This window comes from Kitasatospora sp. NPDC057904, from assembly GCF_042887925.1.
Classification (GTDB): Bacteria; Actinomycetota; Actinomycetes; order Streptomycetales; family Streptomycetaceae; genus Kitasatospora.
The window spans coordinates 1-43,302 of sequence record NZ_JBHVOL010000014.1; the positions used below are offsets into that span (position 1 = coordinate 1).

At 70.9% G+C, this 43,302-nt stretch carries 29 protein-coding genes and 4 pseudogenes; 14 read left to right on the forward strand and 19 right to left on the reverse strand.

Annotation, left to right across the window (positions count from 1 at the left end; all coding sequences use genetic code 11):
- Positions 1-686 precede the first annotated feature (686 nt).
- The gene (locus tag ACFVSN_RS30070) at positions 687-995 is read right to left on the reverse strand and encodes a hypothetical protein (protein WP_387956890.1); all 309 of its coding nucleotides are present in this window, start codon (positions 993-995) and stop codon (positions 687-689) included.
- A gap of 248 nt (positions 996-1,243) precedes the next feature.
- On the opposite strand from ACFVSN_RS30070, the gene ACFVSN_RS30075 reads away from it, so the two are divergent.
- Complete coding sequence (locus ACFVSN_RS30075; RefSeq protein WP_387956891.1) at positions 1,244-1,480, forward strand: hypothetical protein; 237 nt, start codon at positions 1,244-1,246, stop codon at positions 1,478-1,480.
- A gap of 141 nt (positions 1,481-1,621) precedes the next feature.
- Entirely contained in the window at positions 1,622-2,782 is a 1,161-nt protein-coding gene (locus ACFVSN_RS30080) for a serine hydrolase domain-containing protein (RefSeq protein ID WP_387956892.1), read from the forward strand.
- Positions 2,783-3,298: 516 nt separating this feature from the next.
- On the opposite strand, the gene ACFVSN_RS30085 is transcribed toward ACFVSN_RS30080, so the two are convergent.
- Entirely contained in the window at positions 3,299-4,270 is a 972-nt protein-coding gene (locus ACFVSN_RS30085; RefSeq protein WP_387956893.1) for a helix-turn-helix domain-containing protein, read from the reverse strand.
- A gap of 277 nt (positions 4,271-4,547) precedes the next feature.
- On the opposite strand from ACFVSN_RS30085, the gene ACFVSN_RS30090 reads away from it, so the two are divergent.
- Both ACFVSN_RS30090 and ACFVSN_RS30095 read left to right on the forward strand, forming a co-directional pair.
- The gene (locus ACFVSN_RS30090) at positions 4,548-5,132 is read left to right on the forward strand and encodes a hypothetical protein (protein WP_387956894.1); all 585 of its coding nucleotides are present in this window, start codon (positions 4,548-4,550) and stop codon (positions 5,130-5,132) included.
- A gap of 456 nt (positions 5,133-5,588) precedes the next feature.
- The gene (locus tag ACFVSN_RS30095; protein ID WP_387956895.1) at positions 5,589-6,785 is read left to right on the forward strand and encodes a pentapeptide repeat-containing protein; all 1,197 of its coding nucleotides are present in this window, start codon (positions 5,589-5,591) and stop codon (positions 6,783-6,785) included.
- 322 nt (positions 6,786-7,107) lie between these two features.
- Here the strand turns inward: ACFVSN_RS30095 and ACFVSN_RS30100 are convergent.
- From ACFVSN_RS30100 to ACFVSN_RS30110, 3 genes and pseudogenes are all read right to left on the reverse strand, one after another.
- Positions 7,108-7,236, reverse strand: a pseudogene (locus tag ACFVSN_RS30100) (TetR/AcrR family transcriptional regulator); the annotation flags it as partial.
- A 127-nt stretch (positions 7,237-7,363) separates the two neighbouring features.
- Positions 7,364-8,038 carry a response regulator gene (locus tag ACFVSN_RS30105; protein ID WP_387956896.1) on the reverse strand — a complete coding sequence of 225 codons (675 nt, stop codon included), beginning with the start codon at positions 8,036-8,038 and terminating at the stop codon, positions 7,364-7,366.
- A gap of 98 nt (positions 8,039-8,136) precedes the next feature.
- Positions 8,137-8,904 carry a sensor histidine kinase gene (locus ACFVSN_RS30110; protein WP_387956897.1) on the reverse strand — a complete coding sequence of 256 codons (768 nt, stop codon included), beginning with the start codon at positions 8,902-8,904 and terminating at the stop codon, positions 8,137-8,139.
- A gap of 368 nt (positions 8,905-9,272) precedes the next feature.
- On the opposite strand from ACFVSN_RS30110, the gene ACFVSN_RS30115 reads away from it, so the two are divergent.
- Both ACFVSN_RS30115 and ACFVSN_RS30120 read left to right on the forward strand, forming a co-directional pair.
- Complete coding sequence (locus tag ACFVSN_RS30115; protein ID WP_387956898.1) at positions 9,273-10,181, forward strand: hypothetical protein; 909 nt, start codon at positions 9,273-9,275, stop codon at positions 10,179-10,181.
- Complete coding sequence (locus ACFVSN_RS30120) at positions 10,138-14,502, forward strand: hypothetical protein (RefSeq protein WP_387956899.1); 4,365 nt, start codon at positions 10,138-10,140, stop codon at positions 14,500-14,502. The genes ACFVSN_RS30115 and ACFVSN_RS30120 overlap by 44 nt, the downstream gene beginning before the upstream one ends.
- 653 nt (positions 14,503-15,155) lie before the next feature.
- On the opposite strand, the pseudogene ACFVSN_RS30125 reads toward ACFVSN_RS30120, so the two are convergent.
- From ACFVSN_RS30125 to ACFVSN_RS30140, 4 genes and pseudogenes are all read right to left on the reverse strand, one after another.
- A pseudogene (locus ACFVSN_RS30125) lies at positions 15,156-15,332 on the reverse strand (TetR/AcrR family transcriptional regulator); the annotation flags it as partial.
- Positions 15,333-16,187: 855 nt separating this feature from the next.
- The gene (locus ACFVSN_RS30130) at positions 16,188-16,418 is read right to left on the reverse strand and encodes a hypothetical protein (protein ID WP_387956900.1); all 231 of its coding nucleotides are present in this window, start codon (positions 16,416-16,418) and stop codon (positions 16,188-16,190) included.
- Between the two features lie 20 nt (positions 16,419-16,438).
- Positions 16,439-16,747: a hypothetical protein gene (locus tag ACFVSN_RS30135; protein ID WP_387956901.1), complete on the reverse strand. Its 309-nt coding sequence runs from the start codon at positions 16,745-16,747 to the stop codon at positions 16,439-16,441.
- 388 nt (positions 16,748-17,135) lie between these two features.
- A complete protein-coding gene (locus ACFVSN_RS30140) occupies positions 17,136-21,242 on the reverse strand; it encodes a LamG-like jellyroll fold domain-containing protein (RefSeq protein WP_387956902.1) in 4,107 nt (1,368 codons plus the stop codon).
- A 458-nt stretch (positions 21,243-21,700) separates the two neighbouring features.
- Here ACFVSN_RS30140 and ACFVSN_RS30145 point away from each other — a divergent pair, with 458 nt between their 5' ends.
- Positions 21,701-29,350 (forward strand): polymorphic toxin-type HINT domain-containing protein, encoded by a 7,650-nt coding sequence (locus tag ACFVSN_RS30145; protein WP_387956903.1) that lies wholly within the window; start codon positions 21,701-21,703, stop codon positions 29,348-29,350.
- A gap of 7 nt (positions 29,351-29,357) precedes the next feature.
- A complete protein-coding gene (locus ACFVSN_RS30150) occupies positions 29,358-29,921 on the forward strand; it encodes a hypothetical protein (protein ID WP_387956904.1) in 564 nt (187 codons plus the stop codon).
- Positions 29,922-30,435: 514 nt separating this feature from the next.
- Here ACFVSN_RS30150 and ACFVSN_RS30155 read toward each other — a convergent pair.
- The 3 genes from ACFVSN_RS30155 to ACFVSN_RS30165 all read right to left on the reverse strand — a co-directional run bounded on the left by ACFVSN_RS30155 (position 30,436) and on the right by ACFVSN_RS30165 (position 32,500).
- Positions 30,436-30,573 (reverse strand): hypothetical protein, encoded by a 138-nt coding sequence (locus tag ACFVSN_RS30155; RefSeq protein ID WP_387956905.1) that lies wholly within the window; start codon positions 30,571-30,573, stop codon positions 30,436-30,438.
- Between the two features lie 33 nt (positions 30,574-30,606).
- A complete protein-coding gene (locus tag ACFVSN_RS30160; protein ID WP_387956906.1) occupies positions 30,607-31,221 on the reverse strand; it encodes a hypothetical protein in 615 nt (204 codons plus the stop codon).
- Between the two features lie 220 nt (positions 31,222-31,441).
- The gene (locus ACFVSN_RS30165) at positions 31,442-32,500 is read right to left on the reverse strand and encodes an aldo/keto reductase (RefSeq protein ID WP_387956907.1); all 1,059 of its coding nucleotides are present in this window, start codon (positions 32,498-32,500) and stop codon (positions 31,442-31,444) included.
- A gap of 117 nt (positions 32,501-32,617) precedes the next feature.
- Between ACFVSN_RS30165 and ACFVSN_RS30170 the strand changes: the two genes are divergently transcribed.
- Together ACFVSN_RS30170 and ACFVSN_RS30175 are read left to right on the forward strand one after the other, a co-directional pair.
- Positions 32,618-33,475, forward strand: coding sequence for a helix-turn-helix domain-containing protein (locus ACFVSN_RS30170; protein ID WP_387956908.1), 858 nt, complete (start codon positions 32,618-32,620; stop codon positions 33,473-33,475).
- A gap of 737 nt (positions 33,476-34,212) precedes the next feature.
- Positions 34,213-34,338, forward strand: a complete 126-nt coding sequence (locus ACFVSN_RS30175) for a hypothetical protein (RefSeq protein WP_387956909.1) — start codon at positions 34,213-34,215, stop codon at positions 34,336-34,338.
- Positions 34,339-34,351: 13 nt separating this feature from the next.
- Here ACFVSN_RS30175 and ACFVSN_RS30180 read toward each other — a convergent pair whose 3' ends face one another.
- Positions 34,352-35,038 carry a TetR/AcrR family transcriptional regulator gene (locus ACFVSN_RS30180; protein ID WP_387956910.1) on the reverse strand — a complete coding sequence of 229 codons (687 nt, stop codon included), beginning with the start codon at positions 35,036-35,038 and terminating at the stop codon, positions 34,352-34,354.
- A gap of 108 nt (positions 35,039-35,146) precedes the next feature.
- Between ACFVSN_RS30180 and ACFVSN_RS30185 the strand changes: the two are divergent.
- A pseudogene (locus tag ACFVSN_RS30185) lies at positions 35,147-36,281 on the forward strand (FAD-dependent oxidoreductase).
- 112 nt (positions 36,282-36,393) lie between these two features.
- Here the strand turns inward: ACFVSN_RS30185 and ACFVSN_RS30190 are convergent.
- A complete protein-coding gene (locus ACFVSN_RS30190; protein WP_387956911.1) occupies positions 36,394-37,059 on the reverse strand; it encodes a TetR/AcrR family transcriptional regulator in 666 nt (221 codons plus the stop codon).
- 109 nt (positions 37,060-37,168) lie between these two features.
- Between ACFVSN_RS30190 and ACFVSN_RS30195 the strand changes: the two genes are divergently transcribed.
- On the forward strand, positions 37,169-38,116 hold the full coding sequence (locus tag ACFVSN_RS30195; protein WP_387956912.1) for an SDR family NAD(P)-dependent oxidoreductase: 948 nt from the start codon (positions 37,169-37,171) through the stop codon (positions 38,114-38,116).
- A gap of 10 nt (positions 38,117-38,126) precedes the next feature.
- Here ACFVSN_RS30195 and ACFVSN_RS30200 read toward each other — a convergent pair.
- Positions 38,127-38,312: pseudogene (locus ACFVSN_RS30200) on the reverse strand (hypothetical protein); the annotation flags it as partial.
- Positions 38,313-38,711: 399 nt separating this feature from the next.
- Here ACFVSN_RS30200 and ACFVSN_RS30205 point away from each other — a divergent pair.
- Complete coding sequence (locus ACFVSN_RS30205; protein ID WP_387956913.1) at positions 38,712-39,107, forward strand: FHA domain-containing protein; 396 nt, start codon at positions 38,712-38,714, stop codon at positions 39,105-39,107.
- Between the two features lie 125 nt (positions 39,108-39,232).
- Here ACFVSN_RS30205 and ACFVSN_RS30210 read toward each other — a convergent pair whose 3' ends face one another.
- From ACFVSN_RS30210 to ACFVSN_RS30220, 3 genes are all read right to left on the reverse strand, one after another.
- A complete protein-coding gene (locus ACFVSN_RS30210) occupies positions 39,233-39,976 on the reverse strand; it encodes a MerR family transcriptional regulator (RefSeq protein WP_387956914.1) in 744 nt (247 codons plus the stop codon).
- Positions 39,977-40,027: 51 nt separating this feature from the next.
- Complete coding sequence (locus tag ACFVSN_RS30215; RefSeq protein WP_387956915.1) at positions 40,028-41,452, reverse strand: serine hydrolase domain-containing protein; 1,425 nt, start codon at positions 41,450-41,452, stop codon at positions 40,028-40,030.
- 65 nt (positions 41,453-41,517) lie between these two features.
- Positions 41,518-42,243 carry a zinc ribbon domain-containing protein gene (locus tag ACFVSN_RS30220; protein WP_387957021.1) on the reverse strand — a complete coding sequence of 242 codons (726 nt, stop codon included), beginning with the start codon at positions 42,241-42,243 and terminating at the stop codon, positions 41,518-41,520.
- Positions 42,244-42,407: 164 nt separating this feature from the next.
- Between ACFVSN_RS30220 and ACFVSN_RS30225 the strand changes: the two genes are divergently transcribed.
- A complete protein-coding gene (locus ACFVSN_RS30225; RefSeq protein ID WP_387956916.1) occupies positions 42,408-42,533 on the forward strand; it encodes a hypothetical protein in 126 nt (41 codons plus the stop codon).
- Positions 42,534-42,715: 182 nt separating this feature from the next.
- Here the strand turns inward: ACFVSN_RS30225 and ACFVSN_RS30230 are convergent.
- Positions 42,716-43,302: WD40 repeat domain-containing protein (locus tag ACFVSN_RS30230; protein WP_387956917.1), on the reverse strand; the 587-nt coding region annotated here is incomplete at its 5' end.

A 43,302-nucleotide genomic window follows, 5' to 3' on the forward strand; every position in this document is an offset into this window, starting at 1 on the left:
ACTGAACGCCTTCGAGATCACCTTCGACGGCCGGCTCTCCATCGGCCGCCGGTAATACAAATCAACCTGAGTTACACCGTTGGCTGGACACACCCCCGCCCGGGGTCCTCACACGAGCCTGTCCGCGCGGACGAGGTCGAGCTGTGTGCGGACGCCGATGCGGCCTACGTTCAGGTGGCTTCGTAGGCTTGAAGGCGATCGGCCGGTCCGCAGGGGTTCCGCGGACCGACGGCTGGGGTCGCAGCGGCCCCAGCCGCGGGGGCGCGGATGTGGGTCGGGTGGTGGGCTCGCCTGGCCGCGCCACCGTGGCGGCTGGTCGGCTCCCAGCGGGTCGAACCTCACCGAGATCACCGAAGGCCACAAAGGGCCGATCCGTTGCGGACCATGTCGTCCAGGGTGGTGAAGTAGTGACGCGCTTGCCCTGCTGCGCCAGGCGCCCGGGCAGCACCTCGCCCGGTAGGCCGCACCGCACCGCACCGCGCGGTGCGGCCTACCGGCGCGTGATGGACAGCTCCAGCAGCGCGCGGCGTGTCTATGGACAGACCGTGCAGAGTCCGCGCGCACCCGACCGCGCGCGCCGACCGCGTCGACCGGGGCGATGCGTGTCCCCTGGACAGCGGCGCGTTTCCCCTGGACAAGGGGTTGGCCGTGCGCGGATCGCACCCGCACTTTGGGTCAGACGCCGGCTAACCAGGACGGCGACGAGCTGCTGCGGCGGAGCAGGCCAACGCTGAGTAGGCCCGGGAGGCCGCGGCGCGCGAGCGGCGCTGCCCGGCCTGCACCCGCTGCCCGGCGCCGTTCTCGGACGAGCGGTGGGAGGAGCGTGAGCGGGCCGGTGCCTGGGGCGACGACGGGCTGTGCGCCAGCTGCCGCCAGGCCGACGCCGACCGGAAGGCGCGGGCGGTTGCCGAGCGCGGGCGGGCCGCCGCCGAGACCGCGGTCGCCGAGGCGAAGCGCAGCAGCGCCTGGTGGCGCTGCTCCTGACCCCGCCTCACCCCGGGGTGGGGCCTCGGGCCGCTGACCTGCACTGGGGAGTTTGAGCACCCCTGCTGACCTGCGGTGGGGAGTTTCACCGGGAGGGCGGTGAGTTCCGCCCCCGGGGCGCTGGTGAGTGTGCCCGTCCGGCCTCTTCCCCCGATCGGGGGAGCGCGGTTTCCCTCCCGCCCGGGAGGCGCGCACGGGGCGTCGTGTTCCAGGATCGGTCAGGCCCGGAGCGATCGGGCCGATCACGGAAGGACAGCGGATGCACGCCCCTGGAACGACGGCCGCCCGGCCCGCAGCAGCACGCGACACCCCGGCGACGGCGGCCGTGGTGCCGGGCGCGCTCGGCCCGTTCACGTCGTTCGCGGTCGTCGGCGGCCTGTCCGGCGCCGCCGACCTGGTCACCGGCGCCGGCCGGGGCTGCGCGCTCGTCGGGCCGCTGTTCTCCCTCGCCGCGATCGCAGTGTCCGTCCTGGCCGCCGCCTTCATCGCCTGGTAGGCGAACCACACCCAGGAGAGCTACCGCCCCGACGGCCTCCACCAGTACGTCGAGTGCGTCCGCCGCAACCTCTCCGGGCACTGACCGCGCCGGGAACCCGCCGAACACCAAAACCGCACACACCATCAGAGGTGACATTCCATGAACTCACGTACACCGCTTCGGTTCCACGCCCTGCGTCACAGGACGACTCACACCGCCGTCGCCGTGGCCATCGGGGCCCTCGCCCTCGGCACGCTCGCCCCGTCCGCCGTCGCCGCCCCGGGGGCCGCCAGGCCAGACGCCATCCAGCAGCGTCTGGACGCGATGGTGAGCCCCGATCACGCGCCCGGCGCTCTGGCCGCCGTCCGTGACCAGGCCGGCCACACCCGTATCCATGCCGCGGGCGTCGGGGACCTGGCCACCGGAGCGAAGACGCCCCGGGACGGCGAGGTGCGGATCGGCAGCGTCACCAAGACGTTCACCGCGGTGGTCGTGCTGCAACTGGTCGGCGAGGGAAGGATCCGCCTCGATGACCCGGTCGAGACCTACCTGCCCGGTCTCCTGCGCGGACAAGGCATCGACGGGCACCACATCACGGTCCGTCAGCTCCTGCAGCACACCAGCGGACTTCCCGACTACGAGGACGACGTCACCGACGACATCCTCCAGCGCCGCTACCTCTCTCCCCGCGACACCCTGGACATCGCGCTGCGACACGACAACGTCTTCGCCCCGGGAACGAATTGGGGGTACAGCAACACGAACTACCTGGTGGCCGGGATGATCGTGGAAAAGGCCACCGGACTGCCCCTGGCCAAGGAGATCGACAAACGCATCATCAAGAAGATCGGGCTGCGCCACACCTACCTCCCCGCCCCCGCCGAGACCACCCTTCGAGGACCCCACCCCCACGGCTACCACAAGGACGGCCCGGACGGATCGCTGCGCGATGTCACCGAGATCGACCCCTCCGCGGCCTGGGCGGCGGGCGCGATGGTCTCCACCAGCGCCGACCTCACCCGGTTCTTCTCCGAGCTCATGAAGGAAGGCCACCTCCTCAGCGGCCCCGAACTCGAGCAGATGCGCACCACCGTCCCCACGGGCGCGCCCGGCTACGACTACGGACTGGGGATCATGAGGACACAACTGTCGTGCCACAAGACCGTCTGGTGGCACAACGGCAGCATCCCCGGCTACGGAACCTGGAGCGCCGCCACCGACGACGGACGCGCCGCCAGTGTCACGATGACCGTCGACCCGACCAGCATGGCGGACCTGCAGCCGGCCGAAAATGCCGTCGACGCGGCCCTGTGCCGCTGAACGCGCCTCCCCGGCGGTTGGAGGGCGCCGCCGGGCTGGACGCGGCCGGGCAGGTGATCGGGATGGTCCGCTCGGAGATGGGCGGCACCGCCCGGGGCGCCGGCCGCTCCGGCGCCCAGCACGCGATGGCGGTCAACGAGACCGTGCCCGCGTCCGTCCTCGGCGGCAGCGCGCCCGGGGCCGCGGGCGAGGTGGGCACGGTGTGGTTCTGGCAACCGGTCAACCCCCGGCCGGCCCGCGGAAACGAACACCAGACTCAACGGCTATGGCCGCGGCCCGGGCCGTTCCTCGGAGAGGCCTTGGCGTCGTCCTCGGCGGCGATCACCGGGCCGTCGTCGCCACGAGGAGCAGGCACCGCCCGGTTGCGAAGAGCCTGCCGGGCACCAGCTCGTCGAACACTCGACCGCGGGGTGCGAACCACCCGCTCGGCCGCCCGCCCCGGCTGCTGAGCGGGTGCCAGATTGACGCAGACGGTCCGCGCTGGACCAAGGTCGTCGATACGGGCACGGCCTCGGATCACACCGCGGTGTGGTCTCGATCGAGGGCCGCACGCGTACGGTACTCACCTGGAGGCATTCCGTAGGCCGCTTTGAACGCCCGGTTGAAAACCGCCGCGTCCGTGAATCCCCAGCGCGCTCCGATCATTCCGACAGGACGCAGCATGAGGCCGGGCGCCGTCAGGTCCGCGCGACAGCGCTCAAGTCGCCGTCCTCGGATAAAGGAGCCGACGGTGTGCTTCTCGTCTTGGAACAGGTGGTGCAGATAGCGGACGGAGATGCTCTGGGCGTCGGCAACCACCTGCGGCGATAAATCCGGCTCCGACAGGTGCGTCTCGATGAATGCCTTCGCCTTGTAGAGCAGAGTGGTCTGCCTCGTCTGGGTCGGCAGCAGTTGTTCCCGGTTCGACAGGCCCGAGAGAAATGCCAAGGCGAGATGAAGTGCGGCGGCACCGGTCTCCTCGGCCTCCCAGCCTTCCAGCCGTACCCCGGCCAGATCCCGCAGGAACCCAGCGAGCAGGGATCCGCTCCCGTGCGTGGGAAGCCGGCGGGCCAGGAGGTTCCGCATGACCTGGTCCGGCACGGGCACTGCGGTCTTCGGCACGTGGAGGATGACGATGCGGCCGTCCTCGGCGACTCGTGTGTCGAACTGCCTGGACGTGTCGTACAGCACCAGACCGCCCGCCCGTAGCTGCGCCACGTTGCGGTCCTGTTCGATCCCCATGACCCCGCCGACCACGTACCCGAGCTCCCACAGCTCCGGGTCCGAGCGTTGGATCAGCCGAGGAGTGCGCCAGCTCTGCAGCGTCTGGAACGACAGGGCCGACGCGTGAACGGATCCGAGCTCAAGCGCCACGGCCGTCGCCCGGAAGTCGTCCCGGTGCTCGGTGGTGATGTAGGTGGGTGCGAGGTCCCGCGTCACCAGGTCGACCCACCAGTCGAACCGGTCCGCCTTCGGCACATCCGTCGACCGCAACACGACCCCGCCCACCACAGCCCCTCCCCCAAGGTTGTGCACATGGTGTCAAAGCCCTTGCACGGTGTGTCAATGACATGCCGATCGAATGGCGAGAACCTTCTCTTCGGCTGTTACAAGAACGCGGCATCGAGCAGCCAATCGCCGAACGCACGGACGCAACGGTCACCGGGGCACGGGACCGGCGGGCCGTCAAGGCCTCGCCGGCTTCCACGGCGACCGCCTCCTGGAACAGACCACGATCACCGGTCACGAGAAAGAACCTGGCTGCCCCCAGACAGAGGAGTACACGATGAACACGGCAGCAACGAACAGCAAGAGCACCCGGACACGACAGCGGATCGCCGGCACCGGCGCCGCGGCAGTTCTGAAGAAGGTGAAGGTCCTGGCGGTCACGGCCGCCGCGGTGGCGGCGCTCGGCGTCGGCACCGGCGCCGCGCACGCCTCGACGGCGCGGCCGGCCACTTCCAAATGGTGTCAGAGCGGGAACGTGCACACCTACCGGACCGGCGGCGAGTACATGGAAGTGCACGGCTGGGGCGGCAAGGGCGCGGTCGTGGACACCTGGGAGTACGCCTCCCAGAACGGCCACATCCAGGACAACGAGCGCTGGTGCCTGGAGCCCGCCAGCGAAGGCGGCTGGTACCTGCACCCGTACTACAACCCGGGCCTGTGCCTGGACCTGCCCAGCACGAAGAGGATGATTGTCTGGAGCTGCAACGGCCGGAGCAACCAGCGGTTCTCCTTCAGCAACGGCGCCCCGACCGGCGGTCAGATAACGCCGAGGTCCGATGCCGGCCTCAGGATCAACGCCGGATTTGCACACGAACAGTTGTTTGCAATCTCGTGGAGCAGCACCGTCACCTTCTGGCTGTAGGCCGTAACGCAAACAAGGCCCCGGGCCCGCAGCGAGGCAGAGCCCTCGCCTCCTGCCTCACCTGATCACCGGCCGCCATCATCATCGGCCGACGCCAGAAGCGCGACCACCAAAGCACCAGAGGCCGCCACCCCGCAGGGTGGCGGCCTCCAGCACAGGGCAGGAACACCGCCACGCCGACCACCAGGGCCCCGGCCGAACCGCCTACCAGCCAACCCTCAGGGCCTCCAACTGCCCGAGCTGCTCGCCTCGTGCACGGCGTCCTCGGGCAGGGCGGTCCAGTCGACGCGGCCGTCGTGGGGGCGGCGGTGATGCGTTCCGCCCCCCGGCAGGGGAGCCGCAGGGCGTCCAGGGGCGGTGATGCGCCGGTTTCGCCTTCCCCAGTCCGGATGACGGCGGGAGCTCTGCCCGGTACGCCGCCCGGCAGGCGCAGTACGGCCCGTCTACCCTGCCGTCATGACGGCCCTGGCCAGCCTTCTCGACTACGTCAGTCTCCTTCCCGGCCCAACTCCCTCGGTCTCTCCGACACCGGACCGGGGCGCCGGCTCGAATACGCCTCTGTGGGCGGTGATCCTCGTAGGTCTCCTCGGCGGCCTGCTCGGCGGCACAGGTGCCTACCTCGGCACCCGGCACGCCGCACGCTCGGCCCGCCAAAGTGCAGGGCAGGCCCTGGAGCACGAACGCACCCGCCTGCTCAACGAACGCTTCGCCACGGCAGCCGGACTCCTCGGTCATGACGAAGCCGCCTGCCGCCTCGCCGGTGTCCACGCCATGGCCGGACTCGCCGACGACTGGAGCGAACACCGGCAAACCTGCATCGACGTCCTGTGCGCCTACCTTCGCATGCCCTACTCGCCACGCCCCGGGGCCACCGCACCAGCCGAGGAACGCCTGAACTGGCAAGCTGGCCGCGAAGTCCGTCACACCGTCATCCGTACCATCCGCGATCACCAGCAGGCCACGGACACCCCGTCTCCGGCATCCTGGGACGGACACGAGTACGACTTCACCGGCACCGTCTTCGACGGTGGGGACTTCAGCGGAACCCACTTCACCGGCATGGTGGGCTTCAAGGGGGCCGAGTTCGCCGGCGGCGCGGTGGGCTTCAATGACGCCGAGTTCGCCGGCGGAGCGGACTTCCGAGACGCCAGGTTCACCGGCGGCAGCGTGGGTTTCCAACGTGCCAGGTTCACCGGGGGCAGAGTGAGCTTCAGAAACGCCACATTCGCCGACTGCGATGTGCGCTTCACCGATGCCAGGTTCACCGGCGCCAGGCTGGACTTCACCGGCGCCCGGTTCGCCGACGGCAGGGTGAGTTTCCTCGGCGCCGAACTCACCGGCGGCACGGTGCGCTTCGACAACGCCGCGTTCACCGGCAGCACGGTGAACTTCTACGCGACCAAGTTCGTCGGCGGCGAGGTCGGCTTTGTCTATGCCGATTTTGTCCGGGGCACCGTGCTCTTCGACCACGCCGAGTTCACCGGCAGTGAGGTGGACTTCAGGAACGCCAAGTTCACCGGAGGTGAGGTGGACTTCAGCAACGTGGGATCGTGGGCAGTGCCGCCGGCCTTCGACAACGGGGTCCTGACGCGTCCCCCCGCAGGCCTGCTCCCACCACCACCCGATCTCCTCGCGAAGCCGGCCACCAGCTGACGACCCCCGTCAGGTTCCGGCGGCCGGCCCGGTCCTGCTCACCTGGTCCGACCACCCGGGCGTCCGGGAACTCCGGCAAGGCGGCCGGTCGGTCTGCTGGATCGATCGAGGAGTACGACCGAGGAGTACGACGTCCAGCGCGGCACCAGGACCACCGTCTCCACCGACTCCTCCTCGCCGCCGGCCCCGACCGTCACCAGCCGGTCGCCGTTCCCGCCAGCGAGCAGGGCGGTGGCCAGGAGGAAGAATCCGGGCCCGCTGGTGCTGCCCGTACATGCACGCCGGGGGAGTGGTGGCTGGCTCGGGTCGCCCCGTTCGGGTGCTGCGGGTAGACCGCGTTCAGCAGCGCGTGGACGAATCGGTAGAGGTCGTCCAGGCCGGCGGCGGCCAGAGTGGCGGGGCCGGCGTCGAGGAGGTGCGGGATAGCGGCGTGCAGGGCGAGGGTGACGGCGGGGCGAGCAGGCGGCGGTTGGCCAGGCGCGGGATCTGCTCGGGCGAGTGAGCCAAGAGCCGGCCGCGGGCCGTCCCGGCCGGACGTTCCGCGGTCGGCTCTCGGTCCGGGATGCGGCGCCGGCCGGTCAGACCCGGTGGCGTGGGGTGAGCAGACCGCTCTCGTACCCGACGATCACCAGCTGGACCCGGTCCCGGGCGCCGAGCTTGTCCAGCAGATGGCTCAGGTGGGTCTTCACCGTCGCCGCGGAGACGTGCAGTTCCTGCGCGATCTCTGCGTTGGACCGTCCGGCGCCCACCAGGTGGAGCACCTGCCGCTCCCGGCCGGTCAGACCGTCCAGGGCGGGCGGCGGACCGGTCGGTTCGGTGGCCGGGTGACGGCAGAACTCCGAGATCAACCGCCGGGTGACGCTCGGCGAGAGCAGGCTCTCCCCACCTGCCACCACCCGGATCGCGTGCAGCAGTTCGGCGGGCGGGATGTCCTTGAGCAGGAACCCGGCGGCTCCGGCCCGCAGCGCCGCGAAGACATGCGCGTCCAGGTCGAACATGGTGAGCATCAGGACCCGCACGTCCGGGTCCCGCTCACAGATCGTCCGGGTGGCCTCGATGCCGTCCGTGCCGGGCATCCGCACGTCCATCAGCACCACATCGGGCCGCTGCTCGGTGACCACCTCGATCGCGGCGGCGCCATCGGCCGCCTCACCGACCACGATCAGGCCGGGTTCGGCGTCGATCAGCATCCGGAAGCTGCCGCGAAGCAGCGCCTGGTCGTCCACCACCAGGACACGGACGGGCTCGGTCACACGGTCCTCCACACGTTCGTCGTTGCGCCCGGGGGCGGGCGCTCACCCCCGGGCGGCCCGGCGCCCCGGCGCCGGGCGGTTCATCACGCCGGCCCTGATCAGGGCTCCTCCCTCGCCGACGCCACGGTCCGGTACGGCAGCTCGGCCCGAACGGCGAAGCCACCCCCGGAAAGCGGCCCGGCCTGGAAGCGTCCACCGAACAACTCCACCCGCTCCCGCATGCCGATCAGACCATGGCTGTGACCACTCCCGTGCCCGACCGCCCCGACCGCCCCGGCGGGCCCGTGCCGGGTCGGGTACCCACCGTGCCGGCCCGGTCGGCGCACGCCGCGGCCTCCCGCACCACCCTCGTCGGTCACCTCGATCCGCAACTCCCGCCCGTCGGCGACCAGCTCGACCCGGCAGCGGGTCGGCCCGGCATGCTTGAGCACGTTGGTCAGGGCCTCCTGCACCACCCGGTACGCCGAACTCTGCACCCCCTGCGGCAGGCCGGCAGTGCCCTCGGTGCGCAGCTCGGCGGTGAGCCCGGCCGCGGTGGCACCGGCCACCAGCTCGGGCAATGCCGCGAGCCCGGGCGCCGGCCGGAGCCCGTCCACCCCGTCGGCCTCCGGCTCGGACCCGCCGGCCCGCAGCACACCGAGCATCTGCCGCATCTCGGCCAGCGCCGAGCGGCTGGCCGTCTCGATCACGCGCAGGGCCTCGCCGGCCCCCTCCGGCACGCGCAGGGCCTCGCCGGCCCCCTCCGGGCGGGTGGCCAGCAGGTGATTGGCCACGCCGGCCTTCACCGCGATCACCCCGACGTGGTGCGCCACGATGTCGTGCAGCTCCCGGGCGATCCGCAGCCGTTCCTCGGTGACGGCCTCCACCGCGACCCGCCGGGCCGAGCACCCAGGCCATCCCGGCCAGCGCCAGGCCGGCCACGTGGAGTACGAGGTCCTGCCCGCCGCCGGCCGGGGAGCCCGACGAGGATCTTGTGGACCGTGTGTGGCACCCCACCGCCTGCCGATGCTCGGCCGGCCGGCGCGAGGACATCCAGCGGTAGGTCGCCACCGTACCGGAGGACCGGCCGATGTCCGCTGCGAATGGTTCCAGCGCTGACGTCACCGTGGACGGCTCTCCACCAGCGACGGACGGTGGTTGCCCGACCTGCACCGGGGTGATCTCCAATGCGATGTCCCCGATACCGGACCGGCGGCCAGGTGCGGGGGCCGGGCGGCGGGAACAGAATCGAGGTGTGGCAACGATTGTCGGCATCCACGGCATCGGGCAGCAGTACGGCGACGCCTACCAGCTCGGCTCGGCCTGGTTCGACGCGTTGCGCGGCGGGCTCGCCGCGGCCGGCATGCACGGGGTCGCCCAAGGGCTGGACACCGGGGATCTCCAGGTGGCGTTCTTCGGCGATCTCTTCCGGCCGGCCGGTGCCATGGCATCTGCCACGAACGAGCCGCCGTACGGCCCGGATGACGTCCGGCCGGGGCTCGAACGTGATCTGCTGACGACCTTCTACCAGGCCGTCCTCGAACAGGACGCCGACCTCGCCCCGACGGAGGACACCATGGGGGCGGGCATGGTTGCCACGGCATTCATGCTCAGGCTTCTGCTGAAATCTCCCACCTTCGCCGGCCTCGCTGAGCACGCGTTGATCGGCAACCTGCGGCAGGTGTCGGACTACCTCACCAACCAGGCGGTCCGGACGGCCGTGCTGGGGCGCCTCGGGCCGTGTATCGGCGACGACACCCTGGTGGTCATCGGTCACTCCCTCGGCTCGGTCGTCGCCTACGAATACCTTTGCCAGTACCAGCCGGCCTCGGTCCGGCTGCTGCTGACGCTCGGCAGCCCGCTCGGCATCCCCAATCTGATCTTCGACCGGCTGACCCCGGCCCCTGCCGACGGCCACGGTGCCTGGCCTGGAACCCTGCCCGCCTGGGTGAACGTCGCCGATCCGGACGACATCGTTGCCCTCCGACCGGACCTGGCGGGCTTGTTCACCGGCCCGCCGCCCGGTCGCGTTGACGACCGCAAGGTGGCCAACCCGCCCAAGGCCCCACACGGGGTGACGACCTACCTCAACGCACGAGAGACGGGAAGTGCTCTCGGACATGCCCTGGCACAAGGTCCCGCCGAAGCCCGGCCCCGGCTCTGAATCGCCGAAGCCGGTACTGCTGGCAGTCGGCACGGCACACTACGATTGCGTCGATTTCAGTGAGTTACTCAAGGTCCCCGAGTCATTACGGACCGTTGTCGCGGCGCTCGCCGACCTCAAAGTCCGGCCGGTCACCGACCAGCCGCACTACCGGGTCGACCCCGGGCTCGACGAACTGGAGCAGGCCGTCGGTGAAGCCGCCCGCACACATCCACTGGTCATCGTCTACTACACCGGCCACGGCGTACACCCGCCGCGTGGCCACTACTTCCTCGTCGTCCGGGAGTCGCAGCCCGCAAACCTCCACAAGTCGGCCTTGCGCGCGACCGACCTGCCGTCGCTGCTGATGCGCCTCGACCGGCACGGCATCCCCGAGGCGGAGCAGCCGGAGGTCCTGCTGATCATCGACTGCTGCTTCGCGGGCGGCGCCGCCGAGGAGATCGGCTACGAGGTCCAGCGCCATGGCAACGACCGCCTGTGGGTCCTCGCCAGCGCCAGCAGCCTGGAGTTCGCGGAGCAGGGCCGGTTCGCGAACGCGCTGGCGGAGGCGCTGAAACGGCCGCTGGCTGGCGCAAGCGCGCCCTACCTGGGGTTGGACAGCCTCTCATACGCGGTCAACGACATCCTAGGCACTGAGGGGCAGACGACCCTCCACTTCCCGCCGCGAGGAGGCAGCGACGGGCGTGCCCCGTTCTTCCCCAATCGGCAGTATCACCCCGGCATCGCGGGCCTGACCGTCAGCGACCAGCAGCACTGGATCTCCCGACTGCGTGGCGCCCCGGAGGCCGCGGCAGGCTTCTACCTCACCGGCCGCTCCGGTCGGATCCGAGCCACCGCGGACCTGCTCGGCTGGCTCACCGCTGGTGGGCGCGGCGGCCTCGCCGTAGTCACCGGCAGCCCCGGGGCCGGGAAGTCCACCCTGCTCGCGCTGCCCGTCCAACTCAGCCGCCCAGGCGGCCGACGGCAGCTGCTCGGGCCGGGCGGTGCGACGGACAACCCGCTGGTGTCCCGGGCGGCAGAGCTGCTTCCTCTTGGCACCCCGCTGATCGCGGTGCACGGCCATGGGCTCAACGCCGACCAAGTCGCGCAGGAAATCGCGAAGCGGCTCGAACGTCCGGCCGCCAGCGTGGGGGAGCTGTTGCAGGATCTGACCGCGAATCCGGAGACGGAGGAATGGGCGGTGCTCGTCGATGCCGTCGACGAGGCCGTCGAGCCCGCCCCGCTGCTGGACAGCCTGCTAGTGCCATTGGCCCGCAGGTACGGTCTGCGGGTCGTCCTGGGCACCCGGCGTCAGCTGCTCGGCCGAATCGGGCCGACCGACCGGTTGATCGATTTGGATCGCGAGCCCTACCTCGATCCGAAGGCGCTGGTCGACTACATCCGCCAGCTGCTACTCGCCGCTCACGAGCCCGACACCGCGACGTGCTACCGCTCGGCCGGGGAAAGCGTGGTGGATGCCGTCGCCGCTGAGCTGGCCGACCGGGCCACAGCGGCCGCGGACGGCGGACGGCGGACGGAGTCGTTCCTGGTCGGTCAGTTGCTGGCCCGCTCCGCCCGCGGCCGAGAGCAGGCTGGCGACTTTGCGGACGACGGCTGGCGGCGCGATCTGCCGAGCACGCTCGGCCAAGCCTTCGAAGAGGACCTCGCTCGCGTCACCACGAACCCCGCGGCGGCCCGCACCCTGTTGCGGGCGCTCGCCTTCGCCCACGGGCCAGGGCTGCCCTGGGAGAACATCTGGGTGCCGGTGGCCAGGGCGCTCGCCACCTCGCCCGAGGGTGCGGGTGTGACGGACGACGATGTGCGCCTGCTGCTGGAGCAGGCGGGTGCGTACGTCGTCGAGGACCTCGGGGCGGGCAACCGGTCGGTCTTCCGTCCCGTGCACCACGAACTCACCGCCCACCTCCGAGGTCCACGGCCCGACGTGGCTCAGACGGTTACCGACGCCCTGGTGGCCACCGTCCCGACGAACGGCGAGGGCCGCCGGCTGTGGGCCTCCGCCCACCCGTACGTGCTGACCTACCTCCCTCATCACGCCTCCGACGCCGGCCCGGCGCTGGCATCACTCACCCGTGATCTTGATCTGCTGGCGGTGGCCGACCCGGTGACGCTGACGCCGTTGCTGTCCCCCGCCGTACCCCAGTTGAACGAGGTCGCGAGAGTGTACCGGCGGGCGCGGCCACTGCTCGGCCGCAGTCCGGAGGTCAACGCCGCTTGCCTCCAGGAGGCCGCTGTCGCCCTGGGCAGCAGTCTCGCGAACCGTCCCGGCGCCGTACCCCCTGCCTACCGAACCCGCATGGCAGCCGTCAGCTCGGACAACAGCTTGCTCAACCTCACCACACGGGACGCGTTGGACGTATCGGTGATGGCGTTCGGTGCGGCACCGGACGGTGGGCTGCTGCTGGCCATCGGAACGACCAAGCTCGTGCGGATACTGAACGCCCGCACGGGCGCAATCGAGCAGGCGATCACCATTCCAGGGCCGCCCGAGTCACCTGTCGCACTGGCCTTCGGCGTCGGTGGCGACGGACGCCTTCGGCTGGCCATCGCCACCGACGCTGCCCGCACCGTCGAACTGTGGGACCCGGAGACCGGGGCTCCGTTCGCGGCTCCGGCCGACGTCGACGACCCGGTGACCGCGCTGGCCTTCGTCCGCGCGCCCGGGGGCCGACTCCTGCTGGCCGGCGCTGGCAGCCGGGTTGTCCACCTGTGGGACGGCATGAGCGGCGCAGCACTCGGGCAGCTGACCGGCGGAGGACCTATTACCGACCTCGCGGTCGCAGCCGAACCGGACGAACGGCTACGGGTTGTGGGCGCCCGCCTCGATCCGCAACGGGGCGGCCGGACGATCGAGACCTGGGACGTCTATCCGAGGGCCGGCCTGTCGTACGTCGAGCCGGGCGCACATCGGCGGTTCCACGAGGACGTGATGGCCATCGGCGCCACGGCTGAGGGCCAGCTGGTGTGCGTCTGCTACGGCAAGGACGGCATGTTTCGGCTCCGCGACGCCGACACCGCCACCGAGCTCGGCAGGCCCGTCGGTCCGGCCAGGAAAGGCTCGATCTCCTCGGTCGGGTTCGGCACGACGCCGGACGGACGCTGGCTGCTGGCCTTCCAGACCGACAACAGCGAAATCCAGCTGTGGGACCTGCGCTTCGGAGTCATGGCGCGCGAGCCGCTGAGAGGACACCGGGATGGAGGTCTGCGTGCGCTCGCCTTCGGCTGTGCGTCGGACGGCGAGGTCCTGCTCGCCTCCAGCGGCGTCGACGACACGGTACGGCTCTGGGACACGCTCGGTGGCGTTATACGCGGTACTGGGGCTGGTCGCGGGCTCGCGCCGGTGGGGTTGGTGGCCATGGGCCGGACACCGGACGGGCAATCTTGCCTCGCGTTCATCGACGGCGACCAGGTGGCACATGTGGGAGGTCCCGGCCACGGTGGGCTGCCGAGTGTTCGCCCCTTCCCGGACGAGCGGTGCGACTCCCTTGCCCTGGGTACCGTGTCGTCCGGCTGCTACCTTCTCGGCACCACCCTGTCCGGAGAGCCCACGGTGCGGCTATGGGATGTCGTCGCCGGCCGCCCAGTCGAACCGGCACCCCCGCCCGCGCGGATGAGGCTCCGATACCGGACCGCCACCAACGGCCGTCTGCTGCTCGAATGCCAGCGGGACCAGGAGAGGGAGTACCGGGAACCGCTCACTGGTGAGCTGGTCGGCCGCATCACCACCGACCGGCCGCCGCAGGCGTCCTTCGATTTCGGCACGCGGGTCGACGAACGCTTCCTGCTGGTCGACGAGGACATGCACGACGCATGCGTACGGGACGCCACCACCGGAGCGTCGGTCCGGCGAACCATCAGCCACGACTGGGTCTCGGCCACGGCGCTCGACACCACCCCCGACGGACACATCCTGCTCACGGCCAGCACGGTGATTGGCGGCGGCCCCGATCAGTCGCGCCGAGCACCGGTCTTGGTGTGGGATCTCACGGCGAATCCGAACCGGCCTCCGCATGCCCTGGCGGCGCACCAACTGCCGGTGAACGCGCTGGCCTTCGGCGCCCTGCCCGACCGAACGCCCTTCCTCGCCTCGGGCGGCGAAGGGCTGACGATCCGGTTCTGGGACCCGATCGCCCTCCGCCCCCTCGCCGTGCTGCGCCGCCGGTCCCCAGTCCGCTCTCTCGCCGCACTCGGGACGCTGCTCGCGGTCGGGGACGACGAGGGCGTCTCGGTGCTGGAGCTCGACACCGATTTCCTGTTCGCCGGGCGGAAGGTCAGCGGGCGACCGGGAGGTCGGCGGCTGCGGCGGAGAAGTGGTCGTCGATGATGACGACCTGGTGGCCGCCGGGGGCCAGCTGCTGAAGACCTGCAGCCATAGCTCCACTTCATCGGGCCCGTCTGTTCGATCGGAGTCCTCCAGGAGCCTGCATCGGAGGGCGGCTCGGCCCTCCTGCCCTGACCCGGCCTGACCTCCGGCTGTCCTGGACGGTGCGGGCGGATCGCCTGCTCGGTCGGCCGCAGACACACGGAGGCCTTGCCCGCACCGGCCCCCGGCGCGTCGCATCACGTGGTCTGGCTCGTACTCACCAATCTGAGGAGAAACGGCAAGCTGAGTCGACGCATTGTGTCGTGCCCGCGTGCCCGCGTGCCCGATTCCGCCGCCACGTCCACATGTTCGCTCCTTCGCTGATGCGACGATGATCGCACTTCACGCGGGAACCCGGGACGGGCCTGAGGCCGCATTCTCCCGACCACTCCGCGGGACTCCTGGGCCCAGCGGATCCTGGGCCTGCCGCGCCGGGCGGGCAGTGCAGTGTCCAACCGCAGCCAGGCATGGGCGGGCGCATGCGGTGAGGGCGGTGAGCAGCCGGTCGCCGTCCTCGCCAGTGGCCAGGGGGAAGAATCTGGGCCCGCTGGCGCTGCCCGTACATGCACGCCGGGGGAGTGGGGGCTGGCTCGGGTCGCCCCGTTCGGGTGCTGCGGGTAGACCGCGTTCAGCAGCGCGTGGACGAATCGGTGTAGGTCGTCCAGGCCGGCGGCGGCCAGAGTGGCGGGGCCGGTGTCGAGGAGGTGCGGGATAGCGGCGTGCAGGGCAAGGGTGACGGCGGCGGCCCGCTCCGGGGTGACGGGTAGGCCGACGGCGCGTTGGGCTTGCTCTGGGGACCGTCAGGGGCGATGAACCGGGCGCCGACGGTGTCGTTCGGGTTGAGGTAGACCAGCGCGGTGAACCACACCGCAGCCGCCTTCGGGTCGCGGCGGCGCAGCAGTAGAGGATGCGGTGGGCGGGCCTGTTGTCGAGCCCGTTGTAGAGGAGGACGTCGGTGAACGGCCAGGGCAGGTACTGCTGGAGGACGCATACCCCGGCGCGGGCCCACTCCAGGGCAGCATCCAGCTCGCCGGGTACCTCGCCTTGGTCGTCCTCGTCGTCGAAGCCGTCCTCGTCGTCCTGGTGGAGGCCGGCCACCTCGTAGGTGATGGTGGCGTAGGCGTCCAGGTCCCTGGGGTGCAGCACGCGGCCGGCGATCGTCACCCCAGCCTTGTCGTACGCCGCGTCGTACGCCTCGCTGCTCTCCTCGTCCGGACTCCAGACCCGTTCATCCGCCAGGACTGGCGCACCGGCGGCTTGGCGATCCGCTTCTCCAACGGAGATAGCTTGTCGCTGTGCTCGCGGTGTTCGGCGTAGACGTCGGCCGAGTGATGGTGAACGGGTAGGGCCGGGTGCGCGGTGAAGCGTCCCGCTGTATCGCGATGAAGAGCCGGCGCCGATCGTTGTCGCCAGCCCCGGGACGTGGCTTGTGGCCATGCAGGCAGGACCGACCTCGGCTGACGCAAGTCCACTACCCCGCCATGGGCGCACCGGCACCCGGGCGGGACGGCCGGGCACCTCTCCCTCCGTGGCGGGCCGGCACCGGTCGCAGCGCGGAGCAGGCCCGCCGGGGCGGCTGGCGGGTGACCGTCGAAGCCGTAAAAAGCGGGCGGATGACGGCGGAAGCCGCCACCTGACCGCCGTCGTCACTGCAACGCCACCAGCATGGGGCCGCCCGAATCGGAGTCCACGCGGAACCCCTTCTGTACCGACTGGAGATGAAGGAGAAGCTCCTCGTCCGCGAGGTCGGGAGCCTCGATCACGCTAACGGTTTCGCCCTCCCCAGGCAGTAGCGTCATGGATTCGCTGAACTCCGGCCCTGGAACGACAAGCGCCCGAATTCTTCCCTCGTCGTCGTGCGCAACATGGATCTTCATTTCGCCTGGCTCCCGCCCTTTCACGACTCGGACATCAGGACCTTGTAGAAAAGAAACGACGGTTGCAGGTTAAATTCACCTCCCTGCATGTTCTCAACGACCACGTGCAGCTGGAGTGTGTTCGGGCCGGAGCCGGGCGGATGTTGCGGCCCTTTGAGGATGTAGTAGAGGTCCTTCAGCCTGGCCTGCTGGTCCGTGGGGAGCTGGGGCGGCGGCTGGCGTTGAGGAATTACGGTGATCGTGCGGGCCGCGTTCTGACTCATGTCCTCGAAAAAGAGTTCGACGGTGCTCGTCCCCGAGATCAACCCTGTCGCGATAACGCTTGACATTGCCAGTCCTCTCCGCAACTGCCGTCGACTAGACAGCCATATTTCGGCATCACCCCCGCTGGCGCCGTCTGCGAAACGTCAATGCACTCCAATCGGGTGGAAGTCGCCAATCCGATGGCGGTATTGCCGCTGCTCCTCGCTGCTCCGTCCTACGGTGACCGCCAGGATGACGCTGACGAGCGTGGTGGCCGGCGCCGGCGGCCACCTTCATCGGTGGCATGAGGGCGAGGCCCGGTCGGGCAGGTGCGCGTCGGCGGACGCGGGTCGGCGGGCGCGGGTCGATGGGGCGGGCGAGGACGCGCCCACCGCCGACGGCAGCGCGCCCGCTCCGGACCGGAACGGGCGCGCGTCGTGGGAGCTCCGAGGTGCGTCGTCGGAGCTCCGAGCCTCAGCCGAGCTGGGTCGGCACCGGCTGGGATGTGCCGAGGGACGCCACCCCGGCGGGGGACAGCGCCTGGTCGAAGACTTGGACGTCACCGACCCGGCCGGCCGCATACTCGCCGTAGCTGCCCTGGTAGAGGCGGCGGCCGAGCTGGAGCGGGCCGGTGGCGTTCCAGGCGGTGCCGGCGTAGTCGGCCACGCCGGCGACCTGGCCGTTGACGTACAGCCGCAGTTGCTGCCGGTCGGCGTCGTACACCCCGACCAGGTGGTACCAGGTGTTCACCTTCGGGCTCAGCGGGCCGTCTCCCGGTCCGTACGCGCTGGAGAACGCGCCGGAGGCGTCGTCCGCGTGGGCGTGGCCGATCGCGAAGCCGTGGGACCAGGTCGAGTAGTAGAGCTGGAGGCCGTTGGCGGTGGTGCCCGACTGGGAGACGAAGGTGGAGTTGTTCTTCAGGTCGGACAGGTTGACCCAGGCCGAGACGGTGTAGCTGCTCCCGGTGTTGAGCACGGGCCCGGCCGTGGCGGCGTACGCCGACGAGCCGTTGAGCGCGAGCGCGTTGCCCCGGGCCGGGTCGGTGGTGGTGGCCGCGCCGCCGTTCAGGGTGAGGGCGTTGGCCGGGCGGGTGCTGTCGGTGGTGTCGGCGAGCTTCCACCAGTCGACGGGCTGGTGCAGGTAGCCGATGGTCACCGGGTTGTCGAAGCGGCCGGTGCCGCCCGTTGGCGCGGCGCCCGGGTACTCGATGATCTGGCCGCTCGTGGTGGCCGCGTAGAGCGCCGGGTTGCCGGTGCCCTGGGCGTCGCCGGGGGAGCCGACGGTCGGGTAGTCGTCGCCGCCGAGGCCGAGCGGGAGCACCGCCTGGGCGCCGGGCAGTGCGTTGCCGGCGGTGGTGGCGGCCCAGTTCTGGCCGGGGGATGCGGCGCAGTCCTGGATCGCCAGCCGGGTGCCCGGGTTCTTGTTGTCGGACGGGTCGGCGAGGCAGCGGCCGGAGGCCGGGTTCTTGAGCGAGCCGGGGTTCGGGCCCGGGACCCACTGCTGGGCGTCGGTGTTGTTGCACGGCCAGAGCTGGACGGCGGTGCCGTTGGCGGTCCGGCCGCCGGTGACGTCCAGGCACTTGCCGAGGACGTGTAGCGTGTTGTCGGTGCCCCGCAGGACGGTCTGGGCGTTGGTGCCGTTGCAGGTCCACACCTGGGCGGCGGTGCCGTTGGCGGTCTTCGCGTGGTCGATGTCCAGGCACAGGTTCTTGCCCGCGCCGATCGGGACGGCGGAGGTGAGCGCGGCGCCGGTCGGTGCCGCGAACGACGCGGTGGGTGTGCCGTTGGCGAAGGTCAGCGGGTAGCTGAGGACCGCGCCGGTCATGTTGTCGCGGGCCCACAGGGTGGGGACGCCGCCGACCCGGCCCGGGGCGAGCAGGGTGGTGTGGGACCAGTCGCCGGTGCCGATCCGCACGCCGGCCGCGAGGTTGCAGCCGGCCTGGAAACTGCCCGGGTAGTACCGGAGTTCGCCCTTGTCGACGGTGATCAGGTCGGGCGCGTCGGCGAGTTGGGCGAGCTTGCCGGGGGCCAGGATCTGGCTGACGTTGTTCCAGGTGCCGTCGCTGCCCTTGGCCGGGCAGCTGTCCGAGTTCTTGATCGGGATGACGTTCTGGGTCAGCGTGAAGCGGCCCGCGGTGCCGCCGGGGGTGGTGGCGTCGTTCGGGTAGAGGTAGAGCTGGTGGGTCGCCTTGTCGAAGGCGAACAGGTCGTCGGTGTTGCTGCCGGTGGCGGTGCCGCGGTGGGCGATCAGGTAGTTGTCCCAGCCGGTGCCGTCCGGGCTCTTGTCCTTGGTGGAGATCACCTGCGGGGCGGCGGCCGGGTTGCTGTCGCCGCGCACGAGCATCAGGTCGCCGTCGGTGGTCGGGGCGGCGAGGTCCGGGATGCCGTCCCCGTCGAGGTCGCCCTGGACGACCTTGGCGGCCGGGTTCCACGGCGCGAAGAAGCTGTACTGGGCGGTGGTGGCCTGGGTGTTGCCGGCCCCGTCGACGGCCCGGACGTAGAGCGTGTGGGTGCCCCACTGGGCGGCGCTGAGCATGATGGGCACGTCGGCGGTCGCCGCGCCGCCGCCGGTCGCGGTGGCCGGCACCCAGTTCGCGCCGTTGACGTCCGTGTCCAGCGCGTACTCGAAGCGCTTGATGCCGCTGCTCAGGCAGCCACCGGGGCAGCCGGCCGGGGTCGGGTCGGTGGCGGTGACCTTGACGCTCACGCCGCCGTCACCGGCGTGCCCGGTGGGCGTGGCGGAGCCGCCGAGCGGCGGGAAGACCGGGGAGTCGGCGATGGCCGGAACGGTGGGCGGGGTGAGGTCGACCTTGAAGGAACAGTTCGGCGAGACCGGGCCGGTGAGCGTGCCGTCCTCGGCCTGGACCGACCAGCCGTACTGGTGGCCGTCGCTGACGGTGAATCCGAGGTTGGTGCGGACGGTGCCGCCGGGGGAGATCCAGTCGCTGGCCGGCTGGCTCTTCGGCGTCCCGCTCGCCTGGGCGTCCCAGACCTTGAACCGGCCGCGCAGGTTGACGCCGCTCATCCGGGTGGTGAGGCGGGCGTTCAACGCGATGTCGGAGGCGCTGCCGGCGGTGCCGGAGTTGCCGATCCAGCCGGGCTGGTTCTCGCAGCCGTTGCCGTCCGGGTAGTGGGCGGCCGGCGTGGTGCCGAGCGTGTCGGGCTGGTTGGGCGCGATGTCGAAGACCGTGGTCAGGTACGGGTTGCGGTTGAACCGCATGTAGTCGTCGTTGTCGTCGGACTTGGACTCGTTGCCGTAGAGGCCGAAGGTCCAGGTGTCGGCGTGCCCGGCGAGCTTCTTGAGCTGGCCGGTGACGTCGAAGTTGACGTCCTTGTTGCCGCAGCTGCCACCGCCGTTGGCGCCGGTCGGGTTCTGCGTGCCGAGCCAGCCGTCGCCGGTCGCCGAGGGCTGGTTGTCCCAGCTGGTGGTGTCGGAGATCCGGCCGACGGTGGCGAGGCGCACCTGGTGCGTCTTGTCGCAGTCCCAGGAGGCGGCGTAGGTCTCGGTGAGGTGCAGCACCGACTTGGAGATCACCATGTCGCTGCTGAGGTTGCCGAGGCCGATCTCGTAGAACGCGCGCTGGAGGCCGTTGCAGTCCTTCCAGTGCTGGTAGCCGACGCCCTGGCCGTTGTCCTGGGCCTTGTCGTAGTACGTGTAACCCGAGCAGCCCTCCTGGACGATGGTGTAGTGGTTGGTGGTGCTGGTCACCGGGCTGACCGCGGGGTCGATGTAGAGCGGCCAGACGGTGTGCGGGCCGGACAGCAGGCCTGCGTCCGGGGTGAGCACCAGGGCGTCGGCCGCGGCCTGGGCGCCGACCGGTCGGACCTGGGCGTCGCCGCCCGGCTGGTGCTCGGCGGGGCTCTGGGGCGCGCCGGCCTGGGCCGGGGAGCCGGCGGCACGGCCGGCCGAGTCCCACATCACCGGGGGCGGGGCGGTGAACGCGGCGGTGCCGTCGCCGCCGTGGGCGGTCAGGGAGCCGTCCGGGCCGGCGGCGAGGGAGAGGCCGTCGGTGGTGTGCGTGGCCAACCGGAGTGACTTGAGCGCCGGGTTGGCGGCCGCGGCGGCGTCGTGGACCACCAGGACCTCGCGCAGGCCGCCCTGGTCGGTGGCGGTGACGTCGAGGTCCACGCCGGGCAGGACGCCGCTGTAGCGGGCGCTGTCGCCGCTGACTTCGGGCGCCGGGAGGTCGGTCGGGAAGCTCAGGGCGAGGTGGCGGCCCTTCGGGTCGGTGAGGGTGGCCAGCGGGCCGCTGCCGCCGCCGGAGAGGGAGAGCCCGGCGGGGGTGGCCTTCGGAGAGAGGGTGCCGTCGTTGTTGCGGGCCAGGCTCGCGTCGAGCGCCGTCCACCGGCCGTCCCGCTTGACCCGCACCGGCTGGAGGTGGGTGGTGAGGGTGAAGGTGCCGTCGGCGTTCGCCGTCGTGTCGGCGGTCTCGGTGGTCAGTTCGTCCACTGGGACGGGGCGGCCGGACTCGCGGGCCGACGCCGACGCGGCTGCGAGCGGCGTCGCCGCCGTCGGCGCCGGGGCTGCGGCGGCGGCCGGCTGACCGTCCGCCAGGGCCGGGCCGGCACCGCCGATAAACAAGCCGGTGAGTGTGGCCGGAATCACCACGGCACGCGTCAGTGTTCGTGCCGGATGGTTCCGGGCGCGGATGATTTCCCCCATGAGGTCGCCCTTTCAGGACTGCTGGTGACGGCGGCGGGTGTGCCGTGATGTTGTTCACAGCCCGAGGCCCCGCCGGGCCCGTCGAATGTCGGATTTACGCCGCATTTATGCGTGTTCATCCAGCAGAAACCGCCCAGGGGTGAGTGCCGGGAGAACCCTCTGTGATCCGGGCCCCGGGGCGGTCTTTGTCGGTGAAACATTCATGGCCATACGGTGCCGAACGATCATACGTATCGTCAGATGTTCGCACTCGGCGGGCATCTGAAAGGCAATGTTTGACAGGGGGATAGTTCGGCATGCGATCAAAGCTGCGCCGGATTCACGGACCCCGCGCGCGTGCACTGGCACGACGCGGGACGGTCGCCGTCGCGACAGCGGTGACCCTTTCGCTGCTGACACCGATGGCGGTGGCCGAGTCGGTCGTCGGCGGCTACCACTACACCGACAAGGAGTGGGCGGCCGACCCGCTGCCCGAGCTCGCCAAGGTCCAGGGCCACCCGGTGGGCGCCACCGGGGCCAAGCCCGTCCCGGTGCTGACCGCGGGGACACGGGAACTGACGGCGCACAAGGCGGTCGCGCCCGTGTGGCCGACCGCTTCGACCGTCACGGTCGACCTCGGCGCGACGGCCGGGGGAGCCGGGCGGACGAGCGCCGCACCCGCCGCCGTGCGGGCGTCGGACGTCAAGGCTGACGCACGTGCCGGCGCCAAGTCCCCGCTGACGATGACCGCCGCCGAGCCGTCGGCCGTCGGCACCCGGGCCCGTGCCCTCGTGAGCCCGCTGGTGCCGCTCGCTCCGGTCTCCTCGGTGCAGGTGCGCACCGCCGACCACGAGCAGGCCAAGGGCGCCGGCGTGGACGGCCTGCTGGTCGGCCTGGAACGGGCCGACCAGGGCGCCGGCAACGGCGCGGTCAACGTCGCGCTGGACTACGGCGCCGTCGAGCAGGCGTACGGCGGCGGTTGGGCGTCCCGGCTGCACCTCGTGGCCCTGCCCGGCTGCGCGCTGACCACGCCGGAACTGCCCGCGTGCCGGGTGCAGAAGCCGATCGAGTCGGTCAACGACCAGGCGGCGAAGAAGCTCACCGCGGCCGTGGCGCTGCCCTCGGCGGCCGCGGCGCCCAAGTCGGCGAGCCTGTTCGCCTCGCGCTCCGCGCTCGCCGCGCAGACCGCGCCCGGTGTGGCGGTCGCCGCGGTGGCGGGCAGCGGCGGATCCCAGGGCGACTACGGCGCGACCTCGCTGTCCGCCTCGGGCGCCTGGTCGACGTCGTCCTCCGGCGCGTTCACCTACCGCTACCCGGTCACCCTGCCGCCCGCGCTCGGCGGGGTCTCGCCGCTGGTCGCGCTCTCCTACGACTCGCAGTCGGTGGACGGCGAGACCTCGGCCCGCAACTCGCAGTCCTCGTGGATCGGTGACGGCTGGGGTTACAGCCCCGGCTTCATCGAGCGCTCCTACAAGTCCTGCCGCAACGACGGGATCGACGACTCCGGCGACGAGTGCTGGGCGGGCTGGAACGCGACCATCTCGCTCGGCTCGCACAACGGCAAGCTGATCCGCGCCGCGGACGGCAGCTACCGCCTGCCGAACGACGACGGGACGAAGATCGAGCGCCTCACCGGAGCCGCGAACGGCCTGTGGGACGGCGAGTACTTCAAGGTCACCACGACCGACGGCGCCTCCTACTACCTGGGCCTCAACCACGCCCCCGGCACCACCTCCGACGGTGCCACCAACAGCGCGTGGGGCGTGCCGGTCTACCACCCGAAGCCGGGCGACCCCTGCTACGACTCCGGCAAGGGCAACGCCTCGCAGTGCGACAAGCCGGTCGGCTACCGCTTCAACCTCGACTTCGTCGTCGACTCGCGCGGCAACATCCAGCGCTACGACTGGGCCACCGAGTCGAACTACTACAACATGGGCTACGGCCAGGTCGCCAAGAACGGCGACGGCGGCACGATGACCCAGTACACCCGCGGCGGCTACCTGACCCAGGTCTCCTACGGCTACCAGCTGGCCGACGCCCAGGCCGGCCGCGAGCCCTCGGCGAAGGTCGTCTTCAACGCGGCGCAGCGCTGCACCGTCTCGGACACCGACTGCCAGGCCGCGAAGCTGTCCAAGGACACCGCCACCAACTGGCCGGACACCCCGTACGACCTCACCTGCAAGGCCGACGACAAGACCAAGGTCGACGGCGACAACACCGACGGCGTCTGCCTGCAGGGCGGTCCGAGCTTCTGGTCCACCTACCGGCTGAAGTCGATCGACACCAAGGTGAGGGTCGGCACCGCCTGGCAGGACGTCGACTCGTACGACCTGAAGCAGGTGTTCTCCGACGCCGGCGGCACGATGGACCCCGTCACCGGCAAGACCCAGGACCCGAAGACCACCGGCGCCCTGCAGTCCGTGATGTGGCTCTCGCAGATCGTCCACACCGGCAAGGACGCCTCGGCCGGCGGCACCGGCGCCATCGCGATGGACCCGGTGAGCTTCGTCGGCGTCGAACTGGACAACCGGGTGGACGGGCTGAGCCCGGCGGCGCCGCCGCTGTTCCACCCGCGCATCTCCAGCGTCCAGACCGAGACCGGCGAGTCGATCGCCGTCTCCTACCGCGCGCCCGAGTGCTCGCGCGACAACAACCACATGCCGTCCTCGGCCGACAGCAACACCATGGGCTGCTACCCGGTGTTCTGGAACACGCCCGGTGGCAAGGACCCGATCGCCGACTGGTTCAACAAGACCATGGTCGCGCAGGTCGCCGAGAGCGATCGGACCAAGGCGGGCTCCCCGGCCAAGATCACCAACTACGTCCACGGCGGCGGCGCGGCCTGGCACCGGGACGACTCCGACCTCACCGACGACAAGCACCGCACCTGGAACGACTTCCGCGGCTACCGGACCGTCACCACGACCACCGGCGCCGCACCCGACCCCGTCACCCAGACCACCGTCTCCTACCTCCAGGGCATGGACGGCGACTACAAGGCGGACGGCACCCAGCGCAGCGTCAAGCTCGCCAACTCGCTCGGCGAACAGACCACCGACAGCCCCTGGCTGGCCGGTACCGCCCAGGAGACGGACAGCTACACCCAGGCCGGCGGCACCGTGAACCGCAAGGTGCTCACCGACGCCCCCGGCACCACCGTCACCGCGACCGCGACCCGGACCGCCTGGACCTCGCAGGACCCGGCCCCGGCGAAGCTGTCCACCCTGCCGGACCAGACGGCCCGCAGGGTGCAGTCCACCTCGTCGCGCACGCTGGGACTGCTCTCCGACGGCACCTGGCGCACCGCGCAGACCCGGCAGACCAACGACGCCCTCGGCCGCCTCTCCCAGGTGGACGAGAAGCCCGACGTCGCCGACCCCGCCCAGGAGAGCTGCGCCACCACCAAGTACGCGGACGCACCGGCCGCGAGCCCGCTGCTGCTGACCGTCCCGGACGAGACCATCACCGTCGCGGGCCCCTGCGGCACCGCCGAGGGCGCCACCACGACGCTCTCGCACAAGCGGATGTTCTACGACGGCGACGGCAGCGTCACCAACCCCGGCACCCTCGGGACCGTCGGCCAGAACGGCACCACCCTCGGCCTGGTCACCGCCACCCAGGCGGTTGCCTCCTACGACGCCCAGGGCAAGCCGGTCTTCCAGACGATCGGCGCGGTGAGCTACGACAAGTACGGCCGCGTGATCCGCAGCCGGGACGGCGCGGGCGCGGCCACCACGACCACCTACAGTCCGGACAGCGGCACGCTGCCCACCTCGATATCGACCACCAACCCGCTCGGCTGGACCTCCAGCAGCACCGTCGCGCCCACCCGGGCGGCGGTCACCCACGCCGTCGACTCCAACGGCCGCGTCACGGACGTCGTGTTCGACGCGCTGGGCCGCCGCACGAGGGTCTGGTTCCCGGGCCGGAACAAGGCCGCGCAGAGCCCCGACAAGATCTACACGTACGCCGTCCACGGCGCCGGCGACAACCCGGACCCGAACAGCGTGACCACGCAGTCGCTCCGCGAGGACGGCTCGTACGGCTTCAACGCGAGTATCTACGACGGCCTGCTGCAGCTCCGTCAGGAACAGGCGACCACGGCAGACAACTCGGCGGGCCGCGTGGTCAAGTCGACGTTCTACGACTCGCACGGCTGGACCGTCGGCGCCATCGCCCCGTACTCGGACCCGGCGAACGCCCCCGGTACCACGATGTGGGCGGAGACCAACAAGACGGGCCCGTCGGTGACCCGCACCGGGTACGACGGCCAGGGTCGCGCCGTCAGTTCGGAGTTGGACTCCTTCGCCACCACGGTCTGGCGCTCCTCCACCGCCTACCGGGGCGTCGACCGGGTCGACACCACCCCGCCGGGCGGCGGCAAGGCCACCACCACCTACACCGACGGCGAGGGCCGCACCACCGCGACCGTCTCGCGCGACACCACGGGCGACAAGACGCTGGCGCCCAACTCAACGATCTACTCCGGTAGTTCGGAGGTCTCCGGCGGCGTCCGGCTGGCCGCGCAGGCGGACGGCAACCTCGTCCTCACCGCGCTGACCGACGGCCGCACGCTCTGGTCCGCCGGCACCTCGGGACACCCCGGCGCCTACGCGACCGTGCAGGCCGACGGCAACTTCGTGGTCAAGGACCCCAAGGGCACTCAGCTCTGGTCCAGCAACACCGCGGGCCACGCCGGTGCGATCGTGAAGGTCCAGGGCGACGGCAACCTCGCGGTCTACGACAGCGGGAACACCCTGCTCTGGTCCAGCGGCACGGCGAACGCGGCGACCACCGCGGACATCACCACCCGCTACACCTACACCGCAGCCGGCCAGCCGGCGACGATCAAGGACACCGTCGGCAACACCTGGTCCTACACGTACGACCTCCAGGGCCGAAAGCTCACCCAGACCGACCCGGACGGCGGCACCAGCAGCACCGGCTACGACGCGATGGGCCGGGTCGCCTCGACCACGGACGCGCGGGGACAGACGCTTTCGTATACCTATGACCCGCTCGGTCGGAAGACCGGCGAGTACGCGGGTGGCGACACGAGTGACTCGTCGAAGCTGCTGGCCGACTGGAACTACGACACCCTCGGCAAGGGGCTGTTCTCGTCCTCGGACCGCTACGTCGGCGGCAAGAACGGCAGTGCGTACACCACACGGGTCGACGCCTACAACTCGGTCGGCCAGCCCACCGGCACCTCCATCGTCATCCCGGCCGCCGAAGGCAAACTGGCCGGAACCTACAGCCTCGGAGCGGCCTACACCGCCAACGTCAACCTCCTCGCCTCCACCACCTTCAGCACCGAGGGCGGGCTGCCGGGCGAGACCGTAGGGTTCGGCTACAACCTCCAGGGCCTGCTCTACAGCATGGGCTCGCCCAGCACGCCCTACGTGGCCACCACCAACTACAGCCCGCTCGGCCAGGTCTGGCAGGCCACGGTGGGCACGCCCACCAAGCAGCTGCGCACCGCGCAGACCTACGACCAGGCCACCGGCCGGCTGGCCACCAGCAGGGTCACCCTGCAGAACAACACCGCCAACCCGATCAGCAACCTCACGCTCGGCTACAACGAGTCCGGCAACCTGACCACCGTCTCCGACGTCCAGTCGAGCGGCGGCACCGACCGGCTCACCGACACCCAGTGCTTCACCTACGACGCACAGGACCGGCTGGTCACCGCCTGGACGGACACCAAGGGCATCACCAGCGCGACCGCCGGCCAGCTCGCCCGGTGCAACACCGCCAAGCCGAGCCCGACCACGATCGGCGGGCCCAACCCCTACTGGCAGGACTGGCAGTTCAACCAGCTCGGTGACCGCACTCAGCAGGTCAGCCACGACGTCACCGGCAACGCGGCGAAGGACACCACCCAGACCCTCACCTACCCGGGGGCCGGTGCGGCGACCGCCAACCAGCCCAACGCGGCCGCCACCGTCACCATCAGCAACCCGACCACCGGCACCACCACCCTGAGCCCTGCCTACGACAAGGCCGGGAACACCACCGGCCGGGTCACCACGGGCGCCAGGACGAGCAACCAGAGCTTCACGTACGACGCCGAGGGTCGCACCCAGAGCGCCACCACCGACGGGAAGCAGAGCGGCTACCTCTACGACGCCGACGGCGCGTTGCTGCTCCAGCGCGGCCCCGCCAACACCACGCTCTACCTGTTCGGGGGCGCCGAGCAGCTGAACCTCGACGCGGTGAGCAAGACGGTCAGTGGCCTGCGCTACTACCGCGCGCCGGACGGCACGACGATCGTGCGTTCCAGTAAGGGAGGCATCAGCTACCAGCCGGCCGGCCGTCAGGGAACGGCCCAACTCCAGATCGACGGTGCGACCCTGGGGATCACCCGGCGTTCCTTCGACCCTTACGGCAATCTCCGTGGCACGAACCCGGCCAACTGGGCGGACAACCACGGCTTCCTCGGCCAGCCGGTCGACACCACCACCGGCCTCAGTCTGCTGGGAGCCCGCCACTACGACCCGGTCATCGGCCGGTTCCTGAGCGTCGACCCGGTCCTGGAGGTGGGGGACTGCAATCAGATGGGCGGCTACGCCTACGCGGCCGACAACCCGACCACCGGCAGTGACCCTACGGGCCTGTGGTGGGGCGAGGACCTGTTCGACGACGCGGTGGACGCGGGCGGGGACTTCCTCGCTGGCGCGGCCGACTCGATCGTCGGTGACCCGTACGAGTGGGTCGTCGACGGTACCGCCGACGTCTGGAACAGTTGTGCCGACCTCTACAACGACTACATCTACGAGGAGAACGCCTGGTACATGCCCGAGGCCGGGCACATGGACTACGTCGACGACACCCCGGTCGCGGACCTGTTCGGCATCGACACCGATTCGGACGCCTACATCGCGGGCCAGGTGACGGGCACCGTCGCGTCGATCGCGATCGACGGCTACGGACTGGTCAAGGCCGCCGAGGAGGGCTACAAGGCGTACAAGGCCGCGGACGAGATCGATGAAGGAGTCAGCTGGCTCAAGCGGCTCCTGAGCGACGACGAGCCGGTGGCCTCCGACCCCGACCCCGCGCCCACCACGCCCAAGAGCGACGAACCCTCCAGCCCGAGCAGCGGCAGCAGCAAGGAGCCCAACACCGAGCCTGGCGGCGGCGGCAAGGCCGGTGACGACGCGCCGGCCGGCGGCAGCAAGTCCGATGGCGGCGGCTCCGGGGGCGGGGGCTCCGACCCGGCGCCGGGGACCTACTGCAGCTTCACCCCGGACACGCGGGTGCTGATGGCCGACGGCGACACCAAGGCCATCGGTGACATCGCGGTCGGCGACCGGGTTCAGTCCGCCGACCAGGGCACCGCGGTCGACCAGGGCGGCCGGACCGTCACCGCGACCTGGGTGCACGGCGACGAGGACCTGCTGGACGTGACGGTCGTCGGCGACGACGGCCAGAACAGCGACCTCCACACCACCGCCAACCACCCGTTCTGGGACGACACCACCCGCGCGTGGACCACGGCGGCGGAGCTCCAGCCCGGCCACACCCTCGTGTCGGCCGACGGCCACCTGGTCCGCATCGTCGGAACCCGGGCCGTAGCCGGCGCCCGGGCGATGCACAACCTGACCGTCGACCAGCTCCACACCTACTACGTGCTCGCGGGCACCACGCCGGTCCTGGTGCACAACACGTGTGGCGATGACGCCGTATCTCCCGTTTTCAAGGACGATCCGTACCACCCGGATCAGGTGGAGGCGCGGATCGCCGCCGGGGTGAAGGCCTGGGCGGAGATTCCGAGGGAGGTCCACAACACGGTGAACGGCATCGAAAGCGGCCGGGTCACCCAGCGGATCACCTCGGACGGGCCCGACTGGTTCAGGGCGAACGGGAACGAGAAGAGCCCGTGGTTCGAGGCGACCATCTTCACCGGTGTGGCTTCGCCGACGACCTTGACCCGTGTGCTCGTGCGCAGCGATGGGGTCGTCGGGTTCGTCACCGGCCACAACTACAAGAACGTGATGGAGTATCCTTACGCCAACCTCCTCGCCCAATACGTACCGAAGCCGAAGTGATTTCGACATGGATGAAATGGAAGCCATGGAATCCCTTGCCGCGGCAGGTCTCGTGGTCCTGGAGGAGTGCGGCGACCTGGGCGGGCTCGTGCCTCCGCTCGTCACCGGTCAGGCGCCGAGCTGTCCTCCCGAGGACGGCCGGACCGAGGCGGTGGTGGACCTCGGGGACCCGCTTCTTCTCGAAAAGGCGAACACAGCCTGGTACCGCCTGTCCGTGGGTGCGGGACTCTTCACGGAGGCCGATGGCCGCTTCCTGGTCGCACTGACGCCGGAGAAGGACGGCCCTTCGCACTGGATCTGCGTGGAGCTGCAGGACTCGTGGGACATCATGGGAACCGGTGCTTCGGGCCTGCTCGGTAGCGGGTATTGTCGCCCCGAATTCCGCATGCTGTCGCTCGATGGAACAGTTCTGTGCTGTGGCACCACGTGGGAATCCGCGATCAGTGCGTTCGTCCTGAAGGATCCGGGCAATTCGCAGGTCCTTCGGAACTTCGCCGAGTGGGTGGCGACCGGCGAGATCGGCCACCCGACCGAGAGCACCGCGGCACGTCGCTGGCTCGACGGACTCTAGCTAGAAGATCTTGCTGGTGGAGGGGCTGTCCCGGTTGGGGACAGCCCCTCCTGGGTTACGTGGTTGCGTGGGTGAGGCCGAGGTTGATCAGTCGGCGGAGGTTGAGGGCGGCGGCGCGGTTGTGGAGCCAGGTGTTGTTCTTCAGGACGCTTCGGTAGGGGACGCGGCGGTTGCCGCGGGCGGTTACTGTAGCCAGGCGATGGCTCGTTCGACCGGATGGAACTCAGATGATGTTCACTCAATTCCCGGTTCTGCACAGCGATTTGACAGGAATCCGGCAAGCGCCTTTTGCAGGTGTCCGAGGACGGAGGAGGCGGTCCCGCAGCGATTGCCGACGGCTCGGGGCCGGACGCTGCGGGACGGGGTGGCCGGTCGGGGGCCCGCCGCAAACACCGGCACTCCCTCATGACCCGAGGCGCCGGAAGGCCGTCACCCCGGCGAGGTGACGTCCTCCTGGGGCCTTCTCGGGCCGCCGAAGCGTCCGACAAGACCCCACCCCGGCCGGGCCGGACCGCTACGCCCACTCGATGCCGTGCTCGGCGAGCTGCACCAGCTGTCCCTCGCTCAGCTTGGCCCGCCTCGCCTTCGTGTTGTTGAGGAAGGTGCCAAGCGAGACAGGGACCGTCTCCTCGCCCCCGGCCCCGACTGTCACCAGCGGAGCCGGCCGTTGACCGTGTCCGCGGGCTTATTCCCGAAGGTTCTTCGACCAGTCACCCCGAGGGCGATAGGCACGGCTGTCACCGACCTGTTTCGTCCCGCCGGGAACGACGTCCCCGTGGTACGGATACTGCTCGGTCACCGCCGCCAGCAGGAACTCCAGGAAGCCGCCCTCGAACACGTCCCACTCCCACATCGAGTGGAACTTGGCGGCCACCGGCCACCGGTCCGGATCCGGGCCCCGCATCAGCCAGAAGAAGTGGTCGGCATTGTAGTTGTTGCCCCACTTCAGCAGGCCGCCCTCGGCCGGGAACAGCGGATACGGGCACTCCCTGTAGTCCCCGTCCCGGTAGCACTCGGCTAGCCAGGCACAGTATCCGTAGGGCTCCGTCGTGTTGTACAGGAACCCCTCGAAGCCGGACGGCACCGCGGCGTGGGGACTGGGGACTTCCGTTGGTGTGAAAATGTGCAGCTCGTTGCTAATGCTGACAGACCCATACCGGTCGGCGAACGCCCGGTAGTCCGCGGGCAACTGGAAGCCGATCGCCGCGGGTGCGAGTTCCCACGGGACCGGGGTCACGCCGTCCTCGGGCGGCGGCCCGATCACCACGCCGAGTCGATCCAGCATCTCCTCGATGTCCATGCCCACTCCCATCGGTCGTCCGTCCCGCCGGAGGCTATCCGCCTGCGGTGACATCGCAGGCGGTAGGGCCCAGCCCCGCAGCGTCCTGGCACCCGAACTGCCCCACTTCCATGCCCAGACGCCAGAGGATCATCCGACCCAGGCAGCAGACTCCTCACGATCACCAAGCTCGATTGAGCAAGGGCTTCTGACCCCGGCTCCCGCAGCTGACGGCCGACCGTCAGCCGCGGGTCTCGATCCGCAGGCCGCCCGTGGTCACCCGGCGGATGTGGTCGCTCGCCAGCACGTCGTGCGGCTGGCCGAGCTCGATCGCGCTCGCCGCGTCCAGGCGGGCCAGCTGGGCGGGCGTGAACTCGACCTCCAGGGTGCCCAGGTTCTCCTCCAGCTGGGCGGGGGTGCGGGCCCCGATCAGCGTGGTCGCCACGCCCGGGTTCCGCAGGGTCCAGGCCAGCGCGACCTGGGCCGGGGTGCGGCCCAGGTCGGCGGCGACCTCACGGGCGACCCCCGCCACGGCCAGGTTGCGTTCGGTGAGCGTGCCCAAGGCGAGGTTGTGGGCCCTGCGAGTGCCGTCGCCGGCGCCCGTCGCGGTCACGTCGTCTGGGCCGTACTTGCCGCTGAGCACCCCGCCGCCCAGCGGTGAGTACGGGACCACGCCCAGGCCCAGTTCCCGGGCCATCGGGATCAGGTCGCGCTCCGCGGTGCGTTCGATCAGGCTGTACTCGAGCTGCAGCGCGACCAGCGGCGACCAGCCGCGTAGGTCGGCGATCGTCTGCATACGGGACACCTGCCAGGCCGGGGTGTTGGAGATCGCCACGTACAGCACCTTGCCCTGCCGGACCAGGTCGTCCAAGCCCCGCAGGATCTCCTCGACCGGCGTCCGGAAATCCCAGACGTGCAGGTACAGCAGGTCGATGTAGTCGGTGGCCAGCCGCCGCAGGCTGCCCTCCACCGAGCCGAACAGGGCCTTGCGGTGACCACCCCCGGAGTTGGGGTCGCCGGGGCGGCGCAGCGTCGAGTACTTGGTCGCCAGCACCAGGCGTTCGCGCTCCTCGCGGGCGAACTCGCCCAGCAGGCGCTCGGAGCTGCCGTTGGTGTAGGTGTCGGCGGTGTCGAGGAGGTTGCCGCCGAGCCCGACGTAGTGGTCGAACAGCTTGCGGGCCTCGGCCCGTTCGGCGCCCCAGCCCCACTCGGTGCCGAAGGTCGCCGTACCCAGGGCCAGCGGTGAGACCCATAGTCCCGAGCGGCCCAGCAGCCGGTAGGCGTCGAGGGACAGTGCCATCAGGTTCTCCTGTGTTCGTGGTCCGTTGCCGGGACCGAGTCTGTGGCGGCGCCGGCCAGGGGGTAAGGGAAGACACTTCCTGGGAAGACCGGTCCCACCCTGGCGGTTGGACCGGTCATGACGACCGGAACCATCGACACCGCCCAGGAGTTGGCCGCCTTCCTGCGGAGCAGGCGCGAAGGCCTGGACCCCGAACGGCTGGGTCTGCCCTCGCCCCGGCGGCCCCGGCGGACGCCGGGGCTGCGCCGAGAGGAGGTCGCCGAACTGGCCGGGGTCAGCACCGACTACGTCGTCCGTCTCGAGCAGGGCCGCGGGCTGCGGCCCTCGGTAGAGGTGCTGGAGGCGCTGGCCCGGGCCCTGCTGCTGGATCCGGGCGAGCGCGACTACCTGTTCGACCTGGCCGGACGCCGCCGCCCCGGCATCACCGGTGGTGCGGCCGCCGGTGCGGCGCCGTCGCTGGCCCGCCTGGTCGGCGACCTGTCACCGCTGCCGGCCATGCTGCTGGACTACCGCTACGACATCCTCGCCTGGAACCCCGAAATGGCTCGGCTGCTACCGGGATTCGAGGCCGTGCCGCCGTCACGGCGCAACGCGATGTGGCTGTGTCTGCTGCACCCGGAGATGCGAGGCTTCTACGCCGACCGGGAGCAGATGCTGCGGGACGGGATCGCCCACCTGCGCGCGGCATGGGCCGCACACCCGCAGGACCGGGAACTGTCCGGCCTCATCGCCGAATTCGCCACGCAGGACGAGGACTTCGCCCGCTTGTGGTCGAAGCGGGAGGTCGGCGTCAACGGACGCGGCCGGAAGTTGCTGCGGCATCCGGTCGTCGGTGCGATCACCGTCGACTTCGAAGTCCTGCTGCCGCTCCAGGACCCGGAACTGCGCCTGCTGGTCTACCGCGCCGCGGACGAGGAGAGCCGAGCCTCCCTGGACCGGCTATGCGCAACCGACGTGTCCAGGCCCACTGGCTGAGTCGCCGTGCAGCTCAGGCGACCGGCGGACCGCCGTAACCGGAGACACTCACTGTGCTTCGCGCGCTGCTGGTGACCGGTAGCGCGCCGAACCGGTGACAACCACCGTGCTTCACTCGCACCGACCAGCTCGCCGAACCGGTGACAACCATGGTGCTTCGGCTCAGGGCGGGCTGCCGCGCCGCCGGTCGGCCGGACGAGAACCGGCCGCTGTCCGCCGACGAAATCGGCATCGCCCGGCTCTGCGCGGGCACCGGCCGCACCGGCGCCGCCGCCCCGGTCTGGCACCGCTTCGGCCGGGACGGCTGGCATACCTTCACCGACGCGCACGACAACCCGGACGGCGACGAGCTACTGGCCGTCGAGCAGGCCGCGGCGGAGCGGGAGCGGCGCCGTCCGGCCTGCCGCCGCTGCTCGGCGCCGTTCTCTGACGTGGTGGGAGGAGAAGGAACGGGGCTGGAACGACGACGGGCTGTGCGCCGGCTGCCGCCGGGCCGACGCGGACCGGAAGGCGCGGGAGGCCGCCGAGCGCGAGCGGGTCGCCGCCGAAGCTGCGGACGCCGAGGCGAAGCGCACCAGTTCTTGGTGGCGCCGGTCCTGACCCGGCCTCACCTCGGGCACAGGACGCTGGCTGGCGGTGGGGAGTTTCGCCTCCCCCGGGGGGCCGCCGGTGAGTTTGCCCCGGGGCGCTGGTGTCTGGCTGGCCGGGGGCGGGGGCCGGGGAAGGTGGTGAGGAGGGTGCGTGCCGCATCAGACAACCAGGCCCAGTCACCGCTCGTCTTCACCGCGACGCCCGGCACCGAGAGCCACGAGAACCTGGCGCTGCTGAACGTCCTCGGCACCGACAGCTTTCCGGCCGCCTGAGCGCAGCCGCCGACTACTCCAGCATCGCGACCCCGGCCAGGAAGATGTCCAGGCCGACCATGAACTGCTCGCGGTCGTCGTGCTCGCGCAGCCGCGTCGCGGACGCGAGCACGAACGGGTAGGCCTCCGGGTCCAGTTGTGCCCAGCGTGCGGCGGCACGGTCGAGGAAGGCCGCCCGGTCCAGGTCACCATCGACGCGGCGACGGGCGTTGGCGGCGTTCTGCCCGGCTACGCCGAGCACGTAGTTCACCAGCGCTCCGGCCGCGTCGAAGCGCGCCCGCTCGGGGACCGCGAGCGCGTCCAGCAGTCTGCCGACGCTCTCGTAGAAGTCCAGCAGCGCGGGCCGCCAGGGCTCCCGCGAGAGTTCCGCGCCGACCCAGGGGTGGGCGTCGATCGCGTCGAACAGGCCCAGCGCGAGGCGGCGCAGGGCCTCCCGGGAGTCCGCGCTGCTCTCCACCCCGGCCAGAACGCGGGCGATGACGTCGTCGGTGGCCGCCGCGAGCACGTCGGCCTTGTCCGTGACGTGGTGGTAGATCGCCCCGTAGCCGGTGCTCAGCCGCTGGGTGAGCGCGCGCAGCGTCAACCCGGCCTCGCCTCCGCCGTCCAGTAGCTCGGTCGCCGCCTCGACGATCACCTCCCGGGACAGGCTCTCCGTACGCCGCGGGCTCCGCGGTGAGGTCTTCGCAGTTCTCGGCACCATGAAGCCGATTGTCGCACGGATGGATCGGCGATCCAAAGTCATGTAGCGTTTTGGATCGCCGATCCAATATGGGTCGGGAGACATCCGTCGAACCAGTGGAGGCACGCCATGACGACATCGGTCACGATCATCGGAGCAGGTCTCGGCGGTCTGGTACTGGCCCGTGTGCTGCACGTGCACGGGATCGGGGCCACCGTCTACGAGGCGGACCCCGCACCGGACGCGCGCCGCCAGGGCGGCCTGCTCGACATCCACCCGTGGAACGGCCTGCGGGCGCTGGCGGCGGCCGGGCTGACGGAGGGTTTCCGTCAACTCGTCCTGGCCGGCCGTGAGTGCTATCGGGTCATGGACCGGGCGGGGACCGTGCTGCTCGACCTGCCCGACCAGGGCAACGGCGAGCGCCCCGAGGTGGCGCGCGGCGAGCTGCGGCAGCTGCTGCTCGACTCGCTCCCGGCCGGCACGGTCCGATGGGGGCACAAGGCGACCCGGGTGAGGTCCCTCGGCGACGGCCGCCACGAGGTCGGCTTCGCCGGCGGCGCCACCGTGGTCGCGAGCGTGCTGGTCGGCGCGGACGGAGCGTGGTCGCGGGTGCGGCCCGTGCTCTCCGACGCCCTCCCGGAGTACGTCGGCATCTGCAGCGTGGAGACGTTCCTGTTCGACGGCGACACCCGCCACCGTGCCAGCGCGGCAGCGGTCGGCGGCGGATCGCTCTTCGCGCTCGCGCCGGACAGGGGCATCCTGGCCCACCGCGAGCGCGGCGGAACCCTGCACAGCTACGCCCAGCTGCGCAAGCCCCAGGAATGGCCCGCCGGTCCCGGTGTCACGGACGCCACCGCCCTTGCCTCGCTGCTCGCCGAGGAGTTCGCCGACTGGGCACCGGAGCTCATCGCCCTGGTCACCGCCACGGACACCCCGCCGGTCCTGCGGCGCATCTTCGCTCTGCCGGCCGGCCACCGCTGGGACCGCACGCCGGGAGTGACCCTGATCGGCGATGCCGCCCACCTCAGGGCGCCGAACGGTGAAGGCGCGAACCTGGCCATGCTGGACGGCGCCGAACTCGGCCGGGCGCTCGCCGCCCACCCCGGCCGACGTGGAGGCCGCGCTCGCCCTGCACGAACAGGGCATATTCGCCCGCGCCGCCGCAGTCGAGGCGGACGACGACGACCTGTACTCGACCATGATCGACGGCAACGCTCCCCACGGCACACTCGCACTGATGACCCGGACCGGGCGGGACTCGTGACGGATGACGGCGTGCGGCCTCGGCCCGCGCAAGGTCGCCCTCCCCAGCGGCACCGTCTGGGGCCACGACGGCCGGCTGAGCATGTCGTCGTCGAGGACGGCAATGCGTCGTTTCAGCGGCGGGGTAGTACACCCAGGAGAGTTGCGGTCAAGGCCTGCTTCAAGTAGTCCTCCAGGTCCAGGTGGAAGCGGGCCAGGTCGGGCTCGGCCTGGTAGGCCGCCTGCAGACTGGGTGGGGGGGTGCTGTACGCCGACAGCGCCCCGGCCATGACCATGGTTTGCAGACTGAACAGGGTGGCGTTCTCGCCCAGTTCCGGTAGGTACGTCCGGACCAGGTCGGTCATGGTCGTCAGGCGGGCCAGGGAGGCGCGCTTGTAGCGGGCTGCGACCTCGACGGAGACATTGTGTTCGAGAACGCTGCCCTGTGCACCGAAGAGCTCGCACAGCACCACCCGGCCGGACAGTGAGCGGCTGAGGACCTCGGCCACCGCCGCCGCTCGCTCGGGCATGGAGAGATCGTTGTCGAGGGCGGCGGCCAACTCCTCTGTCAGTTCTGCCAGCCACTCCTGCAGGAAGCGGTCGAGCAGTTCCAGGAGCACCGCTTCCCGGGACTCGAAGTAGCGCAGCACATTCGGCTTCGCCAGCCCTACCCGGCGGCTGAGCTCGTTGAGGGTGACCGCGGCCACCGGCATCTCGTCGAGCATGGCCGACGCCACGTCGAGGATCGCCTGCCGGCGGATCTCTCGCTGTTCCTCTGTTCGCGCGCGCTGGAAAGTCACATTCCCCAGTCTAGATTACGTACCGTCGGTACGTTGACATCGTACCGACGGTATCTTAGAGTCCGAAGCGCAAGATACCTTCGGTACTTTCAGAGGCTGGGAGTCTGGCATGAGCGATGAGTGGACGACCGCACGCATTCCCGACCAGCACGGACGGGTGGCCGTCGTGACCGGCGCCAACACCGGCCTGGGATTCGAGACCGCCAGGGCGCTCGCCGAACGCGGGGCCTCCGTGGTGCTCGCCGTGCGCAACGTCGACAAGGGCGAGAAGGCGGCGGCCCGCATCAGCGGCGAGGTGACCGTGCAGGCGCTGGACCTGACCTCGCTCGACTCCGTCCGGGCCGCAGCCCAGGCCCTGCGATCCCGGTACGACCGGATCGACCTGCTGATCAACAACGCCGGCGTCATGTACACCCCGAAGCAGACGACCGCCGACGGTTTCGAGATGCAGTTCGGGACCAACCACCTGGGCCACTTCGCACTCACCGGCCTCCTGCTGGACCTGATGCTGCCGGTGCCCGGCTCGCGCGTGGTGACGGTCAGCAGCACCGGCCACCGCATCCGGGCCGCGATCCACTTCGACGACCTGCAATGGGAACGGTCGTACAGCCGGGCCGGCGCCTACGGCCAGTCCAAGCTGGCCAACCTGATGTTCACCTACGAGCTGCAGCGCCGGCTCGCCCCGCACGGCACCACCGTCGCGGTGGCCGCACATCCCGGCCTGTCCAGCACCGAGCTGGCCCGTAACAGCCCTGCGGCCATCCGGCTTCCGCTCACTTGGCTCGCGCCGCTGGTCACCCAGACCCCGGCGATGGGCGCACTGCCGACCCTACGCGCCGCCACCGACCCCGCCGTGCTGGGCGGCCAGTACTACGGCCCCGGCGGACGCCTTGAGATCAAGGGCCACCCTCAGCTGGCCACCTCCAGCGCGCAGTCGTACGAGACAGCCGTCCAGCAACGGCTGTGGGCCGTCTCCGAAGACCTCACCGGCGTGACGTTCCCCGTCGCCCAATCCCAGCAGAACCGGATCCAGTCCGGACCGGCCATCACCAGTTAGCCCGCGCGCCCTACTCCTCGTCGTCCTCATCCAGCCCGAGCCCGGCCGCGTCTGGGTCACGCAGCGGGCGCAGGGCGCCAGCGGCCGGGGTGGAGGCGGTGAAGCCGTAGCGGCCAAGCACGTTGAGGTTGCAGTGTTTGAGCGGGGAGAGGCGGGCGATGTCCTCGTCCCGGATCTCGTGGCCTTCGGCGCGGAGCCGGCGCCGGGGGAGAGTAGGGCGTCGGCCTCGGGCTGCCGGGTGATGCGTGCCGTGGTGTCCACAGGCCGGCCTCCTGAGGGGGCTAGACGAGCGGCGCCGGCATCGCCGAGGCCCCGGTCCCGCAACGTCGAATACCGCCCGAAGTCTCCGACCACCACCGTCTTCCTCCGCCTGAACGCCACCCTCGCCGTTCCGCCGCAACCGAGCGGTGGGTCCTGCACGTCTCCGGCGGAAGCCGAGCGATCGGGTCCGAGAGGGAGCACGCTGATGCAGGTGGGGCGGACCGGCCGGGAGCCGCTGCAGGCTGCTGTCGTGGTGGTGCACGACGGAGATGACTCGGCGTCGGCGGACGGGGTACCGGTCTCCGTCGCGTCGGTGCGAGAGGGGAGGTGGGTCGTGGAGGTCCACGCCGATCATGAGTACTACCGCAGGAACCTCGCGTTGTACGGGGCGGAGTACCCGATTCCCGACTTCCCCACGGACCGGGCGGTGCGGCGGATCCCGATAGCCGGCAAGGGCCGGCTCTGGATCGGCAGGAGCCTTGCGGGACGCCACCGGGTGCCGCCGGAGATCGATCTCGCCCTCGATCCGGGGGTGAGCCACCGCCACGGGCTCCTGCAGCAGCAGGACGACGGCAGCCTGGTGCTGATCGCGCAGGCGACGGCGAACGGCACGTTCATGAACGGCGCGTGCGACGAGGTCGAGCTCGGGCGGCCGATCGAGCTCCAGGACGGCGACCGCATTCACCTGGGTGTGTGGACCACCATCACGGTGCGTACGGCGCCGCGTTGACGGGTGGGTTTCCCGGGTTCGGCGGGCGCCACGTTGCCCATCGCGTGGTCCAGCGTTCGCGCCCCTGCTCACCGGGGTCTGCGCGATCGCCTGCGGCCGGACCGTACCGATCGCGGCTGGACCGGTCACCGCGGAGCCGGCGTGGTCGGACCGGCCCTCATGAGTTGGGCGAGGCGCTCCCAGGCCGGGGATGAGGCCCCTGCCTGGGTCTGCGCGGCCAGCTGGGCGATCCTGGGGTTGTCGACGGGCCCGGCTTCGGACGAGCCGTGGTGGCCGGCGAGCCACGTGAGGGTGCGCTCCGCGAGCGCGGGCAGGCGGGGGTCGTCCGGCGACCAGTCGTAGGCGGCGTCGGTCTCACGGTAGAGGGCGCTGAACTCGGGGTCGGTGATCAGCTCGTGCTTCTGCGCGAACCACCGGTCGGCGTCCTCGGGTGAGGCGGCGTGCAGGAGAATCCAGCCGTCACGTTCCAGGCGCACCTGGCGCTCGCTGACGCCGAGCTCGCGCAACCGGTCGAGGTAGTCGGCGACATCCGGGGAGACGAACAGCCGATCGCCGCTGCGCAGCCGGGCGAGGTTCGCACGGGCTTGCCGCAGGTGCGCGATGCGGTCCCGGAGGTCTTGGTCGATCTCGGCGATGGCCGTGGTGAGCGTGTCGGGGTCCCCGTCCAGGAGGTCCTTGACGCGGGCCAGCGGTACGCCCGCGCCTGCCAGCGTCCTGATCTTGACCAGGGTGAGGGCTTGCTGGGCGTCGTAGCGCCGGTAGCCGGACGAGTCGCGGTCGGGCTCGGCGAGCAGGCCGCGCTCGTGGTAGTGGCGGACGGCCTTGGCGGTCACCCCGGCGTAGTCGGCGAGTTGGCCTATCGTGAGCATGCTGGAGATCCTCTCACCCGGGGGGCCGTCCGGGGGGCCGGACCGGGCAGGTCAGACCCGCAGGGTCAGTCGGCCGCCGCCGTTGCGGAAGCGCGCCTGGCCGTCGCTGACGTCGTGGTAGGATACCAGCAGCAGGCGCAGGTACCCGTCGAAGGCCTCCAGCGGGAATCCGGCCGGCGCGAACAGGCCGGGCCTGATCGGCACGAGGCGCTGCGGCGGGGCACAGACCCTCCCGCCGGCGAACTGCGTGAAGATCCGCTCCTGCGAGGCGTCCGCCGGCTCGTACGTCACCCGCTCCTCGAGTTGGCCGTCGACGACGCTGACGTCGACGCGGAGTTGGTTGGAGCGGTACGTGCCCACGTACGGAGTGAGGTCGACGTCCTCCTCCAGCTCGGTGATCAGCACGGGGACCCGCACGCCGAGGTGCTCGCTGAGCAGCCATCGCAGGATCTGGTCCTGCAGCATGATCGCCCCCGGGGTGTTGCCGAACGCGGTGAACACCAGGTCGTGCTCGGGAAGGACGCACAGGATGGACACCCCGCCCGGCGAGGCACCCGACATGGCCAGGACGGTCGTGTCGCCGAACGGGTACCGCACCCAGCCCAGGCCGATCGGCGGGGTGTTCGGGGTGCCCATGTCGAACGCCACCTGCTGCATCAGCGCGGTCGACTCGGCCGACAGGACGCGCGCGCCGGACGGGGACACACCGCCCGCGAGGTGGGTGCGCCCGAAGGCGAGTAGGTCGGCGATCGTGCCGATCGGCGTGCCGCCGGCCGGCCCCCAGGTGTCGGGCAGCATGAACATGCTGGTGGGCCTGGCCGCCAGGGTCTGCGGATCCGGGAAATGGCCGACCGCCGTGCTGCGCAGGATGGCCTCCTCGGCCGAGGCGCTGGAGTCGGTCATGCCGACCGGCGTGTAGAGCTCGCGCTTGAGCAGCTCGGGGAAGGGCAGCCCGGTCACCGCCTCCAGCAGGCGGCCCGCCACGATCATGCCGCCGTTGGAGTAGCTGAGCCGCTCTCCGGGCTCGAACAGGGCACCGCAACTGCCCGCAAGGCCCTCGACGTAGGCCTTCAGGGCGTCACGGCCCTTGGCATCGGGGAAGAACAGGTCCGCGTCGATGCCGTTGGTGTGCGAGACCAAGTGCCGGACCAGGATCTTGTCCGCCGCACCCGGCGTGGTCAGGGCCAGTTCGGGCAGGTACCTCACCACCGGCGCGTCGAGGTCCAGCACCCCGCGCTCGACCTGCTGGAGGACCAGCGTGGTGGTCAGGACCTTGGTGACGGAGCCGAAGAGGAAGCCGGTGTCCTCGAGCATCGGTGCGCCGGTGGCCGCGTTCGCGCAACCGTGGGCGACGACGACCTGCTCGCCCGCGTGGTAGACGCCGGCGACGAACCCGGGGACGTTGTTGGACTCGCAGTAGGCGGCGGCCTGCTCGCGGATCCGGGCTTCGACGGTGCTGAACGAGTTGTTGGTCATGCGGACCATCGTCGAACCCTGCCCCTGGGACAAGGTCAAGCCCGGAACCCGGAAAGCGTCTCTAATCAGCTAAGTGGTCCTGAGTCAGGCGTGGTGTCTGATTCTGGGATGTGTTCCCACCTGGGCGGGGCGGCATGGGCGTGGAGGTGGAATCCCGCGCCCAGTGTTGCCCCGTGTGGCCTGTGTCCGGCCGTGGTGGGTGTGCTGATTGTCGTCACGTCCTGGTGTCGGCGGGCTGCGCGGGGCAGCTGGGGCCGGTCCGTGTGAGCGTGTCCCTCCGGACGCTGGCCGACGGGCCGGTGACGGCTCGTCGGGGAGGGTGTCCGGCGTTGCCTGGGCGTCGGACGTGTTGGCGTGTGCCGGGTGGGTCCGGTCTTGGACCGGTCCCGGCGGGTCTTCGGCGCGGGTGTGATGACTGCGCAGGCTTCGAGTGTGTCCACCACCGAGCGGATCACCAGCGCACCCGTGGTGCGGTCCACCGCGGTCTTGGCCTGGTGGGTGAGACCGCGTGCGGCGATGCGCTTCCACGCGCCCTGGTCACGGTCGCCCTGGTAGCCGCAGCCGGGACACAGGGCCCACTTCCAGCCGGGCGTGGTGGGGCGGTCGGGTGCCTTGCGGTGGCGCTGGACGGTGAGGCAGTGCGGGCAGTGCCGGGAGGTGTCACGGGGCGGGACGGTGGCGACGGCAATGCCGCTCTCGGCGGCGAGGTGCCTCATCCGGTCAACGATCTGCCCGCGCACCGCTTGGGACATGCGGGTGTTCATGCTGCGGTCCATGCCCCCCGCTTCCATCGAGCGCAGGTCCTCGACGTAGATCACGGTTGCGCGGGCGGCGATGGCCTGGTCGACGGCCTCCCCGAGACCCGGGCCGGGGACCTCGCCACGCTGTTGGTGGACACACCTGGGACGAGGCCAAGGCCATCCGGGCCGCACACCCGTATTCCACCGACTTCACCATGGACACCCTCGAACGCCTGGCCGCCCGCTACCTGTCCACCGCCACGAAGCAGGGCCACAACCTTCTCGACGCCATCGCCCGACTCTTCGACGGCCGAGGCGCCTGGATCCCCGCCCCGACCTGACGGCACCGAGACGGGGACACGTAAGCGGCGGCGCGTTCGCGCTGCCCCTTGGCCCCTGCGGCCCCGGCCGGGTATGTGGCCTTGCGGCTGTTCCGGTTCGGGGCGGCAGGGCTCCGGTTTGCGTTCGCCTATTCACGAGTGGCAGGCCCGCGGGGGCCTGATGGGGAGGATGGTTTGCCCGGTCAGCGGGGGGACAGGACCGCGACCTCGTGACCGAAACCGACCACGAGCCGCCCGCCTGGAGCCACCGCCCACGCAAACACTGGTGCGGGGAAGCGCAGTTCCGGCCCCACCTGCTCGCCGGTGGCCGGGTCCCATACCTCTACCGTCCCGTCCTCGCCGACGGTGACGGCGACCGGAGGGCCCTCCATCTCCCCGGTTGCCGCCGTCCGTGTCCTGCCGGTGGGGCAGTGCACCGGCTCGCCGGTGGCCAGGTCCCACACCCGCACCATCCCGTCTTCGCTGCCGGTGACGGCGACCGGTCGGCCCTCCACCTCCCCGGTTGCCACCGCCGAGATGTCTTCGCGGTGGCCTCGCAGGGGGTTGCCGATCGGCTCGCCGGTGGCCAGGTCCCACACCCGCACCATCCCGTCCTCGCTGCCGGTGACGGCGAACGGCCGGCCCGCCACCACCCCGGTTGCCACCGCCCACACCTCCAGGGGAGGACCGTCCAAGGGCTCGCCGATCTCCTGACGGGTGGCCAGGTCCCACACCCGCACCGTCCCGTCGTGGCCGCCGGTGACGGCGACCGGCCGGCCGTCCACCACGC

Bases quoted from the DNA above. Each gene is read 5' to 3' on its own strand.
- ACFVSN_RS30075 (WP_387956891.1), top strand. From the start codon at position 1,244: ATGCACGCCCCTGGAACGACGGCCGCCCGGCCCGCAGCAGCACGCGAC.
- ACFVSN_RS30080 (WP_387956892.1), top strand. From the start codon at position 1,622: ATGAACTCACGTACACCGCTTCGGTTCCACGCCCTGCGTCACAGGACG.
- ACFVSN_RS30090 (WP_387956894.1), top strand. From the start codon at position 4,548: ATGAACACGGCAGCAACGAACAGCAAGAGCACCCGGACACGACAGCGG.
- ACFVSN_RS30095 (WP_387956895.1), top strand. From the start codon at position 5,589: ATGACGGCCCTGGCCAGCCTTCTCGACTACGTCAGTCTCCTTCCCGGC.
- ACFVSN_RS30120 (WP_387956899.1), top strand. From the start codon at position 10,138: ATGCCCTGGCACAAGGTCCCGCCGAAGCCCGGCCCCGGCTCTGAATCG.
- ACFVSN_RS30130 (WP_387956900.1), bottom strand. From the start codon at position 16,418: ATGAAGATCCATGTTGCGCACGACGACGAGGGAAGAATTCGGGCGCTT.
- ACFVSN_RS30135 (WP_387956901.1), bottom strand. From the start codon at position 16,747: ATGTCAAGCGTTATCGCGACAGGGTTGATCTCGGGGACGAGCACCGTC.
- ACFVSN_RS30150 (WP_387956904.1), top strand. From the start codon at position 29,358: ATGGATGAAATGGAAGCCATGGAATCCCTTGCCGCGGCAGGTCTCGTG.
- ACFVSN_RS30160 (WP_387956906.1), bottom strand. From the start codon at position 31,221: ATGGACATCGAGGAGATGCTGGATCGACTCGGCGTGGTGATCGGGCCG.
- ACFVSN_RS30165 (WP_387956907.1), bottom strand. From the start codon at position 32,500: ATGGCACTGTCCCTCGACGCCTACCGGCTGCTGGGCCGCTCGGGACTA.
- ACFVSN_RS30170 (WP_387956908.1), top strand. From the start codon at position 32,618: ATGACGACCGGAACCATCGACACCGCCCAGGAGTTGGCCGCCTTCCTG.
- ACFVSN_RS30180 (WP_387956910.1), bottom strand. From the start codon at position 35,038: ATGGTGCCGAGAACTGCGAAGACCTCACCGCGGAGCCCGCGGCGTACG.
- ACFVSN_RS30195 (WP_387956912.1), top strand. From the start codon at position 37,169: ATGAGCGATGAGTGGACGACCGCACGCATTCCCGACCAGCACGGACGG.
- ACFVSN_RS30210 (WP_387956914.1), bottom strand. From the start codon at position 39,976: ATGCTCACGATAGGCCAACTCGCCGACTACGCCGGGGTGACCGCCAAG.
- ACFVSN_RS30215 (WP_387956915.1), bottom strand. From the start codon at position 41,452: ATGACCAACAACTCGTTCAGCACCGTCGAAGCCCGGATCCGCGAGCAG.
- ACFVSN_RS30220 (WP_387957021.1), bottom strand. From the start codon at position 42,243: ATGGAAGCGGGGGGCATGGACCGCAGCATGAACACCCGCATGTCCCAA.
- ACFVSN_RS30225 (WP_387956916.1), top strand. From the start codon at position 42,408: ATGGACACCCTCGAACGCCTGGCCGCCCGCTACCTGTCCACCGCCACG.